This window comes from Streptomyces sp. NPDC055099 (assembly GCF_053607685.1).
Genome location: NZ_JBSGUA010000013.1, coordinates 1 through 54,770, shown reverse-complemented (window position 1 = coordinate 54,770; position 54,770 = coordinate 1). Strand labels below are relative to the sequence as shown.

The 54,770-nt window shown below is 68.0% G+C and carries 58 protein-coding genes (1 of these 58 running past the window's edge); 34 read left to right on the top strand and 24 right to left on the bottom strand.

Going from position 1 to position 54,770, the window contains the following annotated elements:
- Positions 1-116, bottom strand: partial view of an MFS transporter gene (locus ACWFRU_RS28570; RefSeq protein WP_453691005.1) — the beginning only. Its footprint begins 1,306 nt before the window's first position; only the first 116 of its 1,422 coding nucleotides appear in the window; it begins with the start codon at positions 114-116; its stop codon lies off the left edge, out of view.
- 162 nt (positions 117-278) lie between these two features.
- Between ACWFRU_RS28570 and ACWFRU_RS28565 the strand changes: the two genes are divergently transcribed.
- From ACWFRU_RS28565 to ACWFRU_RS28555, 3 genes are all read left to right on the top strand, one after another.
- Positions 279-1,079 (top strand): AraC family transcriptional regulator, encoded by an 801-nt coding sequence (locus tag ACWFRU_RS28565; RefSeq protein ID WP_453691004.1) that lies wholly within the window; start codon positions 279-281, stop codon positions 1,077-1,079.
- A gap of 121 nt (positions 1,080-1,200) precedes the next feature.
- The gene (locus ACWFRU_RS28560) at positions 1,201-1,536 is read left to right on the top strand and encodes an ArsR/SmtB family transcription factor (protein WP_453691187.1); all 336 of its coding nucleotides are present in this window, start codon (positions 1,201-1,203) and stop codon (positions 1,534-1,536) included.
- Complete coding sequence (locus ACWFRU_RS28555; protein WP_453691003.1) at positions 1,536-2,252, top strand: cation transporter; 717 nt, start codon at positions 1,536-1,538, stop codon at positions 2,250-2,252. Before ACWFRU_RS28560 ends, ACWFRU_RS28555 begins: the two co-directional genes overlap by 1 nt.
- 79 nt (positions 2,253-2,331) lie before the next feature.
- Here the strand turns inward: ACWFRU_RS28555 and ACWFRU_RS28550 are convergent, their stop codons facing one another.
- Positions 2,332-2,700, bottom strand: coding sequence for an ArsR/SmtB family transcription factor (locus ACWFRU_RS28550; protein WP_453691002.1), 369 nt, complete (start codon positions 2,698-2,700; stop codon positions 2,332-2,334).
- A 70-nt stretch (positions 2,701-2,770) separates the two neighbouring features.
- On the bottom strand, positions 2,771-3,832 hold the full coding sequence (locus ACWFRU_RS28545) for a flavin-containing monooxygenase (protein WP_453691001.1): 1,062 nt from the start codon (positions 3,830-3,832) through the stop codon (positions 2,771-2,773).
- A gap of 116 nt (positions 3,833-3,948) precedes the next feature.
- Between ACWFRU_RS28545 and ACWFRU_RS28540 the strand changes: the two genes are divergently transcribed.
- The 6 genes from ACWFRU_RS28540 (at position 3,949) to ACWFRU_RS28515 (ending at position 10,062) form a co-directional block, all read left to right on the top strand.
- Complete coding sequence (locus tag ACWFRU_RS28540) at positions 3,949-5,364, top strand: NAD(P)-binding domain-containing protein (protein WP_453691000.1); 1,416 nt, start codon at positions 3,949-3,951, stop codon at positions 5,362-5,364.
- 224 nt (positions 5,365-5,588) lie between these two features.
- The gene (locus ACWFRU_RS28535; protein WP_453691186.1) at positions 5,589-6,479 is read left to right on the top strand and encodes an aminoglycoside phosphotransferase family protein; all 891 of its coding nucleotides are present in this window, start codon (positions 5,589-5,591) and stop codon (positions 6,477-6,479) included.
- Between the two features lie 504 nt (positions 6,480-6,983).
- Entirely contained in the window at positions 6,984-7,208 is a 225-nt protein-coding gene (locus tag ACWFRU_RS28530; protein ID WP_453690999.1) for a hypothetical protein, read from the top strand.
- Positions 7,209-7,714: 506 nt separating this feature from the next.
- A complete protein-coding gene (locus tag ACWFRU_RS28525) occupies positions 7,715-8,116 on the top strand; it encodes a hypothetical protein (protein WP_453690998.1) in 402 nt (133 codons plus the stop codon).
- A 237-nt stretch (positions 8,117-8,353) separates the two neighbouring features.
- Positions 8,354-9,493: a DUF475 domain-containing protein gene (locus ACWFRU_RS28520; protein ID WP_453690997.1), complete on the top strand. Its 1,140-nt coding sequence runs from the start codon at positions 8,354-8,356 to the stop codon at positions 9,491-9,493.
- A gap of 122 nt (positions 9,494-9,615) precedes the next feature.
- Positions 9,616-10,062: a hypothetical protein gene (locus ACWFRU_RS28515; RefSeq protein ID WP_453690996.1), complete on the top strand. Its 447-nt coding sequence runs from the start codon at positions 9,616-9,618 to the stop codon at positions 10,060-10,062.
- Between the two features lie 159 nt (positions 10,063-10,221).
- Here the strand turns inward: ACWFRU_RS28515 and ACWFRU_RS28510 are convergent, their stop codons facing one another.
- Positions 10,222-10,629, bottom strand: a complete 408-nt coding sequence (locus tag ACWFRU_RS28510; RefSeq protein ID WP_453690995.1) for a VOC family protein — start codon at positions 10,627-10,629, stop codon at positions 10,222-10,224.
- 258 nt (positions 10,630-10,887) lie between these two features.
- Here ACWFRU_RS28510 and ACWFRU_RS28505 point away from each other — a divergent pair, with 258 nt between their 5' ends.
- From ACWFRU_RS28505 to ACWFRU_RS28460, 10 genes are all read left to right on the top strand, one after another.
- On the top strand, positions 10,888-11,898 hold the full coding sequence (locus ACWFRU_RS28505; protein WP_453690994.1) for an ArsR/SmtB family transcription factor: 1,011 nt from the start codon (positions 10,888-10,890) through the stop codon (positions 11,896-11,898).
- Positions 11,899-12,251: 353 nt separating this feature from the next.
- Entirely contained in the window at positions 12,252-12,497 is a 246-nt protein-coding gene (locus tag ACWFRU_RS28500; RefSeq protein ID WP_453690993.1) for a DUF6479 family protein, read from the top strand.
- Between the two features lie 142 nt (positions 12,498-12,639).
- Positions 12,640-13,218, top strand: a complete 579-nt coding sequence (locus ACWFRU_RS28495; protein WP_453690992.1) for a DUF6328 family protein — start codon at positions 12,640-12,642, stop codon at positions 13,216-13,218.
- 221 nt (positions 13,219-13,439) lie between these two features.
- Entirely contained in the window at positions 13,440-14,147 is a 708-nt protein-coding gene (locus ACWFRU_RS28490) for a TetR family transcriptional regulator (RefSeq protein WP_453690991.1), read from the top strand.
- Between the two features lie 113 nt (positions 14,148-14,260).
- A complete protein-coding gene (locus ACWFRU_RS28485) occupies positions 14,261-15,820 on the top strand; it encodes an MDR family MFS transporter (RefSeq protein ID WP_453691185.1) in 1,560 nt (519 codons plus the stop codon).
- Between the two features lie 254 nt (positions 15,821-16,074).
- Positions 16,075-17,499, top strand: coding sequence for an FG-GAP repeat protein (locus ACWFRU_RS28480; protein WP_453690990.1), 1,425 nt, complete (start codon positions 16,075-16,077; stop codon positions 17,497-17,499).
- A 264-nt stretch (positions 17,500-17,763) separates the two neighbouring features.
- The gene (locus tag ACWFRU_RS28475) at positions 17,764-18,399 is read left to right on the top strand and encodes a hypothetical protein (RefSeq protein WP_453690989.1); all 636 of its coding nucleotides are present in this window, start codon (positions 17,764-17,766) and stop codon (positions 18,397-18,399) included.
- Between the two features lie 206 nt (positions 18,400-18,605).
- Positions 18,606-19,508: an amidohydrolase family protein gene (locus ACWFRU_RS28470; protein WP_453690988.1), complete on the top strand. Its 903-nt coding sequence runs from the start codon at positions 18,606-18,608 to the stop codon at positions 19,506-19,508.
- A gap of 160 nt (positions 19,509-19,668) precedes the next feature.
- The gene (locus tag ACWFRU_RS28465; RefSeq protein ID WP_453690987.1) at positions 19,669-21,405 is read left to right on the top strand and encodes a chitinase; all 1,737 of its coding nucleotides are present in this window, start codon (positions 19,669-19,671) and stop codon (positions 21,403-21,405) included.
- Between the two features lie 273 nt (positions 21,406-21,678).
- Complete coding sequence (locus ACWFRU_RS28460) at positions 21,679-22,131, top strand: cytochrome b (protein WP_453690986.1); 453 nt, start codon at positions 21,679-21,681, stop codon at positions 22,129-22,131.
- Positions 22,132-22,200: 69 nt separating this feature from the next.
- Here ACWFRU_RS28460 and ACWFRU_RS28455 read toward each other — a convergent pair whose 3' ends face one another.
- From ACWFRU_RS28455 to ACWFRU_RS28440, 4 genes are all read right to left on the bottom strand, one after another.
- Positions 22,201-22,950, bottom strand: coding sequence for a DUF899 family protein (locus tag ACWFRU_RS28455; RefSeq protein WP_453691184.1), 750 nt, complete (start codon positions 22,948-22,950; stop codon positions 22,201-22,203).
- 94 nt (positions 22,951-23,044) lie between these two features.
- Positions 23,045-23,386, bottom strand: a complete 342-nt coding sequence (locus ACWFRU_RS28450) for an ArsR/SmtB family transcription factor (protein ID WP_453690985.1) — start codon at positions 23,384-23,386, stop codon at positions 23,045-23,047.
- Positions 23,383-23,880, bottom strand: a complete 498-nt coding sequence (locus ACWFRU_RS28445; RefSeq protein WP_453690984.1) for an ATPase — start codon at positions 23,878-23,880, stop codon at positions 23,383-23,385. The genes ACWFRU_RS28450 and ACWFRU_RS28445 overlap by 4 nt, the downstream gene beginning before the upstream one ends.
- A 320-nt stretch (positions 23,881-24,200) precedes the next feature.
- Positions 24,201-25,076 (bottom strand): NmrA family NAD(P)-binding protein, encoded by an 876-nt coding sequence (locus tag ACWFRU_RS28440; RefSeq protein WP_453690983.1) that lies wholly within the window; start codon positions 25,074-25,076, stop codon positions 24,201-24,203.
- Positions 25,077-25,321: 245 nt separating this feature from the next.
- Between ACWFRU_RS28440 and ACWFRU_RS28435 the strand changes: the two genes are divergently transcribed.
- Positions 25,322-25,891: a TetR/AcrR family transcriptional regulator gene (locus ACWFRU_RS28435; protein WP_453690982.1), complete on the top strand. Its 570-nt coding sequence runs from the start codon at positions 25,322-25,324 to the stop codon at positions 25,889-25,891.
- Positions 25,892-26,116: 225 nt separating this feature from the next.
- Here the strand turns inward: ACWFRU_RS28435 and ACWFRU_RS28430 are convergent, their stop codons facing one another.
- A complete protein-coding gene (locus ACWFRU_RS28430; RefSeq protein WP_453690981.1) occupies positions 26,117-26,938 on the bottom strand; it encodes a S1 family peptidase in 822 nt (273 codons plus the stop codon).
- A gap of 255 nt (positions 26,939-27,193) precedes the next feature.
- Between ACWFRU_RS28430 and ACWFRU_RS28425 the strand changes: the two genes are divergently transcribed.
- Positions 27,194-27,604 carry a VOC family protein gene (locus ACWFRU_RS28425; protein ID WP_453690980.1) on the top strand — a complete coding sequence of 137 codons (411 nt, stop codon included), beginning with the start codon at positions 27,194-27,196 and terminating at the stop codon, positions 27,602-27,604.
- Positions 27,605-27,670: 66 nt separating this feature from the next.
- Here ACWFRU_RS28425 and ACWFRU_RS28420 read toward each other — a convergent pair whose 3' ends face one another.
- From ACWFRU_RS28420 to ACWFRU_RS28405, 4 genes are all read right to left on the bottom strand, one after another.
- On the bottom strand, positions 27,671-28,027 hold the full coding sequence (locus ACWFRU_RS28420; protein ID WP_453690979.1) for a hypothetical protein: 357 nt from the start codon (positions 28,025-28,027) through the stop codon (positions 27,671-27,673).
- Between the two features lie 226 nt (positions 28,028-28,253).
- Positions 28,254-28,709, bottom strand: a complete 456-nt coding sequence (locus ACWFRU_RS28415) for a nuclear transport factor 2 family protein (protein ID WP_453690978.1) — start codon at positions 28,707-28,709, stop codon at positions 28,254-28,256.
- Between the two features lie 163 nt (positions 28,710-28,872).
- Positions 28,873-29,664: a DUF899 family protein gene (locus ACWFRU_RS28410; RefSeq protein WP_453690977.1), complete on the bottom strand. Its 792-nt coding sequence runs from the start codon at positions 29,662-29,664 to the stop codon at positions 28,873-28,875.
- Positions 29,665-29,739: 75 nt separating this feature from the next.
- Positions 29,740-30,255, bottom strand: a complete 516-nt coding sequence (locus ACWFRU_RS28405; RefSeq protein ID WP_453690976.1) for a DinB family protein — start codon at positions 30,253-30,255, stop codon at positions 29,740-29,742.
- 800 nt (positions 30,256-31,055) lie between these two features.
- Between ACWFRU_RS28405 and ACWFRU_RS28400 the strand changes: the two genes are divergently transcribed.
- The 3 genes from ACWFRU_RS28400 to ACWFRU_RS28390 all read left to right on the top strand — a co-directional run bounded on the left by ACWFRU_RS28400 (position 31,056) and on the right by ACWFRU_RS28390 (position 32,443).
- Positions 31,056-31,256: a hypothetical protein gene (locus ACWFRU_RS28400; RefSeq protein ID WP_453690975.1), complete on the top strand. Its 201-nt coding sequence runs from the start codon at positions 31,056-31,058 to the stop codon at positions 31,254-31,256.
- 9 nt (positions 31,257-31,265) lie between these two features.
- On the top strand, positions 31,266-31,535 hold the full coding sequence (locus ACWFRU_RS28395; protein WP_453690974.1) for a hypothetical protein: 270 nt from the start codon (positions 31,266-31,268) through the stop codon (positions 31,533-31,535).
- A gap of 386 nt (positions 31,536-31,921) precedes the next feature.
- Complete coding sequence (locus ACWFRU_RS28390; protein ID WP_453691183.1) at positions 31,922-32,443, top strand: NUDIX hydrolase; 522 nt, start codon at positions 31,922-31,924, stop codon at positions 32,441-32,443.
- On the opposite strand, the gene ACWFRU_RS28385 is transcribed toward ACWFRU_RS28390, so the two are convergent.
- Positions 32,422-32,979 carry a 2'-5' RNA ligase family protein gene (locus ACWFRU_RS28385; protein ID WP_453690973.1) on the bottom strand — a complete coding sequence of 186 codons (558 nt, stop codon included), beginning with the start codon at positions 32,977-32,979 and terminating at the stop codon, positions 32,422-32,424. The genes ACWFRU_RS28390 and ACWFRU_RS28385 overlap by 22 nt on opposite strands.
- A 242-nt stretch (positions 32,980-33,221) precedes the next feature.
- On the opposite strand from ACWFRU_RS28385, the gene ACWFRU_RS28380 reads away from it, so the two are divergent.
- Together ACWFRU_RS28380 and snpA are read left to right on the top strand one after the other, a co-directional pair.
- Positions 33,222-34,040 carry an SDR family NAD(P)-dependent oxidoreductase gene (locus tag ACWFRU_RS28380; protein ID WP_453690972.1) on the top strand — a complete coding sequence of 273 codons (819 nt, stop codon included), beginning with the start codon at positions 33,222-33,224 and terminating at the stop codon, positions 34,038-34,040.
- Between the two features lie 306 nt (positions 34,041-34,346).
- Entirely contained in the window at positions 34,347-35,039 is a 693-nt protein-coding gene (gene snpA, locus ACWFRU_RS28375) for a snapalysin (protein WP_453690971.1), read from the top strand.
- A gap of 244 nt (positions 35,040-35,283) precedes the next feature.
- Here snpA and ACWFRU_RS28370 read toward each other — a convergent pair whose 3' ends face one another.
- Positions 35,284-36,042: an SDR family NAD(P)-dependent oxidoreductase gene (locus ACWFRU_RS28370; RefSeq protein WP_453690970.1), complete on the bottom strand. Its 759-nt coding sequence runs from the start codon at positions 36,040-36,042 to the stop codon at positions 35,284-35,286.
- Positions 36,043-36,191: 149 nt separating this feature from the next.
- Here ACWFRU_RS28370 and ACWFRU_RS28365 point away from each other — a divergent pair, with 149 nt between their 5' ends.
- The 3 genes from ACWFRU_RS28365 (at position 36,192) to ACWFRU_RS28355 (ending at position 38,222) form a co-directional block, all read left to right on the top strand.
- Entirely contained in the window at positions 36,192-36,839 is a 648-nt protein-coding gene (locus ACWFRU_RS28365; RefSeq protein ID WP_453690969.1) for a TetR/AcrR family transcriptional regulator, read from the top strand.
- A 261-nt stretch (positions 36,840-37,100) separates the two neighbouring features.
- Positions 37,101-37,628 (top strand): DinB family protein, encoded by a 528-nt coding sequence (locus ACWFRU_RS28360; RefSeq protein ID WP_453690968.1) that lies wholly within the window; start codon positions 37,101-37,103, stop codon positions 37,626-37,628.
- Positions 37,629-37,685: 57 nt separating this feature from the next.
- The gene (locus ACWFRU_RS28355; protein ID WP_453690967.1) at positions 37,686-38,222 is read left to right on the top strand and encodes a hypothetical protein; all 537 of its coding nucleotides are present in this window, start codon (positions 37,686-37,688) and stop codon (positions 38,220-38,222) included.
- A 122-nt stretch (positions 38,223-38,344) separates the two neighbouring features.
- Here the strand turns inward: ACWFRU_RS28355 and ACWFRU_RS28350 are convergent, their stop codons facing one another.
- On the bottom strand, positions 38,345-39,910 hold the full coding sequence (locus ACWFRU_RS28350; RefSeq protein ID WP_453690966.1) for an alkaline phosphatase D family protein: 1,566 nt from the start codon (positions 39,908-39,910) through the stop codon (positions 38,345-38,347).
- The gene (locus ACWFRU_RS28345) at positions 39,907-40,485 is read right to left on the bottom strand and encodes a phosphoesterase (RefSeq protein ID WP_453690965.1); all 579 of its coding nucleotides are present in this window, start codon (positions 40,483-40,485) and stop codon (positions 39,907-39,909) included. Before ACWFRU_RS28345 ends, ACWFRU_RS28350 begins: the two co-directional genes overlap by 4 nt.
- A 752-nt stretch (positions 40,486-41,237) precedes the next feature.
- Between ACWFRU_RS28345 and ACWFRU_RS28340 the strand changes: the two genes are divergently transcribed.
- Positions 41,238-44,471 (top strand): RHS repeat-associated core domain-containing protein, encoded by a 3,234-nt coding sequence (locus ACWFRU_RS28340; RefSeq protein WP_453691182.1) that lies wholly within the window; start codon positions 41,238-41,240, stop codon positions 44,469-44,471.
- 942 nt (positions 44,472-45,413) lie between these two features.
- On the opposite strand, the gene ACWFRU_RS28335 is transcribed toward ACWFRU_RS28340, so the two are convergent.
- The 4 genes from ACWFRU_RS28335 to ACWFRU_RS28320 form a co-directional block, all read right to left on the bottom strand.
- Positions 45,414-46,079 carry an MSMEG_1061 family FMN-dependent PPOX-type flavoprotein gene (locus ACWFRU_RS28335; protein WP_453690964.1) on the bottom strand — a complete coding sequence of 222 codons (666 nt, stop codon included), beginning with the start codon at positions 46,077-46,079 and terminating at the stop codon, positions 45,414-45,416.
- Between the two features lie 230 nt (positions 46,080-46,309).
- On the bottom strand, positions 46,310-46,930 hold the full coding sequence (locus ACWFRU_RS28330; RefSeq protein ID WP_453690963.1) for a dihydrofolate reductase family protein: 621 nt from the start codon (positions 46,928-46,930) through the stop codon (positions 46,310-46,312).
- Entirely contained in the window at positions 46,930-47,463 is a 534-nt protein-coding gene (locus ACWFRU_RS28325; RefSeq protein WP_453690962.1) for an SRPBCC family protein, read from the bottom strand. The genes ACWFRU_RS28330 and ACWFRU_RS28325 overlap by 1 nt, the downstream gene beginning before the upstream one ends.
- Before the next feature lie 3 nt (positions 47,464-47,466).
- The gene (locus ACWFRU_RS28320) at positions 47,467-47,808 is read right to left on the bottom strand and encodes an ArsR/SmtB family transcription factor (RefSeq protein WP_453690961.1); all 342 of its coding nucleotides are present in this window, start codon (positions 47,806-47,808) and stop codon (positions 47,467-47,469) included.
- 146 nt (positions 47,809-47,954) lie between these two features.
- Between ACWFRU_RS28320 and ACWFRU_RS28315 the strand changes: the two genes are divergently transcribed.
- Positions 47,955-48,218 carry a DUF6199 family natural product biosynthesis protein gene (locus ACWFRU_RS28315; RefSeq protein ID WP_453690960.1) on the top strand — a complete coding sequence of 88 codons (264 nt, stop codon included), beginning with the start codon at positions 47,955-47,957 and terminating at the stop codon, positions 48,216-48,218.
- Positions 48,219-48,265: 47 nt separating this feature from the next.
- Here the strand turns inward: ACWFRU_RS28315 and ACWFRU_RS28310 are convergent, their stop codons facing one another.
- Both ACWFRU_RS28310 and ACWFRU_RS28305 read right to left on the bottom strand, forming a co-directional pair.
- On the bottom strand, positions 48,266-48,625 hold the full coding sequence (locus tag ACWFRU_RS28310) for a DoxX family protein (RefSeq protein WP_453690959.1): 360 nt from the start codon (positions 48,623-48,625) through the stop codon (positions 48,266-48,268).
- A gap of 82 nt (positions 48,626-48,707) precedes the next feature.
- Positions 48,708-49,229 carry a cupin domain-containing protein gene (locus ACWFRU_RS28305; RefSeq protein ID WP_453690958.1) on the bottom strand — a complete coding sequence of 174 codons (522 nt, stop codon included), beginning with the start codon at positions 49,227-49,229 and terminating at the stop codon, positions 48,708-48,710.
- Positions 49,230-49,310: 81 nt separating this feature from the next.
- Here ACWFRU_RS28305 and ACWFRU_RS28300 point away from each other — a divergent pair, with 81 nt between their 5' ends.
- Together ACWFRU_RS28300 and ACWFRU_RS28295 are read left to right on the top strand one after the other, a co-directional pair.
- Complete coding sequence (locus ACWFRU_RS28300; RefSeq protein ID WP_453690957.1) at positions 49,311-50,162, top strand: LysR family transcriptional regulator; 852 nt, start codon at positions 49,311-49,313, stop codon at positions 50,160-50,162.
- Positions 50,163-50,225: 63 nt separating this feature from the next.
- On the top strand, positions 50,226-50,858 hold the full coding sequence (locus ACWFRU_RS28295; RefSeq protein WP_453690956.1) for a DUF2461 family protein: 633 nt from the start codon (positions 50,226-50,228) through the stop codon (positions 50,856-50,858).
- 151 nt (positions 50,859-51,009) lie between these two features.
- Here the strand turns inward: ACWFRU_RS28295 and ACWFRU_RS28290 are convergent, their stop codons facing one another.
- Positions 51,010-51,480, bottom strand: coding sequence for a nuclear transport factor 2 family protein (locus tag ACWFRU_RS28290; RefSeq protein WP_453690955.1), 471 nt, complete (start codon positions 51,478-51,480; stop codon positions 51,010-51,012).
- A gap of 395 nt (positions 51,481-51,875) precedes the next feature.
- Here ACWFRU_RS28290 and ACWFRU_RS28285 point away from each other — a divergent pair, with 395 nt between their 5' ends.
- Complete coding sequence (locus ACWFRU_RS28285) at positions 51,876-54,689, top strand: glycosyl hydrolase (protein ID WP_453690954.1); 2,814 nt, start codon at positions 51,876-51,878, stop codon at positions 54,687-54,689.
- The last annotated feature ends 81 nt before the right edge of the window (positions 54,690-54,770 follow it).

The following is a 54,770-nucleotide window of genomic DNA, read 5'->3' as shown; positions in this document are numbered from 1 at the left end:
ACGCTCACCACGTTGTCGTCCAGGACGAGCATGAACTGCACGAAGCACAGCACCACCAGAGCCGGTCCCCGGCGCCCAACGGTGCTGCCCGTGGCTGTGGTTGGCGCCGATGTCATGCCGGGCGTCCTGTCCTCGTGCGTGTCCCCTGTGAACTGCGGTGGCGCCCATGGTGCGTTGGGTGGTTGATCAGCATGCGAATGACGCTATGCACCGGCTGCGCTGACCGCGATGCGCTACCAGGCCAGGGTGTATCGCGTTGAGGACATAGGCTCGAAGCCATGACCAATGCCGCGATGGGAGACGTCCCGCCCGGGGTGGGCGCGATAGTCGTCGGGAACTTTCCGCTGGCGTACGGGCAGTGGTTCATCCCGCACAGCCATCCCCAGCACCAGTTGGCCTGGGCGCGGCGTGGTGTGCTCGGTGTCGCCGTCGAGGACGCCTACTGGGTCCTGCCACCCACACGGGCGCTGTGGCTGCCCGCGGGGGTGGTCCACCGGACCGGCGCGACCCGCGAGGCGGTGCTGTGCAGCCTGTACTTCGATCCAGACAGATGCGACCTCAACTGGGCGGACCCCACGCCGGTCGGAGTCGACGGGCTGCTGGCCCACCTGATCGCCTACCTCAGCCGTGAGGACCTCCCCGCCGACCCGCGGCTACGGGCCGAAGCGGTCGTGCAGGATCTGCTCCGGCCGTTGCCGGCCACGCCCATCGATGTCCCGCACCCCACCGACGACCGCGTGCGTGCTGTTGCCGACGCGCTGCTCGCCGACCCCGCGGACGCACGGAGCTGTGAGGCGCACGCACGGGCCATCGGGGTGAGCCGACGCACTCTGACCCGGCTGTTCGTCCATGACACCGGCATGCACTTCGACCGCTGGCGCACCCATGTGCGGCTGCGTGCCGCGCTTCCCCTGCTCGCCGAGGGCCAGCCCGTCTCCCGGGTCGCACACACCGTGGGATACGCGACACCAAGCGCCTTCCTCGCGGCGTTCCGGCGAACCGTCGGCACGTCGCCGGGCCGCTACCTCAACAGCGACACTTCGTTCGAGGCATCCGCTGCGAGCGCTGCCGATGCATGACCGATGCCATTGGTCGCGGACCCGTCGTGATCCGCTCGGCGGGCAGAAGTGTGCAGCCCGCGTCTCCACCGAACAACGGTTCAGGATTTCCTGAATTCAGGAGTTCATGTACTTTCCAGTGGTGCTGACCGTCGCCCCTGACATCGAGGTGCTGGCCCGATTCGGCCGCGCGCTCGCCGACCCGATCCGCTGCCGGCTCCTGCTCGCGCTGCGGGAAGCCCCGGCTTACCCCTCCGACCTCGCCGACGCTCTCGGGATCTCCCGCACCAGGCTGTCGAACCATCTGGCCTGCCTGCGCGACTGCGGTCTGGTGATCACCACGCCCGATGGGCGCCGTACCCGATACGAGTTGGCGGACGAACGCCTGGGGCACGCGCTGGATGACCTGCGCGCCGCGGTGGTCGCGGTGGAGACCGACCGCACCTGCGAGGACGCCGCGGCGAAGGGCTGCTGCTGATGGCGGCGATATCCCTCGGCCCGTCCCCGGCTCGCCGCGACGCGCTGGCTCGCCGCATCCGACTTCTGGTCGCGGCGACCATCACCTACAACGTCATCGAGGCGATCGTCGCGATCACCGCAGGAACGATCGCCTCCTCCACCGCACTTGTCGGATTCGGCCTGGACTCGGTCATCGAGGTCTCTTCGGCCACCGCGGTCGCCTGGCAGTTCTCCGCCCGCGACCACGCCGTACGCGAGGCACGGGAGAAGGCCGCGCTGCGGATCATCGCCGTCTCTTTCTTCGTGCTCGCCGCGTACGTCAGCGTCGACGCCGTGCGGGCCTTGGCCGGAGCGGGTGAGGCCGAACGGTCTCTTCCTGGCATCGTCATCGCTGCCCTGTCGCTGGCCGTGATGCCCTTCCTGTCCGCGGCTCAGCGCCGTGCGGGTCGCGAACTCGGCTCCGCCACTGCGGTCGCCGACTCCAAACAGACCCTGCTGTGCACCTATCTGTCCGCCGTCCTGCTGCTCGGTCTCGTCCTCAACGCGACACTTGGCTGGTCCTGGGCCGACCCGTTCGCGGCCCTGGTCATAGCCGCCGTCGCGGTCAAGGAAGGCCGGGATGCCTTGCAGGGCAAGGGCTGCTGGGCGCCCTCGGTCACTGCCGGTGCGGCGCCAGCGGACAAGGAGGGTGCAGGCGCCTGCCGGTCCGGCTGCGACTGCTGCTGCACCGCATGACCGCATGACCGTCCCGGGTGGCAGGGGCTGAGTGGACCTGCCCATCCTGGACGGCCGCCCGGATGCTTTCCCGCCGGGGTCAGGTCGCGGCGGCCGCGGGTGTCAGCAGCTGCCCCATCCCAGCCAGCACGGAAGGCTCGACGCGGTAGTAGACCCAGGTGCCGCGCCGCTCGGAGGTGAGCAGCCCGGCCTCCTTCAGCTTCTTGAGATGGTGGGAGACGGTGGGCTGGGAGACGCCGACATCGGAGATGTCGCACACGCACGCCTCCCCGCCCTCGTGCGACGCCACGGCCGAGAACAGGCGCAGGCGCACCGGATCGCCGAGCGCCTTGAACATCCGCGCGGCCTTTTCCGCCTCGTCGGCGTTCATCGGCCGTTCGGTGAGGGGCGGGCAGCACGGCTCGACGCCCTGCGTGTCCAGCAGCGGCAGCACCTTCGTGTTCGACATACGTCTATGTTGACACATGTCGAAGCAAAGTCCCAGGCGCAGCAGTGCCCCGGAGGGGGCCGCCTCGCTGCTATGCGCCGCGGCGGAGGTCGGCCGCGAGGCGCCGGGCGACGCGCTGCGCGTCGCGGCCCACGCCCCGCAGGGAGGCCGAGGACAGGCTGCGCTGCCACTCCAACCCTACGAAGGCGAGGCGCGGCGCCGTGAGAGAGATGCCGTCACGGTGGAGGGGGCGGCCGTCCGGGTCGAGTGCGCCCAGGGGTGCCAGGTAGCCGAGGTCGGGGCGGTATCCGGTGGCCAGGATGAACGTGTCGACGTCCTCGACGGTGCCGTCCTGCCAGGTCACCTTGGAGCCCTCGGCCGAGGCGAAGACCGGACGTCGATCGGGAGCGCCGGCGGTCAGTGCTGCCCGATAGCGGCCGTCATCGATGACCGCCATGGTGGCCGGGCGCTTCTGGAAGCGGCCGAGCGGGGCGATGTCCAGGCCGGTGACATTCAGCCAGAAGTGCAGGTCGCGCCCAGCGAGCGGGCGCTGCTTGAACCACTTGACCGGCGCCCGGCTTGCCAGGCTGACGCGGGCATGGGCGGCGAGTTCGGCCGCGACCTGCACCGCCGAGTTTCCCGCCCCCACCACCACGACCCGCTGCCCGGCGAACGGCCGAGGCGCCCGGTAGTCGGCGACGTGCAGCACCTTGCCGGTGAACGAATCAAGGCCCGGCAGGGCGGGCAGCGTCGGCCGTCCGAAGCCACCGGTGGCCGCCACCACGGCGCGCGCCGCCAGCAGGCTGCCGTTCTCCAGGGTGAGCGTGAACAGTGCGCCGGCCGCGCGGACTTCGCGCACGCGGTGCCCGGTGCGGATGTCCGCGTCCAGCCGGCTCGCGTACCGGAGCAGGTAGTCGACGACCTCGTCCCGGTGCGGGTAGCGCTCCGGGTCCCCGCCGAAGGGCAGCCCGGGCAGCGAGCTGTACCGGGCCGGGGAGAAGAGGGTCAGGCTGTCGTAGTAGTGCGGCCACGATCCGGCCGCCTGCCTAGATGCCTCCAGCACCATCGGTCTCACCCCTTGCCGACGCAGGGCGTGGGCCGCCGCCAGGCCGGACTGCCCGCCGCCGATGACCGCGACATCGATCTGCTCCATGACGATCTCCCGAGCCTTCCTTGTTTCGATAAACGCCTATGTTGACGCCTATCGAAACAGGTGGCATGCTGGCCGCGCAAGCCATCGACAGGTGTCGAAACAACGAGGGAGTCACCATGAGCGAGTCATCCCAGCCGATCGAGTCGTCCGAGCCGACCGCCCAGGCGTCCACCACCGCCCTGCCCACCGTGGTGATCGGAGCCGGCCCGATCGGGTTGGCCGCCGCCGCGCACCTCGTCGAGCGCGGTATCGAGCCGCTGGTCCTGGAAACCGGGGCCTCGGCGGGCAGCGCGGTGCGCGAGTGGAGCCACGTACGCCTGTTCTCCACCTGGGGCGAGGTCGTCGACCCCGCCGCCGAGAAGCTCCTGGCGCCTACCGGCTGGTCCGCGCCCGACGGCGTGACGTACCCGACCGGCGGCGACTGGGCCTCCCGCTACCTGCAGCCGTTGGCCGACGTCCTGGGGGAGCGGGTCCGCTTCGGCGCGACCGTCACCGGCGTCTCCCGCCTGGGCCGTGACCGCGTCGTCGACGCCGACCGCGACCAGCAGCCCTTCACCGTGCACGTCGCCTACGCCGACGGGCGCGAGGAGCGCATCATCGCCCGCGCCGTCATCGACGCCTCCGGCACCTGGTCCACACCCAGCCCGATCGGCGGCGACGGACTGCCCGCGCTCGGCGAGAAGACCGCAGCCGACCGCATCTCCTACCGCGTGCCCGACCTCAAGGACCCTGCCGTACGCGCCCGATACGCGGGCAAGCGCACCGCCGTCATCGGCTCCGGAGCCTCCGCCTTCACCGCGCTCGCCTACCTGGCCGACCTCGCCAAGGACACCTCGGGCACCCATGCGCTCTGGGTCCTGCGCCGGGGCATCGGCGGTGCCACCTTCGGCGGCGGCGAAGCCGACCAGCTCCCGGCCCGCGGTGCACTGGGCCTCGCCGCGAAGGCAGCCGTGGACGATGGCCACGCCGACGCCGTCACCGGCTTTCGCACCACCGCCGTGGAGAAGACGGGCGATCAGCTGACCCTGGTCTCCGAGGACGGCCGTCGCCTGGACCCGGTCGACGAGGTCATCGTCCTCACCGGCTTCCGCCCCGACCTCTCCTTCGTCTCCGAACTGCGCCTGGGCCTCGACGAGCGCCTCCAGGCTCCGGTCGCGCTCGCCCCATTGATCGACCCCAACGTCCACTCCTGCGGCACCGTCTACCCCCACGGCGTGGGCGAGCTCTCCCACCCGGAGAAGGGCGTCTACCTCGTCGGCATGAAGTCCTACGGCCGCGCCCCGACGTTCCTGGCCATGACCGGCTACGAGCAGGTCCGCTCCATCGCCGCCGCCCTCGCCGGAGACCAAGAAGCCGCCGAGCGCGTCGAACTGACCCTCCCGGAGACCGGAGTCTGCGGCGGCGCGGGCCTGTTCGACGAGCCCGAAGCCGCGCAGGAGCAGGGGCAGAAGCAGGACGGCGGCGGCTGCTGCGCTGCGCCCTCCACCCTGCAGATCGGGGTCGGCGCGTCGGCCTCGACCGGCGGCTGCTGACCCGACTCCCCGCACTCGTCCGGGATTTCAGGGCTCAGGTGATCTGGTGTGCAGCCGCAAGCCGCAGCCGTGACTTGGGGGCGGGCAGAACGGTGGTGATGCCTGGGTGGCCGCAAATTTCAGTTGATCTGGCCCCCGGCGTCTGAATACTGACTCTCGTCATAGGTGATCTGGTCTCTCTGTGGCGTGCGAACTGGACTAGGGAAGGGCCCGCGAGATTGACCATGCACGATGACCAAGTGCACGTGACGGCCGAGAGCGTTGCGACCTTGATCCGGCGACAGTTCCCACAGTGGAGCGACAAGGCGATCCAGCTCCTGTCGTCGACCGGGACGGTCCACGCCATCTTCCGTATCGGGGACGATCTCTCCGCGCGTTTCCCTCTGCGTCTGGCCGATGCCGCCGAGACGCTGGCGGTACTGGAACGGGAAGCCCAGGCGAGCGCGGAGCTGGCACAGGTGTCCCGGTTCCCCGCTCCAAAGCCCGTCGCCTTGGGGAAGCCCGGAGCGGGTTACCCCATGCCGTGGTCGGTGCAGACGTGGGTGCCGGGAACCATCGCCCTGGATGCCGACCCGAGTGGGTCGCACGCTTTTGCCAAGGACCTTGCGGCCTTCATCGCAGCCTTGCGGGGTGCCGAGACGCGGGGGCGGCGATTTAGCGGCGAAGGGCGGGGTGGCGTTCTCGCTCACCACGACGACTGGATGGCGAAGTGTTTCGAGGAGAGCGAGGGGCTGCTCAACGTGCCCCGTCTGCGCCAACTGTGGAGCCGGTTCCGGGAGTTGCCGCGCACAGGTGCCGACGTGATGAGCCATGGCGACTTGATCCCCGGCAATGTACTGGTCGCCGGAGACCGACTCAGCGGCGTACTCGACACCGGCGGCTTCGGCCCGGCCGACCCGGCGCTGGATCTGGTCAGCGCCTGGCACCTGTTGCAGTCAGGCCCGCGGGACGTGCTCCGGGGGATCCTGGCCTGTGACGATCTGGAGTGGGAGCGAGGCAAGGCATGGGCGTTCGAACAGGCGATGGGTGTCGTCTGGTACTACGTCGCGAGCAATCCGCCGATGAGCAAGATGGGCCGACAGACACTCGCCCGCATTCTCGAATCGACGGAGTGATGCCGCCTCGACCGCAAACCCTGGTAGAGACGATCGCGTGCCCTCCCTCCCACCGACAAAGGCATCAACAAGAACAGATCAGCTGAGACGGCATATCCCGCCCTGCCCGAGACCATGATCCGTCGACGCACTCGGGGGCGACCAGCCTCACTCCCAGGGCCCCGTCCCCTCTTGAGCAAGCCAGGTCTGCGACCGTTTCCTTTATGGCGTCTGGTTGGATTCGGGCATGGTCAACGGTAGCCACGAGAATTCAGGTCTCTCCAAGAGCACTTGGAGCGACGCAGATTTCGAGGGCATGGGGTGGCACGACGCCACCATCCACGGGTTGTCCGTCCAGCCGACTGACGACATCCTGCCGCGTCTTCTCCTGGACCTGACTACATCGTCCGCTGGGTCCACCCGGTCCCGCCCGCCACACATTTTTCGTTCTGGGTCTCTCCGGCGACACTCGTCTTCGAGGATGTCTTCGACCTGGAGGGTGACCTCGACTTCAAGGGGGTGGCCATGGACCTGGAGGTCGACACAGTGCACCGGCTGGTGCCGGATGATGCTCGCCCGAACTTTGCACACTGTCCGCTCTGGCACATCGAAGGCCACGCATTCGACTTGAAGTTCCGGGCCTCGGGCTTCCATCAGTACTTCCGGCAGGTTCCAAGGCTCGTATCCCGGCAGGCATTGCCCTACGCCGAACGCGGGGGTTGTGCCTTCACTGAACGTGGCTTCAGCTGATTGCTGATCTGCCGAGGCATCTGCCAACAGTAAGTACAGCAAGCGCGTCGTCATAGCCTGGTCGGCCAGACCTTGAATCGCCGTCTGACGGGCAGGCGCCCTTTCGCCCTTTCGAGGAGCGGGGCCATCGGCACCAGCCTCAGGAAACGGACTCTTGCCTGCGGTCAGGGTGAGGGACGCGGCGCGGGGAAATGGGGGTCGCGGTCATGAGTACGGCGAGGATCGCGAGCAGCGCGGCAGCGCCAGGCCAGCGGCGACCAGCCCGGCGGTTTGCCACGACCACGGTCCCTAGCCTGGGCGGAGCATGTGGAAGGCCGTACATCCGCAGCCAACTCGACACGGCGTGACCGCCCGCCGTCGTAGTCGCTGTTAGGGGCGCTGCCGGTGCGCTGGCAGGGGCATTCGCGTCGGCACCGCCGGGCCGCCAGCGGGCTCGCACCACTGCGGGCCCTGCGGGTCCCGACCACGGGCAGGCGGTAGGGAGCACTTGGAAGCATGCTGGCTGCATGATGACCGTGCTGCTTCTGGCCGACGACGACAGGATCAGGTCCTTGCGCCCGCTGATCCATCACGGCCCGCACTACCGCGTGATCTCCCACGCCGCCGACCCCTCTGTTGCCCTGGCGCAGGCCAGGGCTCTGCTCCCGGACATCGTCGTCATCGACACCGCCGTTCCCGGGACCCCGGCAGAGCTTGCCGCGACGTTTCGCGCGCTACGTAACTTGGATCCTCCCAGCGGCGTCATCTGGCACGTCTCAGCGGAACCGCCCCTCCCATCGCGCCTATTCGAAGAAGCCGAGGGAAAGGTCCACACCGTCCGGCACGGAGACGAAGCCGCCCTGCGCGCCGCGCTGCGGACCATCGGCCTGCGCCGCGCCAGCTGCGACCCCGATCAGCCCGCCATCTGATCGGCGCGACGCCGGCCGGTGGCCTTGCCACGAGCTGCGTCCAGGAGCTGAAGGAATGAGCAGCGACAGGAATGGGCAGCGGCACCTGGCGGCAGATTCCAGGGCGGGAGTGTGAAGTGCCGCGAAAGGGCACCAGGTGAGGGAAGCGTTGGTGATCAGAGTCCGGGAGCGTTCGGGTGAACCGCTCCCCGGCGCTGAGGCACCCCGACCGCCCGACGTCCCATGAGAGAGAAGCCAGTGGTTCTGAAAACGTTCGGCTGGTCGTTCGCGGTCACCGCGCTCGGCCTGGTCGCGGCGGTGTTTTACGGCGGATGGACGGCCATCGGGGTCGTGGCGATCCTGGCGATCCTCGAGATCTCGCTGTCGTTCGACAACGCGGTGATCAACGCCGGGATCCTGAAGAAGATGAACGCCTTCTGGCAGAAGATCTTCCTCACCATCGGCGTCCTGATCGCGGTCTTCGGGATGAGACTGGTCTTCCCCGTCCTGATCGTCGCGGTCAGCGCCAAGATCGGCCCGGTTGAGGCCGTGCGCCTCGCGGTCAATGACAAGGATCGGTACCAGCAGCTGGTGACCGACGCTCACCCGTCGATCGCCGCGTTCGGCGGCATGTTCCTGTTGATGATCTTCCTCGACTTCATCTTCGCCGACCGTGACATCAAGTGGCTGGGCTGGCTCGAGCGCCCGCTGGCCAAACTCGGCAAGATCGACATGCTGTCGGTCTGTATCGCGCTCATCGTCCTCATGGTCTCCGCGATGACGGTCGCCATGCACGCTCATCAGCACGGTGGCACGCACGTGAACAAGTCCGAGACGGTGCTCCTGTCCGGTGTCGCCGGACTCGTCACCTACCTCGTCGTGGGCGGACTCTCCAGCTTCTTCGAGCGCCGCCTGCAGGACGAGGAGGAGCGTGAACAGGCGGCCGAGAAGGAGGCCAAGAACAGCGGCAGCGGCGCGCCCGCAGTGGTACTGGCCGGGAAAGCCGCCTTCTTCATGTTTCTCTACCTGGAGGTCCTGGACGCGTCGTTCTCCTTCGACGGTGTCATCGGCGCCTTCGCCATCACCAACGACATCGTGCTCATGGCGCTGGGCCTTGGCACGGGCGCGATGTACGTCCGTTCGCTCACCGTCTACCTGGTCCGCCAGGGCACCCTGGACGACTACGTCTACCTGGAGCACGGCGCGCACTACGCGATCGGCGCCCTCGCCGCCATCCTCCTGGTGACGATCCAGTACGAGATCAATGAGGTCATCACCGGCCTCGTCGGTGTCATCCTGATCGCCTCGTCGTTCTGGTCGTCGGTACGCCGCAACAAGAGGCTCGCGGCAGCCGAGGAAAGCGAGGAAAGCACCGTGGCAGCCCGAAGCGGGGGCTGAGAGCCGCGGCGCAGCGGCAGCGACGTAGCAGTGGCTGCCGAAGAGCGACGCCGGGAAGCCGGCAGCGGGTGATCGTCGTCTGCGGCTTGTGGCGCAGTGCCCTTCGTTGGGAGCATCTCCGCATGTTCGAGTTGCTCCCCGAAGTCGGTCTCCGGCTGCCCGGCGGTGTCGGCATCCTCCGCTTCGGCATGGACGAGCGCGCCGCCCAGTGGGCCGTCGCCACCGTCGCGGACGTTCGCGACGGCTGGGTCTGTGGCGCCCGCTGGGCTTTCAGCGCGCAGTACCAGGGCCTGACGCTCGAGGCATACGGCGACACCACGGACCGCCACGGTCGGCACCAGGAAACCGCTGGCGTGGCCCGAATCGGCCTCACCCGCGACGCCCTCACGCTCACGGCGCCCTCTGCCTGCCCCGTTGTCCTTCGCGGCATCGACCTCTTCGGCTATCCGGCCGCCGAGGTTTCGTATGCCTTGGGGGACGGCCTGCCCCCGACGCTGCGGGTCAGCGGCGACGGTCTCTACCTCAGCGCCGTGTCGGCGCACGCGGAACCCGTGTCTGTCGAGAGCTGATCACGAAGGCGAAGCCGGCGGCCTTCAGGGCGTCTGTGCGGCGGTCCCTGCCAGGGGGAGGCAACGACCGCCGCAAGGACACAAATGGTGTCAGCGCCCTCAGGTCAGGGTTGTACCCTCAGCGCCCACAGCGCCCTCTGGGCCCCGGCCTGGCTGTGATCACTCCTGTCCCGCCGTCGGGTCCATCCACATGACCTCCCAGGTGTGCCCGTCGAGGTCGTCGAAAGCGCGGCCGTACATGTAGCCGTGGTCCTGAGTTTCACCGCTGGGCGAGCCTCCTGCGGCGATCGCTCTGTCGACCAGCTCGTCGACCTTTTCACGGCTGGTTGCGCTCAGCGCGAGAAGCACCTCGCTCGACGTGGTGGAATCGATGATCCGCTTCTTCGAGAACTGGGCGTACTTCTCGTGGGTGTGCAGCATCACGTGGATGTTGTCGCTGAGCGGGATCGCGGCCGTCGTGTCGTCGCTGAACTGGTCGTCGGCGGAGAAGCCCAGTTGGGTGAAGAACTTCTTGGATGCGTCGAGGTCGCGGGTGGCGAGGTTCACAAAGATCATCTGCTGGCTCACGAAGACGTGCCTTTCCTCTGGTATGTGACGGTGCAACAGCTGGCGGAGGCGGATCAGGTGGTGGACACGGATCAGGTGGTGGGGGCGGATCCGTGCATCTGCCGAAGAGCACGCATCACCGATCACCGCCTCTCCTGCTGAGGCCTTTGGATCGTAGGAACCCGGGGCGTGCCTCGTGCGTTGATTCGATCAGGTTCGAAAGCTGGCCTGCGACGAACCGCGCAAGTGGGGTCGTCGACGAACGGGGAGTGCGGATCCGTGATTCGCGTGCACATGTCGGCCGAGCGACTGGCCGGTCTGCGCTGGGCGGTCTCACCGGTGGGAGAGTTGGCCGCGGCCTTGGTCGCCATCGCCGAAGCGCCGAAGACGCCGCCCCGGCTTCAGCACGTCAAGGCGTTGCTGTCCTCGGGCCGACTGCCGACCCTCGCAGCCGTAGCGCGCGGCTATACCGCCTACCTTCCGGAACTGCTCACTCCGGCGCCACGTTCCTTCTTGCCGACCGTCGAGGACCAGTTGCATGCCCTCGCGACGGCGCCGACGCGCACGGTGAGCACTCAGTTCACCGCCTTCCTCGCCGGGGGACAGGACCGCAGGAGCCGCTGTCCCTGGCTTGGGGAGGGACAGTTGGAGGGGGCCGACGAGCAGGTGCGTGCTCGGATCGAGGTCGGTGAGAGCGAGCTGCGTGAGCGTCTTGCGCGCGAACTGCACTGGCTGTGGTCGAAGGCGATGGCGCCGTACTGGTCGCAGACCATCGCGAGCTTCGAGGGTTTCGTCGAACGGCATGCCGCCGTCGCAGCCCGTGAAGGCCTCGGCAGCGCCCTGGCAGCCCTGCACCCCTCGTTACGCTGGGAGGAAGGTGCCCTGACCGTCACCTCGGGCTATGACGGAGAGGTCCCTGGAGGTCATCCCGTCGCGCTCATCCCCAGCCTCTACCTGGACCGCATCGGCCTGCACGCGCCCCTGCGCCCCGGGGATGCCCAACTGGCCATCCCCATGGGCACCTCGGATGACACCAGCCCCCGTATAGCCCCCGTCCTTGGCGCGACCCGGCTGGCGATCCTTCACAGTCTGGCCCAACCGCGCACCACCACGGCGCTGGCGACAATGCACCATCTCGCACCCGCGACGGTCTCCTTCCACCTCTCCCGCCTCCTCGCCGCCGACCTGATCCAACGCCAACGCGACGGACGACACGTCCACTACCGCCACACCCCGCGGGCTCGGGCCATCTTGAACCCCGCCCCCTCGACCGGCCCGCCCACGCCGTAGACCGGCACGACGGCCACATCCCCGGCAACACAGGCAAGACCCCCTGCGGCGCCACGGCGGACTCAAGTCGCTCGACCGGTACGCCACTTGCCATTGCGGGGGAGCCGCCTCCGCGCCCCATCTTTTACGAAAGTCGCCCCCGCCCCCGTTCGACCTGGAACTTCGGGTCGACCTCCCGTCAGCAATTAAGTGAATTGCGACATCTGGCGGCTCAAGGCGATATCCGACGGCTTGGGCGGCAGTCTGGGTGCCGCGGGACGAGACACCCTTCCCCATCGCGCGGGCGCCGCCAAGCCGGTGCCGTCAGTCCGCTGAGGGAAGCATTTTCGGCGTGGATCGGGTACACGCGCGATATGTCTACTCACAACTACACCGTGTTGGCGGCCGAGGGTGGCGGCTCGCTGGTATTCGTCGTCGTTGGCCTGGCCGTCGTTCTGGGTCTGCTCGCCATGTTCATCAGTGGCCGGCGCCGCACGGCCCGCCGCACCTCGCCCACCAGGCCCTCCCACACCGCTCGTTCACCCCACGGAGAAGCCCAGCGCGGCATCACATGGCAGACCCCCGCCGACGACCCCGAGCAGGGCCACCCCCATCCCTGACCGGGGCAATGGGCTGGACATTGGCTCCCGGTTCGGAAGGCGCCGGGTATTGAGCGCCACTTGTTCTCGCGTGGGAACCCGTACGACTCCGCATGAAAAGGCCGCCACGGGGCATCCGTCGTTTCTGAATCAGGAGGAAACAATGACCATGGCGGAGCCGTCGGTTGAGCGAGCGGAACAAGAGCCCACCTTTCCTGGGCGCCGGGAATCTGGCGGCGGGACAAGCGGCGGCGAACCGCCGGAGGATGCCCGCCAAAGGGTCAACCGACGCTGGAACGAGATTCTCCAGGAGACCAGGGTCGCGCAGACCGGCGTGCAAATCCTTTTCGGGTTCCTGCTCAGTGTGGCCTTCACTCCCTTGTTCCGGGAGCTGGGCACATTCGATCGAGTCATCTACGTCGTCACTGTCGTTCTCGGCGCCTCAGCAACAGGTTCTCTGATAGCGCCGGTATCCATCCACCGCTTCCTTTCCGGCCAACGCATGAAGGATGAAGTGGTCGAAGCCGCGGGCCGCTTGATGATCTGCGGCATGGTGCTCCTCGCCCTGACCATCGGCTGCACGCTGTTGCTGATCCTGCGCCTCGTGGTCCCTGGTGTCTTGGCCGAGGTGCTGGTCGGGGCGGTCATGCTCTGGTTCGGGTTCTGTTGGTACGTGCTGCCGATGCGCCTGCGCCGCCGCGCCGCCGCACGCCGCAGCGGCGAGGCCGGCCTCCGGCCCTAGAAGTGCGCCGCACTGCGAGAGGCGCTGGCGGCGGGACAGACCGCCTCCCAAGCGCTCACGCCTTCCTCGCGGGGCGGCATGCGCCGGCGCTCCAGGAAGGGCGGCAGGTCGTGCGCCGTCGGCGTCGACCTGCCGCCCTTCCTCGTCAGCAATCGCACGGGCCTGCTCGCGCGCTGCCCTGGACCGATGAGTGTTTTGCAGGCTCTGCATTTTTGCGTAGCATGCAACACGCGAATGAGGAGACGGCTGCCGCGGGCAGTTGGCGAGAGCGGAAGAAGCGGGCGACGCGGGCCGCTCTGGTCGAGGCGGCGGTACGCATCGCCGCGGAGCGCGGGGTGGAGCACACCACCGTCGACGCGATCAGCGAGGCCGCGGGCGTTTCACCACGCACCTTCTTCAACTACTTCGACTCCCGCGACGAGGTCTTCGTCCTGGTCGGCGCGGAGGCGAGCGCCCGGGTCCGCGATGCCGTACTCGAGGCGCCACGCCGGCTCTCGCCGCTCGTCGCCCTGCGCGACGCGATGGCGGCCGAACTGCAGGAGACCGAACAGCAACAGGAGCTGTGGCGGCTGCACGCCGAAGTGCTGCGCCGGTCTCCCGAACTCCTCGCTCGCAGTATCGGGGCGCACATGGCAGACGAGCTCGGCCTGGCCGAAGCCGTCGCCGAGCGGATCGGCGCCGGCTCGCCCCTGTTCTCCAAAGAGCGTGCGGAGAACACGGAAGCCGAGTCCCAGCAACGACGACGGGCGCTGGGGCTGTACCCACGACTGGTTGCTGCCGTCGGGACCTCGGCCGTACGGATCGCGGTGGAGCACTGGTGTGTTCACCAGGACCAGGCGGCCTTCGAGGACGTCTTCCTGGAGGTCTTCGACCACCTGGCGGCCGGTCTGCCCGAGCCGCCAGAGGCGGCCAGGTCCGGGCGGCGCTGACCGGATCCGCATTTTTTTCTGGAGCCCCCTGCGCATGAGGGGGCCCAGCGTTGAACTCTGAAAGAGACGATGTGACTGCAACAGCGGTGCCCCAAGAGGCGCCCTCAACCTCCATGTCCAACCGGCAGATACTCCAGGCCATGTCCGGGCTGATGGCGGGCATGTTCGTCGCCATCCTCGCCGGGACCGTGGTCTCCAACGCACTGCCGCGGATCATCGCCGACCTCGAAGCCAGCCAGGCCTCCTACACCTGGGTGGTCACTGCCGAACTCCTGGCGATGACGGCCACCGTGCCGCTGTGGGGCAAACTCTCCGACCTGTACAACCAGAAGCTGCTGCTGCAGCTCTCCCTGGCCATGTTCGTGGTCGGCTCGCTCCTTGCCGGCTTCTCCCACGACGTGGGACTGCTCATCTTCAGCCGCGTCGCCCAAGGCATCGGGGCCGGCGGCCTCACGGCCCTCGCACAGGTCGTGATGGCGGCCATCATCCCGCCGCGCAGGCTCGGCAAGTACGCGGGCATCTTCGGTGCCGTCTTCGCCGTCGGCACGGTGGCCGGGCCGCTCATCGGCGGCGTCCTGGTGGACACCTCGTGGCTGGGCTGGCGCTGGTGCTTCTTCATCGGCGTACCCTTCGCGCTGCTCGCCATCGTGCTGCTGCAGCGCACCCTGAAGCTGCCCACCGTCCGCCGCGAGGCGAAGATCGACTTCCTGGGCGCGTTCCTGATCGTGGCGGGCGTCTGCGCGCTGCTCATCTGGGTCTCGCTCGCGGGCAACCAGTTCGACTGGGCGTCCTGGCAGACGGCTGCCCTGGTCTGCGGGGGAGTGGCGCTGCTCGTGGCCGCCGTCTTCGTGGAATCACGGGTCCCCGAACCGATCATCCCGCTGAGCATCTTCCGTAACCGCACCGTGTCCCTGACCACGCTGGCGAGCCTGCTGGTCGGCCTGGCGATGTTCGGCGGCACCGTCTTCCTCTCCCAGTACTTCCAGGTGTCCCTCGGAAAGTCGCCGACGATCGCGGGTCTGATGAGCCTGCCGATGATCCTCGGCCTGCTCGTGTCCTCCACGGTCGCGGGGCAGCTCATCAGCGCCACCGGCCGCTGGAAGATCTACCTGGTCATCGGCGGCGTCGCCATGACCGTGGGCCTGGGCCTGCTCTCCACGATCGACGCCAACACGCACTTCGGTCTGCTCAGCGTCTTCATGGCGGTGATGGGCATCGGCGTCGGCATGCTGATGCAGAACCTCGTCCTGGCCGCACAGAACGACGTGCCCGCCGCTGAACTGGGCGCCGCCACCTCGGTGTTGTCCTTCTTCCGCAGCCTGGGCGGCACCATCGGCACCAGCGTCCTCGGCGCGATCCTCGCCAACCGCGTCGCCAGCGAAATGACCAAGGGCCTGGACCAGGCGGGCGTCCCGGCCGGCTCCGGCCAGGCAGCCGGTCACGGTGTGCCCGACATGACCACGCTGCCGGCTTCGATGCGGGAGATCGTGGAGCACGCGTACGGCGTCGCCACAGGCGATCTGTTCCTGGTGGCCACACCGTTCGCTCTGCTCGCGCTGATCGCCGTCCTGTTCATCAAGGAGAAGCCCCTGAAGAACACGAGCGGCATGGAGCGCCTCGCCCAGGAGTCCGACACGGCCCCCGACAAGACGGCGGCGGCGCCGATCGGTTGACCGCAGGACGCGTGCTCGCGACGTGAGCCCGAGGCGCAACGGTGGACCGTTGCGCCTCGGGCTTCGCGGTCTTGATCAGTACGGCGCGGCGCCATGACGAGGTCGCCGACCACCTGCAGTCCCACCCGGGCCGCGAGCCGAGCCGTGCGCTGGGCCTCGATCCGATCGACGTGGACGAAGGGCCTCTCGTACAACCCTTCGGCCCCTTGGATCGTCTACGGCACCGTTCGGCACAGTTCCAAGGAGAGAACCTCATGCCCCTGCCCTTCCGCACCGTCGTTGCCGCTGCGGCCGTCACCACGCTGACCGGTGGCCTGCTCGCCGTTGGTCCGGTGGCGCCCGCGACCGCTGCTCCTGCCAAGCTCGCCGATGACTTCAACGGTGACGGGCATCGGGACATCGCCGTCGGCGCGCCGTACAAGACCGTCAATGGGGCGGAGGCCGCCGGTGAGGTGGTCGTGGCTCTGGGGGCGGCCGACGGCCTGACGACACAGAAGGTCGCGCTGACCCAGAGCTCTGCGGGAGTGCCGGGCACGCCGGAAGACAGTGATCATTTCGGGATCTCGATGGCCAGCGGTGACCTGGACGGCGACGGATACGCGGACCTCGTCGTGGGCGCCGACGGCGAGGACGTGGACACCTACGAGGGCCAGGGCAGCGTCACCATCCTGTGGGGCGGCGACAAACCGTTCACCAGCAGCACCACGACCACCGTGCAGAACCCGCAGCAGCACCAGGCCCACGGCTACGACGTCGCGGTGGGGGACTTCACCGGCGGCAGCGGCGCGGACCTCGCGGTGATCGAGCCGGGCGCGATCGCCGTATACAAGGGCGGCCTCGCCCGGGACAGCAAGCCCATGCCTTCGTACAACCTGGCGGTCCCGGGTGCGGGTCTGCGGTACACGGAGGCTGCCGTGGGCGACGTCAACGGGGACGGCAAGGACGACCTCGCCGTGACCGGCGACGCAGGGACCGGACGCCCGGGCACTGACATCTTCACGGGCCAGGAGGGCAGTCCCAACCGGATTCAGCGCGTGTACGACGGCGACACCGCCGTCGCTCTCGGCGACATCAACGGTGACGGCTTCGACGACATGGCCACCTCCCTCACCTGGCCCCAGTTCTTCTCCGTCGACGACCCCAGCGACGGCTCGGGCTACGTCACCGTCCGCTACGGCAGCCGAACGGGCTTCGGCGACCCGGTGACCCTGCACCAGGACAGCACCGGGGTGCCCGGTGCCAACGAGGACGGCGACAACTGGGGTGCCTCGGTGGACATCGGTGACATCACCGGTGACGGCAAGGCCGAACTGGTCGTGGGCGCCAACGGCGAGCAGCTCGGAGACCTGGACAACGCCGGCGACGTCACCGTGTTCCGCGGCTCGGCTTCGGGTGTCGCGCAGTCCGCAGTGGTGCGCATATCCCAGGACACCACGGGTGTCCCGGGCGCCGCCGAGGCCGGGGACCTCTTCGGTGCACAGGTGCGGATCGCCGACTACGACAACAACGGCAAGGGCGACCTGGCGGTGACAGCCTCCTTCGAGAATGACCGCAGCGGTGGCCTGTGGACCTTGCCGGGCACGTCGTCCGGCCTCACCGGCTCTGGCTCCAAGTCCCTCAGCTCGGCCGACTTCGGCCTCGCCAAGGGCTCGCGGTTCGGTGAGAGGCTGCACGACTGAGTTGAGTGGCCCGCCATGGGCCCCCGCCGGGTCCGGGGTCCGGGGCGTACGGGTGACCGGGTGGGGGCGCGACGCGGGCGTGGCTTTGGCGGCGCCTGGCAGGACCAGGCTGCCCTTGACCGTGTCCTTGCCCCCTCCCGGCCGCCACCCCGCGCACAGGCACCAAGCCAGCCTTTTCCCGTGGCCGGGCGGCGGAGCCCCGGACGCTCCACCGGAGTGTCCACGCCGGGTGGGGAGCAAGTACGCGCGGTCCAAAGTGTGCCGATGCAGCCCTCTCCGCAACCGCGCATACCGGCGAGTGAACTGAGGCCCGGCCGTCACTGGTATCTCGCCGCGGTCGGGGTCGCCGTCGTGCTGTTCGTGCTGGGCGTGAGCGTCGGCGTGTACCGGTTCGCCAAGGCGATCGACGCCGTGGACCATGGCGATCCCTACGCCAACGGGGACACCATCACCCTGCGGCTCGCGCCGGAGAGCCAGAAAACGATCTGGGTGAAGTATCCGGGACCCTCGCCTGGTCCGGAGTGCGACATCACCGGTCCCGGCACCCCGCGTCTCACCGAGCCGGGAGCCGATGTGTTCCTCACCCGGGAGGAGACCTGGACGCCGCTCTCCACCATCGAGGTGTCGCAGGCCGGCGACCACGCGATCACCTGCTCGTCCCACGCGCTGTCCCGGTACGCCCTCGGGGAGGCCGGAGGCCTCGCTGCGTTGGCGGGCTGGCTGGTACTGGCCATGGCCCTCCCTGCCCTGGGGATCGGTGTCGGCGCTGCCATCATCCTGGCCACTGCCGTGCGCCGCAGGCGGCATCGCAGGCGGCTGATCACCGAATGCTATGGCTGCGATGGCGATCAGGCCCCGCACCTTGATCTGTTCGCTGGTGCCGGTCCGGACGCGCGTTGAACGCCCGCGCGGCGCACCGCCGTTGTGTGCCGCTGTGCCGCTGTGCTCCTGGGCCGCGTGCACCAGGCATCCAGCATCGTCATCCGTGAGATCGTGACCGCCCGCGGCCTCAAGTGACGGCGGGCCACCCGCGAGGATGCAGCGCCCATGGGGGCAGCATCAAGGAGGCATCGCCCAACAAGGCAGCGCCAAGGAGGCAGCCCCACATGAGCACCACCCCCCGCACCACCGTCACCAGCGAGGCCGATGACATTCGCGGTTTCTGGACCGGGCTCGGCCTGCCCGGGCTGATCGACGTGCACACCCACTTCATGCCCGAACGGGTTCTGCGCAAGGTCTGGGACTATTTCGACACCGGTGGTGCCCTGATCGGCGGCCGTCCCTGGCCCATCACCTACCGGCGGGAAGAGGCGGAGCGCGCGGCCCTGCTGCGCGACTTCGGTGTGCGGGCCTTCACCTCCATGCTCTACCCCCACAAACCCGGCATGGCGCGGTGGCTGAACAACTGGGCGGTCGAATTCGCAGACGCCACTCCTCACTGCCTGCACACCGCCACCCTCTACCCCGAACCCGACACCGGCACCTACGTCCGCGAGGCCCTCGAAGCCGGCGTACGGATCTTCAAGGCGCACATCCAGGTGGGCGCGTACGATCCGGCCGACGAACGGCTTCAGACGGCGTGGGGGCTGCTGGCTGAGGCCGGGATTCCTGTGGTGATGCATTGCGGTTCGGGGCCCGCACCCGGCAAGTACACCGGCCCGGAGCCCGTGGCCCGGGTCCTGGCCCGTCACCCCAGACTGCGCCTGATCGTGGCGCACATGGGCATGCCTGAGTACGAGGAGTTCCTCGACCTCGCCGACCGCTACGAGCAGGTACGCCTCGACACCACGATGACGTTCACCGACTTCACCGACAGCTTCATGCCCTTCCCCCGCGAGGCCCTTCCCCGCCTCGCCGACCTTGGTGACCGCATTCTGCTCGGGACTGACTTCCCCAACATTCCCTACCCCTACCTCCATCAACTCCAGGCGCTGGAACGGCTGGGACTGGGGCGCGACTGGCTGCGGGCCGTGTGTCACGACAACGCGGCAGACCTGTTCGGCCTCTGACGTCGGCGCGGGCGCTCCACGTCGGCCTATTTATCGCTCCGCGGACGACCGGCTTTGCCAGAGGTCTTGACAACTCGATTGGTCTGGACCAGCTTTGCGCACAGTAGCGGTGGCCACCGGCTCTCACCTTCGTCCTTCGCTTCTCCCCTGGAGGCATTCCGTGGACCGTGTACGTAAGGGCAGAGCTGGCGTTCGCCAGAGAATCGGCGCGGCGATCGCCGTCGGTGCCGCTGCCGCGCTCGCCGTCACCGCGCTCGCCGCGCCTGCGCAATCGGCGGACGCCACGGCGGCGGAGGCCAAGGCCGCGGACGTCAACGTGGCCAAGAACGCCGGGTTCGAGTCGGACCTGAGCAACTGGACGTGCACTGCGAACAGCGGCGCCGTCGTCACCTCGCCCGTGCACGGCGGCGCCAAGGCGCTCAAGGCCACCCCGGCCGGCCAGAGCAACGCCGAGTGTTCCCAGATCGTGACGGTCAAGCCCAACTCCACGTACAAGCTGAGCAGTTGGGTGCAGGGCAGCTACGCCTATCTGGGTGCCCGCGGCACAGGCACCACCGACGTGTCGACCTGGACGCCGGGCAACACCTCCTGGCAGCAGCTCTCCACCAGCTTCACCACCGGCGCGAACACCACGTCGGTCACCGTCTACACCCACGGCTGGTACGGACAGAGCGCGTACTACGTGGATGACGTGAGCGTCCTTGGACCTGACGGGGGCGGCGGCACCGACCCGGTGGAGATACCGGCGGTTCCGGCGGGCCTCAAGGCGGGCACGACGACGTCCACGTCGGTGGACCTGTCCTGGACCCCGGTGTCAACGGCCACCGGATACACCGTCTACCGCGACGGCATCAAGGTCGCCTCGCCCGGCGGCGCCTCCACCACGGTCACCGGGCTCACTCCGGAGACCACCTACAACTTCCAGGTGAGCGCCACGAACGCGGCGGGGGAGTCCGCGAAGTCGACATCGGTGTCCGTACGGACCCCCAAGGGCGGCGGCGGAGACGGTGGCACCGTGCCCAAGCACGCACTGACCGGCTACTGGCAGAACTTCGACAACGGCGCGACCGTGCAGAAGCTGCGGGACGTGTCCTCGCAGTACGACATCATCGCGGTCTCCTTCGCCGACGCCACCACCACACCAGGGCAGATCACCTTCAACCTGGACCCGGCCGTCGGCTACGCCTCCACCGCCGACTTCAAGGCGGACATCGCCGCGAAGAAGGCCGCCGGCAAGTCCGTGATCCTCTCGGTCGGCGGCGAGAAGGGCACCATCTCCGTCAACAGCGACGCCTCCGCGACCGCGTTCGCCAACAGCGCCTACGCGCTGATGCAGGAGTACGGGTTCAACGGCGTCGACATCGACCTGGAGAACGGCCTCAACCCCACCTACATGACGAAGGCGCTGCGCCAGCTCTCGGCGAAGGCGGGCCCGAACATGGTGCTCACGATGGCACCGCAGACCATCGACATGCAGTCCACGTCGGGCGGCTACTTCCAGACGGCGCTGAACGTGAAGGACATCCTCACGGTCGTCAACATGCAGTACTACAACAGCGGTTCGATGCTCGGGTGTGACGGCAAGGTCTACAGCCAGGGCAGCGTGGACTTCCTGACCGCGCTCGCCTGCATCCAACTGGAGGGCGGTCTCGATCCCTCGCAGGTCGGGATCGGCGTCCCGGCGTCGACGCGCGGCGCGGGCAGCGGATATGTGGCCCCCTCGGTCGTGAACAACGCCCTGGACTGCCTGACCCGCGGCACCGGCTGCGGCTCCTTCAAGCCGTCGAAGACCTACCCGTCGCTGCGCGGCGCCATGACGTGGTCCACGAACTGGGACGCGACAGCGGGCAACGCATGGTCGAACGCGGTCGGCCCGAAGGTGCACAGCCTTCCCTGACGCACGACCCGGCGGGTCGGAGGGACCACCCCCGGCCCGCCCCCGACCACACCGCCCTCCCGCCGTGCGCGATCCCGGCTGACCTCAACCGCCGAGACTGCCAACGTTCCCTCTCGACTCTGTGCCGCGTGCCTGGCCGGGTGAGGGATGGGCACCTTGGAGGCATGGGATTTCAGCTGCGCAATGGTGCGCACGGCTACGGGCTAATCACGAAGGCGCTGCACTGGGCGATATTCGTGGCCATGGCCGCGCAGTTCGCAGTGGGGTATCTGCTTGACGCCGACGACAGCGGGCATGGGCGGGGTCGAGGGCGTGGGCGGGGCGGGGACTCGGGGAAGGGACGAGGCCGTGGGCGGGGGCGGCGAGGACGGTTACGGCCCCTTCGGCGATGACACGCTGCTCACCGTCCATGTGGTGCTGGGGGGCGCGATACTGGTCCTCGGCCTGGCCCGGCTCGTATGGCGGTTGGCCACACCCCTCCCACCGTGGGCGCCCGCCTTGACCCCACTGGAGCGACGCCTGGCACACGGCACCGAGACGGTCTTGTATGCGGCCACCTTCGCCATCCCGCTCACCGGCATCGCGTTGCTGCTCTCCGGTGACGACCTGCTCGTCGCCCACATCGTGGCGCACCTCGTCTTCTTCGCCGCGTTGGCGCTGCACGTCGGGTTGGTGCTCAAACACCAACTGATCGATCGCGGCCACTTGCTGCGCCGCATGGCATGAAGCCAACGCACTTATCTGCGCCGCGTCGGCGGGATCAGGGCAATCTGGTACGAAGACCTGACCGTGCTGTCACGGCTGATGAGTGAGGTCGTCGGAGCGTCCGGCCCTGATCCGGGGCCACTGGGAGATGGGGCGTCCATTGCGGCGGAAGGGCTGCTCTGGGGGTGCGTCCTGGTCGCGCGGGTAGCCGGGAGGCGAGTCCTCCCACTGTTCCTGGCGTCCGTACGCGGTGAGGTCCATAAGGGCGTAGCTGGTGTCCATGACCTCCACGCCGCGCAGCGTCGTCCAATACGTCTCGTAGACGCGGTCACCGTCGCGCAGGTAGCAGACCAGGTGCATCCTGCCGACCTGGCGGCCGACCAGGAGTTCGTCTAGGGAAGGGAGCGCCGAGTACCACGGCACCTGCCAACCCATGAAGTCCCGGTAGCGGCGGCTTTCCTCATAGGGGCCCTGGCAGAAGACCGCGTAGGTGATGTCGCGGGAGTGGAGGTAGGACAGTTCCTGCACCTGGGCCGTGACCCAGGTGCAGCCCTCGCACTGCCCGGCGGCGTCGTGGCCGTCGTGCCACATGAAGTAGTACGCGATGAGCTGCCTGCGTCCTTCGAACGCGTCGAGCAGGGTGACCGGCCCGTTCGGCCCGGTCAAGGCGAGGTCGGCGGCCACCTCGACCATGGGCAGCCGGCGCCGGGCTGCGGCGATCGCGTCGCCTTCGCGGGTGTGTGCTTTCTCGCGCAGTCGCAGTTCGTCGAGTCCGGACTGGAAGGTGGCCCGGTCGACGACCGGTGGCAGCGCCGATGTGCGCTGGACATCCCTGTCCAGGTCCGCCGACTTCTCGGGTCGCTCGTGTGCTTTGTGCTCGGTCACGGTCGTCTCCCATCGTCGTACGCCATCTGCTGGCACCGGTCGTTTCGTGTCAGCCGGCGGCTTCCGGGGTGTCGGGGCCGGTCTGTTCGGCCAGCTCCTTGATCCGCAGCAGGCGTGTGTCCCAGGACTGACCGATTCGGTCCAGTTCCCGTGCCAGAGCGCCGAGCTGGGCGCCGATGGCGAGGTGAACCACTTCGCGCCCACGCTGCTCGGACTCCACGAGCCCCACCTCGCGCAGCACCTCCAGGTGCTTGCCGATCGCTTGGCGGCTCACCGGCAGGACCTTGGCCAGCGCGGACGCCGACATCGGGCCCTCGCCGAGCCGGGTGAGTATCGCCCAGCGCGTCGGATCCCCCAGGGCGGCGCACACGACGTGGAGGGAGGCGCTCACCGGGTCGCCGACGGGGCCGACGCGGACTTCTCGACGAACACCTTCGCAGCCGCCAACTCGATGATCCACCCCTCGTCGTTGCCCTCGCGTTCCTTCAGCCACGCGGCGGCGTCGTCGGCGAGGCTGGAGAACCCGCTTTCGACGACGCGCAGCGTCACCCCTCCACCGGACCGCTCGTCGATCCAGAACTCGACCAGTGTCGAGGGCGTCGACTCATCCCGCGACGGGGTGCCGATCCACCGGAACGAGGCATAGCGCGGCTTGTCCAGCGTCACCGTACGGAACCGGAACTCTCCCAGTGTCGGGTGGCGCAGCACGGCGACGTCACCCTCGTGCCGCAGGTCGGGGTCGCCGTCGACCGTGCCGTCGTTGATGTACCAGCCGGGACGTGCGATCAATTCCCACACGCGCTCTGCGGGGGCGTCGATGTCGATCTGCCGACTGATCCGGTCGAGCTCGGCGAGTTCGGTGTCGGTACGGGTCGTGTCGCTCATGGCTCGCTCCTCAGGGTTGCCAAATACTGACCTGCAACACAACGATTGCACATGAGGCGCCGACCTGCAACCGGTGGATTGCATATCGGTGCCCGGTGGCGAGCGGGCCCGGCACCTCATCGGCCAGGTGCAGCGCACGAGCGGAGGCGGCTGGGCGCTGGCCTGGTCATGCGGCACCGCCGCGCGATGGGGGAGGTAGGACTCCCTGCTGGAAACAGGAACACAACCAGCCCCTCGCGGGCTGAGCGAACCGTCCGCACGGCGGGCAGCCGGGCACTCGCTTTACCGAAGATCACCCGTAGGGCGGCCCCGGCCGGACCTCACGTCGCGTCGGCGAACGTTTGGCGAGCCCACTCCCGGACCGTGACGCCGGGCCGCCCGAGAACGGTCTGAACGTCGTCGCGGACCACGTTCTGGAACTTCATGTTGCCGGCGACCGCCTGACGTATCGTCTGCACGGCGCTTTGCATGTACAGGCCTTCCGCGGCAGAAGGGATCTTTGCCACGCTGTCGGCCAGGTCGTCGGGTCCCATCGAGGTGTAGGTGATCTCCCGGCCCAGCACGTCGGTGAGGATGTCGGCGATCTGCGGGCCCGTCAGCACTTCCGTGCTCAGCCAGTAGTCGGCGCCGCCGTGCTGCGAGGGCCCTTCACGCAAGACCTCGGCGGCGACGGCAGCGATGTCGGCGGTGTGGACGTAGCCCTGCGGTGCCTCCTGCCACCAGCCGGTCAGCGTGCTGGTCTCGCGGATGGGGGCCGCCCATGCGTCGCCGTAGATGACGTTGGGGTGCAGGTGCGTCCACGCGATGCCGCTCGCCTTGATGTAGGTCTCGATGAGTTGATGCCACGAGAAGTGCGGGATGTCGTCGTCTCCCGAGTTGAAGACGCCGAGGTGCACGAGGTGGGACACGTCGGCGGTGACGGCGGCGTCGATCAGCCTCTTGCTCTGATGCAGCATGTCCGCGGTGTAGCCCGTCAGCAGAAAGACCCGGCTCACGTCCTCCAGGGCCTGCGCGTAGTGCGCCGGATTGTCGAGATCGAGTACGACCGCGTCACGCCCCTCCGCACGCCACCGCTCCGCGACTTCGGGCCGACGCGTGGCCAGGCGCACCGCGAGATCGCCGTCGTTCGCGTCGAGTTCCCGGACGATCTGCGATCCGACCTGGCCGGTTGCCCCGATGATCAGGACTGTCTCCATCGCTGTTTCCCTTCGAATGCGGTCTGAGGGCGCCGCCCGGCCCGGGTGCACCGGTCGTGAGCTTCCTGGGGGATCCAGAGCCTTCCGGCGTCGTCGTCGGCCGCCCACGGCGTGCGGCGCGGGCCGGCAGTGGCGGGCCGCCGCGCGGTCCGTCTGACGTAGAGTCTTAACGGAATGCGTTCCGCTTAGACGTTAAGTGGAACGCATTCCGGAAAGCAAGCGGAGACGACCGAAGGATGCCTCACATGTCCGCCACCCCCCGCCGGACCAGGAGTGACGCGCTGCAGAACCGCGAGCGCCTGCTGGAGGTCGCCGCACGCGTCTTCGCGGAGAAGGGCATGGACACCGCGCCGGCCGCGATCGCCAAGGAGGCGGGCGTCGGTGTCGGCACCCTTTACCGGCACTTCCCGACCCGGGAAACCCTCCTCATCGCCGCCCATCACCGCCAGCTCTCTCTCGTGTGCGAGACGGCAGCCGACCTTGTGTCCCGGCACACGGCGGCCGAGGCCACCCGGGCGTGGCTGGAACACTTCCTCGACTACGCCATGGCCAGCAGCGACATGTGCACGGCCCTCAACGCGGCCATCGCCTCCGAGGCCGACCCGTTCGCCCACGCCCACGCGCTCCTGAGCGGCGCCGTCACCACCCTCCTCGACGCGGGTGCCCGGGACGGCACCCTGCGCTCCGACATCGCGCCCGGTGATGCCCTGCTCCTCGTGGGTGGTATCGCCACCGCGGCGCAGTGTGCCACCAGAGAACAGGTCCACCGCCTCATCGGACTCCTTATGGATGCCCTGTCAGGCCCTCGACCGTGACCTGGTCCGGCGCTGCCCTCACAGGTCGAACACCAGTCGGCGAACCGCGGATTAGCAGGGCCCCTGAACCCGATGTCAGAGGTCATGGTTCAAGCAACCGATGGCGCCCGCTGCCATATCTCGCACTGCCTGCGTTTGTGGGACAAGCCTTCGAGGCCGGCGTCAGAGTGATCGGCGGTGCGGCCCCGCACCGCCGATCGCCGTGCTGCTGTCGCTGAGGCCGGTCTACGACGCGGGGTTGGTCTTCATGGTCTTGTGGATCCAGCCGACGTAGGCGGGTGCGTTGGTGTAAAGGCCGGGGCCTTGTGAGCAAGGGACATCGGGGGCGCCGGGCCCTGAAGTGACGCCGATCAACTCCCAGCGTCCGTTCCGGTCCTTCTGGATCTGGGGTCCGCCGGAGTCCCCGAAGCATGCCATGGCCCTGGGTACGGTGCTGATCGTGCACAGCCGGGTCCGGTCGGCGTACCCGGGCGCGCACTCCGATTTGGCGCCCCTGCGGGCGTTCAGCTCCTGCAGCCGGTCGGGAAACGCGAATTCGGTGTCCACGGTCGTGCCGAAGCCCAGGATGCGGGTCGGCGTGCCGGGCTGTGAAGCTCGCTTGGCAATCTTGATGGGCTGGCCGGCGACAGGGCGGTCGAGGCGGATCAGCGCGATGTCGTTGATGTTGGCGGCCTTGTTGTCGCCGTTCACATAGCGGGGGTGGACGAAGAATCGGTCGATCTTGCGGACGGTGCCGCCGGATTTGCGGTGTTCGCTGCCCAGCCGCACGACGCCCTCCAGTTCGAGGCCCTCACCCTTGACGCAGTGGGCGGCCGTAAGCACCCACTGCTTGTCGATCAGTGATGCCCCGCAGTTCCCGTCGAGCAGACCGGCATCGGGAGCCGACATCGGAACGGTCGCCATGAAGGGGTAGCTCTGGGTGGAGTCCGATCCGTTGACGATGGCTGTGGCGCTGCCTGCCATGAGGGTGGCGCAGGCCGCGGCGGCGAGAGCGCCGGCGGCGGCGGCGCGGGCAACACGGCGGTGCGGTGGCTTGAAGCTGAACACAGAGGTTTCCCTTTTTCCTGGGTGGATCTGTACGTACTCAGCCTCGTGACACGGGGCCCGCCGGACCATCCGGGCAACTGGTCGCTCGAAGGTGGGGCCAGCCCCCGCCCTGTACTGGGGGAAGTCGCGAAACCCATTCCTGACGGGCACCACCGAATTCGTCGTGGCCGGACTGCTGCCCGGGCGCGGCCGACTGTCAGTGCACGTTGCTACGTTCCAGCCGTTCGCAAATCACTCGTGCAGAGGAGTATCACATTGGGATCTCAACTCAACCCGTGCCTCGCCTTCAATGGGGATGCGCGGCAGGCGATCGAGTTCTATCGGGATGTCCTCGGCGGCCAGCTGGACATGGGCACTTACGCCGAGTACGGCTCCCCGGACGTGCCTCACCCTGACAAGATCATGCACGCCACGCTCCGCACTCCAGACGGTTTCACGCTGATGGCATGGGACGTTCGGGAAGACATGCCCCACACCCCGGGCAACAACGTCGCGGTCTTCCTCAACGGCGACGACGCCAAACTCCGCGACTACTTCGAGAGGCTGTGCGCCGGCGGCACCGTGACGCTGCCCCTGGAGAAGCAGTCCTGGGGTGATGAGGCCGGATCGCTCGTTGATCAGTTCGGGATCACCTGGATGGTCAACATCACTCAGCAGCCCAGCTAGATCAAGGGCAGCATCCACGTCCGAGTCCGGGAACACGATGGCCACGGTCCTCGCATCGATGATCCCTCACCTGTCGCGGCAGTCGGCCGCACCGCGGAAGACGTACGCCGTCATCAGAGCCGTGATCGGCACTGGCCCCAGACGGGCCGTCAACTCCTCGATCACGGTGGCTCGGACGGCTGGCCCGCCGCCGCGTTCCTCGACGGCCGCACGCAGCGGCGTCCCGGCGAGGAAACCGGTGGCGATGTCAGCGACCGACGCTGCCCGGCCCTCCAGGGTCAGCTCCTGTTCTTCTTCGACAGTGAACCCGGCGGACGCCAGGTCGTCGGCCACGACAGCGGAGTCGGCGTAGCCGTGGGGGACCGATGGGAGGAACTGCGGCGGGTCACCCGGAAAGGCCCGCTCCAGCCCGGCCTGCAGCACCGCTCCGAAGCCATGCGTGCTGAGGGGACGAGGTATTGCTCGTAGACCGCCGGCATGGACTCGGACCACCGCCGGTCGGCGTCGATTCCGGTCACCTTCCCAACGTAGCGCCACCTGGGGATGCCCCTCCAGCGCCTGCGCATGTCCGTACCTGTGCTTCCGCCGATCCACCCGGCCGCCCAGGAGAAGCAGAAGCCGCTGTCGTCACGCGTCCCGCCGGTCGAGCTCAGTCTGTCGGTGTCGGTGTAGGCGTGGTGCAGGCGTCGGCAATGGCCTGTGTGTCCCAGTAGAACGGACGGACCTCGGTGATCCGCCCGCTGGTGATTCTGATGGCTTGCAGGATCGGGAAGCTGAGTTCACGGCCGGTCGCACGGGCGCGCGCACGAACCTGTGTGAGCACCACCGCGGTCTCGCCGGTGGCAAGGAACTTCTGGTCCACCATGTCGAACGACTCCCAGACCTGTCCCATTTGGAGGAAGAACTGCGTCATGCCGTCGTGCCCACGCCACATGCCGCCATAGGGCAGGGCATCTGCTTGATGCAGTTCGACATCCGGCGCGAAGAAGGGGGCGAGCAGGTCGAATGATGCCTCGCCAGGGCCTCCGGCAGCGAGGTACTTCCCCTCGGCCGCGTACATGCCCGTGAGGAGTGCCAGTGAGTCCGTAGTAGATGACGTCGTCATGCCGCCAGCATGGCCAGCGTAGGCGGCCCTTGCTGGCGGCAATCAGACGTCGTTGTGTAACGCGGTCCTCGTCTTCCGCGACAGGACCTGGTAGGGCCGGGCCCGACGGTACAGGCAAAATGGGGCACCGAACCGGGGGCGACTCCAGTCCCTCCCAGAAGGGTCAGCTGCCGGTGGTGCCGAGGTCGTCGTTGCGGCCGGCGGCCAGCCGGGACCACTGGGCTGCGGGGCGCCCGTCAACGCGCCAGACGCCGCGGTCACCGGCCTCCCATGGCTGGGGCCAGCCGGCGGGTGAGTCCTCCCAGGTCTCCTGTCGTCCGTAGACGGTCCGGTCCATCAGCCCGTGGCTGGGCGACATGGCCTCGTAGCCGCGGATGGTGGTCCAGTAGGTCTCAAACACCCGGTCGCCGTCGCGCAGATAGCAGGAGAGCAGGAAGAACGGTCGGCCGGCCAGGAGTTCGTCGGCGCATTCGCGCACCGAATACCAGGGCACGTCCCAGCCCATGAAGTCGCGGTAGCGCACGCTCTCGGCGTAGGGGCCCTGGCAGAAGGTGGCGTAGGTGATGTCGCGGGAGTGCAGGTAGGACAGTTCGCGGACTTGGCCGTTGAAGAACGTGCAGCCTTCGCACTGTTCGGCGGCGCTCTGCCCGTCGTGCCACATGTGGAAGTAGGCGATCAGCTGCCGACGGCCCTCGAACACCTCGAGCAGCGGCACCGGTCCCTCCGGGCCGGTGAGCGAGATCGAGGCGTCGACCTCGGTCATCGGCAGCCGCCTGCGGGCCGCTGCGATCGCGTCCCCTTCACGGGTGTGTGCCTTCTCGCGGTTACGCAGCTTGTCGATCTCTGCCTGCCAGGTGGCGCGGTCGGCCAGCGCGGGCCGCGCCAGGGCTGTCTCGTGGTCCGTCGCGCTGTTCGTCGGGCGGGTGGTCGCACTGTTGGTCGCGTCAAGCGTCATCGTCGTCTCCAGTGTCAGTCGGGACGTGGGTGGATCAGCTCGTGCGGGGTGAACTCGTGAACTGGGCGATTGCGGTCAGGTTGTGGCTGTGGCTGTGGCTGTGGCCGCGGCGGCGTTCGGCGTCAGGGCCAGGAGCTGTTTGCTGTGGCCGGGCAGCTCGTTTTCTGCCAGGCCGGTGAACAGATTCCTCAGCGGCACCATCTGGTCGACCAGAACCGTGTCGTTGGACAGGAGCAGTGTGGGCACCAGCGTGTCGAGTTCGGCGTCGCTCAACATCTCACCCAGGGCGCAGAGGAGTTCTGCTTGGACGCGGATGCGCTCCCGGAGGCCCATGTTGCCGCCGGCATGAGTGATGGCGCGCGCGATGGTCCAAGTGTCCTGTGCGATGCGGTTCTCGAAAGTCGTGTGTGCGCCCGCGGAGATGGTGGCGGCGGTGGCGCTGGTAAGGGCGTTGACGATGGTGACATGCGCGAGGATCTGGTCGGCGTTCCATTCGCCGGGCGGTGGAGTCTTGCGGGTGGGGGAGTCGGCCACCGTGGCGGCGGCCTCCAGCAGCGCGTCGTAGGCCCTGCGGAGCGGGAGGGTGTCCATGAACGTGCCCTTCGCGTACGGGGGGTGGTGCCGGTCGGAGTAGGTGGGGTGGGGTCTTGGAACGCCCCTGGCTACCGCCCTGCCGGGCGGTAGCCAGGGGCGTGGTGAGCGCGTCGGTGCTTGTATCGGTTCCTGGGGGCGCGGGAGCTCGTACGCTCGTACGCCGTTCATCCCGGGTCGAGTGTGGCCGCCCGGCCGGCGGCCTGGGCGACACGCGTGATCTTGGCCAGGCGGCGATGCCGATCAGTGGTGAGCGCGGCTATCCAGCGGGCCGTGGTGTCCGGTGCCTGGGGTGATCGGGAGCCCCTCGGCAAGTGTGGGCGCGGTGGCCTGACCACGCTCGGGCATCAGGTCCGGCAGCTCACGGCGGTTCGGGTTGGCCGGCGCGGCCGGGACACATGGGCGTTGATCACGGATCACGTTGCGGCGGTTGTCGTCCGAGGTTGGCTGTGTGCCGAACCCGCTCAGGATCTCGCGCTCGATGCGGGGGATCGGTCATTTGAGGGGCTCCTTCACTGCCGCCCTATGTGCAACTCAAAGGTTGCACAAGGTGAGGCCTTATGCAACCCCGGGGTTGCACAACCGCGATGCTGGGCGATCACGCCCACTCGAGCTTGGACCGACGGCACGCGGCCGTCGATGGGAGAGGCGCAGGCGCGAGCATCCAGGACGGCCGGCCGACAGCCCTCGCCCGGTCAACACCAAATCCGGTCGCACAGCCGCCCGTCCGGCCGGGTAGCCGCTACGCTCCGAATGTCAACCGGAATCACCATCCGTGAATCCACAGCCGGGAGGACGGCATGAGCGACCAGCCGTGGACCACCGAGGAACTCGCCGACCTCGACGAGACGATCACCGCTGCGCGAGAGACCGGCAACGAGGAACTCGCCTCCTACTGGCAGGGCATCCGCGACGGCAAGACACCCACGACCGACTGGGAGACGCTGCGTGTCGACCTATACGCCAAACACGGCATCGACGTCAGTGGCTCAGCGGCATAATCAGGCGCCATGGCGCCCCAGCACCGCAAGGCCGGAGCCCGCATCGTCCTCGGCCCCACCGCGGTCCAGCAGGCAGCACGCTTCAACCCGGCCGAGGAGATCGCCGTCGACCGGGCTCTTGCCGTGATCGCCGCAGATCCGACCGTCGGCACCATCCGCCCTAGGATCGAGCAAGGTGGGCCGATGTGGGAGTACCGGGCCCCGGGCACCGAAGTACGGATCGTCTACACCTTGACCATTCGACGGACGATCGTCACTGTCGCCTACTTCGAAGTGTGAGGCAGCCGTGACCGACTGGACCCCGCCTCCGCCTGGCGACGCCCGCGAGCAACTTCCTGACAGTATCCTCGCATTGATCGACGTGCGGCCGTACACGTCCACCGCATGCGAGACCGCGCAGGCTCTCACCGCGGCGGCCTCGCTCCACCCCGAACATGCCGCGGACCTCGCTGGCTGGTCAGACCGCATGCACACCCGCTGCCGCTGCAATCACAAGTTCACCGGCAGGCTCTGCGACTGCAGCTGCCACTCCTGACGCCCGTAATACGTCTCCAAGAGCCCCTGCCCCGCGTATCCGGGAGACGTCGGTGACCACGCGGCCGTGACCACGCTGCCGTGACCATACGGCCGTGACTCATGCGGGCATCAAGGCGGAAAATACCGGCATGATCCAGCCCAGAATCCGTGTCGCCGCCTACGTGATCCGCCAGGGGGATGCTCCAGAGCTGTTGGTCTTCGACCACGTCGACGAGCCAGAAGCGGGAACTCAGATCCCCGCCGGCGGTGTTCAACCGGGGGAGGGCCTGGAAGAAGCGGTTATCCGAGAGACGTCCGAGGAAACCGGCCTGCAGACCGTTCGTGTCGTCGGGCAGTTTGTGGTCGAGGACAAACCCCACCCAGAAACGGGGCACCCGCGGCGCACCACCTACTTTCATCTCCAGGCCCCCGCGGACACCCCCCACACATGGGACCACCGCGTACACGGCGCCGACAGTGACGCCGGCATGGCTTTCTCCTGCCGTTTCGTCCCGCTCCCGCTGCAGTTCCCCTTGGCGGATGACCAGGACATGTGGCTGGACCGCATCAACAGTGACTGGAGAACACGTACCAGGCCAGCGAGCCACGCCTGCGCCCGAGAGCCAGACTCGGCAGGCGGGCCGGCAACTCAAGCTGAGGACCGCTTGTAGACATCTCCCGGTCGTGGGGCGAGCGGCAGCTCGGCGAGAACTTGCCAGCCGTCGGATGAGAGGGCGACCACGTGCACGGCGGACACCGCGGTGGTGATCGGCAGGCGGCCGGTGACGTGACGCGTGATGTCGGCGGCGGTTTGGTCAGTCGCGTCCAACGACACGGTGACGTGCACCGGCGGATCGTCCCCGAACTGGCCCCCGTAAGGCACCTGTTCCGGGAACGCGGCTCGAACGGCGGTGGCCATCGCACGCAATTCGGGGACCGGGACACCGACGAACGCCTCGGTTCGCTCGACCTCGGTCAGCCGCAGGGGAATCCGGCCGACGTCCGGCGCGGCCCCCACCAGTACGGCCCGCAACCGCTCCACATCATTGGGGCCGATCATCTCGGCGGGCAGCCACGGGTAGAGCAGCGTCGCGTGCGCGGGCACACCGGGCCGCACCACTCGCGGGTCCACCTGGACGGCCAGCTCCAAGAGCGGTTCGGCGTCCGGCAGTAGTACCAGTACCGCTGTCGTTCCCGGCATGGGCATCGCCGCCCTCACCCCACCTTCTGCATCGAGTCCGGCCGGTCGCTGAGGAGCAGTGTGTACGACATGACGGAGCTCTGTCACTGCGCGACCGGTCCAGGCCGTTGCCCTCAGGCGGAAGGCGCCGTCCGTCCGGCCTGGGGCCTACCCGGGCAGATCACGGCAAGGACCGTTGCCTGGTGGTGGGAACACCAGGCTCAGCACACTCTCCGGTAACTCCGGGGTGTGCTGACAGCCTGGGCAGCATGAACCAACGCATTACCTTGATCACAGGAGCCACGCAGGGCCTGGGCCGCGGCATCGCCCTCGACCTGGCGGCCCGCGGCCAGACCGTCTTGTTGCACGGCCGCGACCGGGCCCGCCTGGACGCTGTCGCGGCCGAGGTACGGACTGCCGCACCGGATGCGGCCGTGCGCACTTACCTGGCTGACCTGGCCGATCTCGACCAGGTACACGCGCTCGCGGCTCGAATACGTGCTGCCGAGCCACGGCTCGACGGGCTGGTGAACAACGCCGTCGTCGGCGGTGGCCCCGACCCGCACGTACGGCAGTTCAGCCGGCAGGGGCACGAACTGCGCTTCGCGGTCAACCACCTCGCCCCCTACGCTCTCGCCCGCGACCTGCTCCCGTTGCTGAGCGAATCAACGCCGGCCCGCGTGGTGAACGTGGCCTCGATCGGACAGGAGGCCATCGATTTTGACGACGTCATGCTGGAGCAGAGCTATGAAGGGCTGAGCGCGTATTGCAAGAGCAAGCTCGCCCTGATCATGGCCACCTTCGAGTTGGCCGCGGAACTGGACGGCACCGGTGTCACCGTCAACGCGCTCCACCCCGCTCACTTGATGGACACCAGCGGCGTCCGTGCCTACGGCCTGACCCCTGTGACCACGGTCGAAGAGGGTGTGCGGCCAGCGGTGCGACTGCTCATCGATCCGGACCTGGAAAAGACCACCGGCCGCTACTTCAATCAGTTCACCGATGCACAGGCGCACGAGCAGGCATACGACACCGAGGCCCGGAAGCGATTGATGGCGTTGACCCAGACCCTCTGCGGCGGCTCATGATTTGAGCCCCAGCCGGTCGCCGACACGGGGGACGGAAACACCGGGTAGTTCGTCAGGAGCGGCAGCGAGCCCGCGCGCGTATGCCCTCAACTCCCGGTCTACGCATAACAGTTGATGCTCTGCCGCTATCGCCGAATGGTATCGGTGCGGATAAGCCCCGCCTTCCCGATACTCGTTGCGACCGTGGGACCGCACCCAACGGGCCCCGGTCCCGGGACCTTAGGCGCCCTCGCGCTCCGAAGGCTCCCGGCAGTCACGGCCCTCGAGGCCACCGGACATCGGACATCGGAAAAGGGACTCACCCCCATGAACAGATCCCGTAGCAGATCCCGCACCAACCTCCTGGCCGTCCTCGGCGCCGCTGCCCTGGTCGGTTCGCTGGCCACCGCACCCTCGGCGTTCGCAGCGCCCGCACCAGACGCGCTCAAGTCTGCCTCAACGAACGCCATATCGGCGTACGCGGGCTCCGCGGAGGAGGCCTCCGCCAACCAGAAGTTCTTCGATGCCGTCATGAAGTCGGCGCTGAAGAAGCAGGCGGCGCAGCCGGGCATCCAGGTCGTCACCGTGCGCTACCGCACGACCCGCGCGCCGAGCTTCCGTAGTCAGATTGCGCAGAGCACGCAGATCTGGAACTCCTCGGTCAGCAACGTCAAACTGCAGGAGTCCAGTTCGGGCGCTGATTTCGAATACCGCGAGGGCAATGACTCGCGCGGCTCGTACGCCTCCACCGATGGGCGCGGGCACGGCTACATCTTCCTGGACTACCGGCAGAACCAGCAGTACAACTCCACCCGGGTGACCTCGCACGAGACGGGGCACGTGCTGGGTCTGCCCGACCACTACTCGGGCCCGTGCAGCGAGCTGATGTCGGGCGGCGGACCTGGCCCTTCCTGCACCAACGCCTACCCCAACGCGACAGAGCGTCAGCGGGTCAACACCCTGTGGGCCAGGGGGATCGCCACTCTCCAGGACAAGGGCGAGCTGACCAAGGTCCGCTGACCGGGCGCTACGCCACCGTGGGGCGCATGGCCACCTGGCGCCAACTGCCCCCGAGTGTCCACCCGGCCGCGTGCGGCGCACTCTCCTCCGAGGGGCAGTCCTGCTTCGGGGCAGGCGTCGCGCTGCCGTGGCCGGTCTGGGTGGGTGAACCCGTTCGTGCACCGGCCGGGCGTCGCTAACCGCGGACTCAGCTCACCCCCTCGGTTCTGCCAGGTAAGGGGCGGGTTACACGGTGTGGGCGGGCCTACAACAGGGCGCCGCCGGACACCTCGAGACGCTGGGCGGTTACCCATCGCAGGTCCTCGGAGGCGAGCGCGGCAATCGCGTCGCCGATCTCCTGCGGTTCACCGACGCGGCCGAGCGCGGTCTGCGCGCTCAGTCCCTCGCGCATCTGTGCGTCGTCCCGCATGGCGCCGCCGTTGAAGTCGGTGGCGGTCGGCCCCGGCGCGATGGCGTTGACGCGGATCTTGCGCGCCCCCAACTCCAGGGCCAAAGTCCGGCTGAGGGCCTCGACCGCCGCCTTGGAGGCCGAGTAGACCGAGGTGCCGGCGCTGGTGTGGCGGCTGAGGGAGGAGGAGACGTTGATGATCCGCCCTCCGTCGGCCAGTAGGGGCGCAAGCGCCTGGATGAGGAAAAACGTGCCGCGCACGTTGGTGTCCATCACCGCGTCGAAGTCGTCGACCGTGACCGCTTCCAACGGTCCGAACAGCCCGATCCCGGCGTTGTTGACCAGGACGTCCAACCGGGTCGCGTCCCAGCGCTCCAGTTGCGCAGCCAGGTGGGAAGCGAAGGCGGGAAAGGAGGCCACGTCGCCGATGTCCAGCCGCAGTGCGGCAGCCGTGGCGCCGGATTCCTGAACGCTTTTGACCGTCCCCTCGGCCTCCTGCGCGTCGCCGCGGTAGGTGATGATGACGCGCAGCCCGTGCCGGGCCAGCGCCTGGGCCGTAGCCCGGCCCAGCCCGCGATTGCCGCCGGTGACCAATGCAATCTTGCGTGACTCCATGAGTGCTTCTCTTTCGGGAACGGAACGACGCCGGCTGGGATTACTCTCGCCGACCGGATGCGAGTCGTTCGACTCGCCTCTCTGGCCACGTAAACATCTCCGCAGTGGCGAGTCAAGTGACTCGCCTCGCGATAGGTCATACTGAGCTCATGACCGCAGGACTCTCCGCGCACCATCAACGACTCGCACAGCGCAAGCGTGAGGCGATCACCGCAGCGGCCACGAAGCTGTTCCTGGAACGGGGCTATGACGGGACCTCGCTGGCGAAGATCGCGCAGGAAGCGGTCGTCTCGAAGTCCACGCTGTTCAAGCAGTTCCCCACCAAGGCAGCGCTCTTCGAAGCCATCGTCACCGAGTACTGGAAGGGCGGGCCGGACCCGGCGGCCCCCGCGAGGCAGCCCGGTGACCTGCGCGACGGCCTGAGCGCCATCGGCCGCCAGTACGCCGACCTGATCGGCCGACCCGCGATGGCGGCCCTCTTCCGCATCGTCATCGCCGAACTGCCGCGCTTCCCGGAACTGGGGCGGGCTCAGTTCGAGCTGGGCAAGCTGCCCTACTTCATCTCCGTCCAGCACTACCTGGAGGCCCAGCACGCCGCAGGCACCGCGGTGGTACCCGACGCGGAGAGCGCCACCAACCAGTTCCTCGGAATGATCGCCAACTACGTCCTGTGGCCGCGGATGCTGCTCGCCGACTGGAGCCCCGCACCTGCCGACATCGGTCACGCGGTCGACGAGGCGGTCACGACGATGCTCGCCCGCTACGGTCGCAGCGCCAACGACGCGCAGCACCCCTGAACGCCTCCGGCGGCACCGCGGGCGCGGACGGCGCCCGCCCCGGAGCTGCGGAACTCTGGATGAGGAGACCGCGATCCTGCTGTTCGAGCCGACGGGAACGATCAACACCGGTGACGCTGGGGGGCCGATGACCAAGGCGGCCGAGATCCTCAGCTGACACGGGAGTGTTGATGGCGCTGACCTGATGGGTGGGGTGATCGCAGGTGTTCGTCGCCAGCGAAGGCCGGTGTGGACCCTGGCGGTGTGTGCCACGTTGCAGTCATGACTACGACACCGGATGGACGCCCTGTCCCCCCTCCGCATGCTGGTGAGCGAGCCATGCTGGAAGCGTGGCTCGATTTTCACCGCGCCACACTCGTTCTGAAGTGCTCCGGCCTCAAGGATGAGCAATTACGGCTGGCTTCGGCTGCACCCTCCTCGATGACTTTGCTGGGACTTGTCCAGCACCTGGCTCTGGTCGAGAACAAGTGGTTCCAACGCGTGTTCGCAGGCCAGGACCTGCCCCCAGTCTTTGAGGAGAGCAACGCCGACGGCTTTGCACTGGTGGAAAACCGAGGACTCGAGGAAGTCATGGCCATCTGGCAGAGGGAGGTTGATCGGGGGCGTGAGCTCATCGCGACCGCTTCACTGGACGATGCCGGTCAGCTGTCGGAGCAGGAAGCAGGCCACGTAGGTGATTCAGGGGTCTCGCTGCGCTGGATCATGGTTCACATGATTGAAGAGTACGCACGCCACAATGGCCATGCTGACCTGCTCCGAGAGCGCATCGACGGGGTCACCGGCGCGTAAAGCGTGGCGTGTGGCCTGCGGAGGTAGGACGTTCGGAAGCGAACGAGAGGGTGGCGGGTGGAGGCGGGCGTTGCGGCGATACTCGGTGCAGCGATTGGTGCGGTCGGCGGCCTTGGGGGAGGTCTCCTCACCCTCAGCGCCCAGCTGCGGACCGTCGGGGCTCAGCACCGGGCGGAGGAGAAGCGCTGGGTCGCGGACTTGCGGCGCGAGACGTACACCAGCTTCGTCACGTGTGCGAAGCAACTGTCCAATGCCTGCTGGAAGGCGTCCGATCTGCTGCACGGTGAAGGCGCTGTCGAAGACTGGGAAGGCTCCCGCGGCAGTGTGCACGACGCCTGGACGCAGTTCAGCGCCGCGGCGGCTGCCGTGACGATAGCCGGGCCGCACTCCGTGGCCGTGGCCGCCGAGGATCTGCGCGAGGCCTTGAGACAGTGGGAGTTGCTCACTGGGGCCTGGATTCGCGCAGCGATCGTAGGCGGGGCTGGACGGCTCGAGGAGCACGACGCACGCTTCATGGCGGCCTTCGAGGCCAAGAAGCCTTTGGAGGCGGCGTTCCAGATCGTCGCAAGGCGGGCTTTGGATACTGAGACGTAGAGTCGGTCAGGGGCTGAGGGACCCCGGACGCGGGCCTCGTGTGGGGTGGGGGCCTGCCCGTGCCCCGGGCCGTACCAGCGGGGGCACGGGCTGGTCGTTAGCGGGGCACGGGCAGTTGTGTGTCAGTCCCTGCGGTACTGCGCGGGCGACTTCTTCGTGTCCTTGTCTTCGTAGGATCCGCTGGTGCCGCGGTCGACATGGAATGTGGTCAGTGTGCTGACGGGGGAGTGGGGGTCACGGCGGTCGTTGATGACGCGCATGTGGGCGCTGAAGCGTCGGGGCGTCACTTCGTACACGTCGTAGCCGTACCGATTGCCCTCGAAGTACTTCAGGTGGGGGTTGGCCTGGCCCATCAAGGGGCCGTTGGCGGCGTTCCATTCGGGGGAGTAGGCGCCGGAGGTGATCGAGTGGGCGGTGAACTCGGTTCCGACCAGAGGGGATTGCGGTTCGTCGAAGTCGGTGCGGATGTCGTCGACGAAGGCGGAGTGCCAGTCGCCGGTGATGACGACCAGGTCCTCCAGTCCGCTGTGGTGCACGTGCTGCAGGACTTCCTTGCGCTCGGCGAGGAAGCCGTCCCACTGGTCGGTGAACATGTACGAGCCACCGGGGCGGCCCCGCAGCTGGCTCAGCATGATCGAGTTGGCCCATATGTGCCAGGCGTCGGGGGCCCGGTCGATGGTCTTCTTCAGCCATGTCTTCTGCTCGGCGCCCAAGATGGTGCCGTCGGGCAGGTTCTGCGCCGAGCGGTAGGAGCGCAGGTCGAGGATGGCCAGTTCCAGCAGTTCGCCCCAGCGCCGCACCCGGTGGATCTCGGGGTCGGGCAGCGCTGAGCCGCCGAAGGAGTCGCGGTGGGGCATGTGCTCGTACCAGGCCTGGTAGGCGGCCGCGCGGCGCCGCATGAACGGGGCGCCACCGCCGGTACCGCTGTAGTCGTTGACGACCTCGTGGTCGTCCCACGTCAAGAACCATGGGTGGGCGGCGTGCGCCTCGCGCAGCGATTGATCGCCCTTGTAGAGAGCGTGCCGTTTGCGGTAGTCGGCCAGAGTGAGGATCTCGGGTCCGTCATGGTCGCGCACGTGCTGCTCGGGTACGCCGCCGACCTGGCCGTGCTCGTAGATGTAGTCGCCCAGGTGGACGACGAAGTCGACCTTCTCGCGGGCGATGCCGCGGTGCGCGGCGTAGAAACCGTCGTGGAAGGCTTGGCAGTTGGCGGCCGCGAAGGTGACCTTCTCGACGCGCCCGCGCGGCGCCGTCTTCGTACGCCCCACACGGGACGTCTTGCCCAGTGCCTTGAACGCGTACCAGTAGTGGCGCCCGGGGGCCAGGCCGTCCACCGGGACGTGCACGCTGTGGCCCAGCGTCGCCGAGGCGGGCGCCGTGCCCCGGGCGACGACGCGGCGCAGCCCGGCGTCCTTGGCCAGGACCCACTCGACTTCGACGATCTCGGGAAGCTGCTGCTCGGCGGCCAGTGGTTCGGGCGCGAGTCTGGTCCACAGCACCACGGAGTGCGGCTGCGGATCACCGGAGGCGACGCCGAGGGTGAAGGGCGCTTGGTCGTACTCGGCCCCCAGGTTCTCGGCGGCCTCGCGGGCCTGCGCCGGGGTCAGGCCAGGGGCGAGCGGCCAGGCGAGGCTGAGCGCGCCGGCGGCCGCGGCGGACTTGAGCAGGTCACGGCGGTTGACGGTCATCGGCGGCCTCCGGTGGCGCTGAGGGTGAGGGAAAGGGCGTCCGCGTAGCCGTCGTTGGAGGTTCCGCTGCCGCTGCGTGTGAAGACGAGCAAGATGCGCGCCGAGCGGGCAGTGGGCGGCACGGTGGCTTCGGCCGTGCGCTCCAGGAGCCCCGTTTTGTTCTGCCGGTCGCCGGCGCTGACCGGGCCCAGGACGCTGAGGGCCAGGGGGGTGTTCTTGGCGTCGCGGAACTCCACGGACAGGCGCGCGCCGTCCTCCTGTGCGGCAAATCCGCCGAGCCAGCCGGCCAGCGTGTAGCGGACCTTGCCCGCGTCGACGGCGCGGCGTCCGGTCGGGCCGCTCCTGGGCAGGTCGATGTCCTGCGTCAGCACGGTGCGCGGGCTGTTGCCGCCCGAGTAGAAGCGGCTGCCGCGGCGGGCCGGGCCGGGGTCCGACGCGGTCGGGTAACCGCCGCCGAGACTGTAGGCGATGAGCGCCGGGGCTCCCTGGGTGATGTTCCAGCCACGGACCTTCGATACGGGGTCGGCGGTGCCGCCGGCCCCGTTCTCCGCGTCGCCGTTGACGACGAGATTCACGCGCTCCTCCTGTGATCGGTGAGTTGAGCGCGGTCAGCCCACCAGTCCCGCATGAACCAGGAGAAGTATTCCGGCGAATTCTGTTACCACCGCTGCCCCGACTGTGGCGGTCTGCCGTCATAAGAGTCCCGCCGTGTCGGGCACCCGGTGGCTGGCGCGGGTTGGGTTCGAGCGGCGCCGGGGTCGCCCTCGCTGCCCGTGCACCAGCGACATGGCCTGGAGGAGAGGACTCAGCGGAGAGACGTCGTCAGCGAAGCCCATTTCCTGCGGCAGGTGCGGCGGCTGGCCTTGTCCACGGTCGGTGGCGGCGTCCTTGTGGATGTTCGTCACCAGGGGCGCTTTTACGCCACATTCCTACGGTTGCTGTGCGGAAATGTTTCGATGGCCGAAATATATCGTCCCGCCTCGACGCACTTTGCAGCTATTTGGCGGCTATATGCGGAGGGGCCAGTTCTGCCTCGCATGCTGCCGGAGTTTGGGGGAACAGCCGGGCGCTTGGGGTGATGGCATGTCAATTTGTGTGCCCTCCGTGACCGCTGGGGTCTGCGGGATGTGACTTCCTGTGGGGGGAAGCCTTGATACATCGCACCTGGGGTGCGCGCCTTTCGCGTGCCCGGAAGAGAACCAGGCTGGCTACCGCGGCAGTTGTGGCTTCTGGCGCCCTGACGCTGTCCCTGCTGCCGGCCGCGGGCACCGCCGCCGCGGCGGATGAGCCGGGATCGGTGTGGGGCAAGGGCGCGCCGACCTTCACCATGCCGCCGGTGAAAGTGGGAACGAATGATCCGGTGGCGCCGCAGGCCGAGCGCACGCCTTCCGATGAGCTGGCCCGGTGGCGGGCGGAGCAGAAAAAGCGCGCGCAGGGCGGCGAAACGGCCGGCCGGTCGGGCCACGCGGCGCCCAGTGACTACGTCGCCGAGGGCCAGGGTGACGTGCCCTGGCACAAGATCAGCAACTTTGCGATCACGGACGCGCTGACCGCCCGGGTCAACTACTCGACCGGCAACCTGATGCTGACCGCCACCGACTTCCAGATCGCCGGGGTGGGCCAGAACCTGAGCCTGTCGCGCACCTACAACTCCCTGGACGCCCCCTGGGGCAAGGTGTCCCAGCGGTGGTGGCAGCAGTATGAGCGCTATCTGCAGGTCCTGGACGGCGAGGTCGTCCTCTACGACGCTTCCGGCGACAGCCTGCGCTTCACCCAGAAGGCCGATGGCACCTTCGCCACCCCCAAGGGCTATTCGAAGGAGCTGAAGAAGAACGCGGAGGGCACCTACACGCTCACCAACTGGAAGTCCTCGTCCAAGGACACCTACAACGCTGATGGCACGCTGACCAAGGTCACCGACAAGAACAAGGGCACGATCACCGTCACCCAGCATGATGAGGGTGGCGAGCACAAGGGTTTCAAGCTGACCGAGACCCGCTCGGGCCGGTGGATCGACCTGGTCAAGACCGACGCCTCGCAGTGGCAGGCCAAGGACCACACGGGCCGCACCGCCGTCTTCGACCTCGACCCGGCCGGCAACCTGCACAAGACCACGAACGCCGAGGGCAAGACCACCACCTTCGACTACGACTCCTCGCGCCGCCTGACAAAGATCACCACGGCGGAAGGCCGGGTCACCGTCTTCACCTACGACAGCGCCAACCGCGTCACCTCCATGCTGCGCGCCACCGAGTTCAACGGCTCCGGCCACACCGGCCCGATCTGGAAGTACGACTACGACGCCACCACGCCCACCGCAGCGGGCACGACCAAGGTCACCGACCCCGAGGAGCACGCCACCAGATACAAGCACGACGGCGACGGCCAAGTCGATGAGGTCACCGACGCCTTGGGGCACAAACGCTCCACGCAGTACGACGCGAACCACAACATCGACACGGCCACCGATGCGATGGGTTCAGGGACCACCCCAGGCAACGTGTCCGACTACGGGTTCAGCACCCGCAACAACCTGGAGAGCATCGAGTCCCCGACGGGCGGGAAGGCAGTTGCGAGCTGGCAGACGATCGCCGGTGGGGACGTGCCCAAGGAATCCACCAACGCCGACGGTGAGAAGACCAGCTATACCTACGACACGGCAGGCAACACCAAGTCGGTGGCGCAGACCGGCACCGGCGGCGGCAGCGTCTCGTTCACCTACAACCCCGCCACGCCCACCTGCGGTGGCTTCGAAGGCCAGCGGTGTGCGGCCGAGACGAAAATGTCGGCCTCCAAGACGGTCAAGACGTCCTTCACCTACGACGGCAAAGGCAACCTGACCAAGGTGAGTCCGCCGGGGCCGCTGGGCGAGAGCACCTACACCTACGACAGCCTGGGCCGCACCGAAACCCTCACCGATGGCCGCGGCATCAAGAAGGTCTTCACCTACGACCACCTCGACCGCATCAAGACCGTCTCCACCGCTAACGACACGGTGCGCTACTTCTACGATGGCGACGGCAACCTGCGTCAGCGCGACGACAACACCGGCACCGTGAAGTACCAGTTCGACCCGCTGCAGCGCGAAACCGTCCGCACCCTGCAGGACGGCTCCCAGACCCTGCTGGCCTACACTCCGGCCGGCAACGTCGACTTCTACCAGGACCCGGCCGGCAAGGTCGACTACACCTGGAACGAGGTCAACAAGCTCAAGGAGCTCAAGGACCCGCAGGGCCGGGTGACGTCGTACAAGTACAACAACAACGACGTCCGCACCGAGACCGCCTACCCCGGCGGCACGGTGCACAAGGTCGACGTCGACAAGTCCAGCCGCCCCGAGAAGATCAAGGCCACGTCCAGCAAGGGCACCCTGGTCGACCTCACCTACACCTACGGCTACGGAACGGATGCCAAGACTGACGGCAGCAAGATCCGCACCAGCACGGACGCCGTGGCAGGCACCAAGACCACCTACAGCTACGACGGAGCGGGCCGCTTTTCCTACGCGGCGGAGAACAAGGGCTCTACGCTGAACGAGTCCTGGCAGTACTGCTACGACCTGGCCGGCAACCTCACCAGCCAGGGCACCGAGAAGGGTTGCCCGCGCGGCACCACCTACACGGTCAACGACGCCCAGCAGATCACCGCGAAGAACGGGTCCACCACCAACTGGTCCTACGACAAGGAGGGCCACGAAACCGCGGCGGCCCCGACGCCGGAAGGCACACGCACCGGTGAGACCTGGTCGGATCACAGCCAGCTCACCTCCCTGACCGTGGGCGGCAAGACGTACGCGGGCCAGTACGGCTCGACCGATCAGAGCGAGCGCATCAAGCTCGGCGACACCTACTTCCACAACGGACCGATCGGGCTGTCGGCCACCTCAACTGCGGGCGTGGACACGGGCTTTAACCGGGAGCCCGGGGGCACACTCAATTCCATGACCCGGGACGGCAAGGCGTACTACTACCTCACCGACGCACTCGGCTCCGTCGTCGCCACAGCGGACGAGTCCGGTGCGAAGGTGAACTCGTACAGCTACAGCCCCCGCGGCGTCGCTCGCTCGTCGAGCAGCGAAAAGGTCGCCCAGCCCTACCGGTTCGCCGGCGGCTACCAAGATCCCACCGGGCTCTACCACTTCGCGGCCCGCTACTACGACCCCAACATCGGCCGCTTCAACAGCCCCGACCCCTCCGGCCAAGAGAAGAATCCCTACCTGTATGCCGAAGGCGACCCCGTCAACCGCATCGATCCCAGCGGATTGCTCTCGATTGGCGACGCGCTCGGTTATGCCGGTCAGGCAGTGGGGCTAGCAGCTGCCGTCACGGCACCTACCCTGGGCGTGGGGCTCGGCCTCGCAGCACTGAGCACTGGACTGGAAGTAGCCGGTGGAATCGCGAATGGCGATAGCCCCTCGAAGATCGCAGGCGGAGCCATGGTGAATCTCGTGGGCGCAAAGGTGGGAGTCGGCGCGGACCTGCTCAAAGCCAGTAAGACAATGTCCCGTGGAGTCAATACCGCCTACTGGGGGATCGGAGTCGTAGCGGGAAGGGTCATGTGAGAGAAGCGGGAGAGATATGACTGAGCTCAGTGCATTCATCTCGAACAGCACACCGATGATGATCATTGCGTTGCTAATCGGCGCGGTAGTCTTCATTTTGGTGTCTGTGCGTTCGAAGAGGAAGAAGTAGTCCGAGATGTTGGCAACCGGCCTGCAGGGCATCGGTTGCCAACGTCTTTGGATTGGTTGCGGTGATCGAGATCGGTCCTCATTCGCTGGCAGTGCCGGAGGCTATACCTACCCTGCAAGGCTGACTTACTGGAGGGCTTCAAGTGCAGTTCCGGTCCGGTGTCTCGCTTGAGTAAGGCCCGGTCGGCACTTTGAGGGGAGAGCTTGTGCGGGTTTTCCTTGCGGTGTTTGCCTTCATCGTAGGAGTTACGTTGATAGCAACCAGGCGGAAATTTGGACAGAGAGCGGTCAGTCAGCGAAATTTCTTCGGACGGGCCAACGCTGCCGCCGGGGAAGGGGCGGCCCGATCCGGTCCGCTGGTCATCGGATGCTTCATGATTCTCATTGGTGTGCTCGTAGCTACCGGGCTGGTAGAGCCCGAATAGCAGGTCGCGCCCGCAGCCAGGGGGAGAGACGAGTGAAGAAGATCTTTCCTTGACGGCTTATCGGTCCGGAGGCCAGTGCCTCTGGACCGACGCTGTTTTGTAATCCGCTGAGCGGCGTGCGGGCCGTGAGAGACCGCATCTCGCCTTCCCCAGAAAGAGGGTTTATTTTGGAAACGATCGCTGCGGGACGCTGGTACCCCGACGGCGCTGGGGGTTTGATTATTTTTCTCGTAGCCATGGCAGTGCTGGTAGCGATGATCTTCTACGGACGTCATCAGAAGAGGCGGGGCAAGCAATAGGATGATCGAGTTCTCGAGGGGGCCATCCCACCCCGTCACGGGCTGCCTTTCGCGTAGCCGCCGTCGACTCGCCTTCGCCTCAGTCCGCTTCACTCGAAGCGCAGACGCAGCGACTCCCTTTCGGCTTCCTCGATCTGTTCGACCGTCAGGCCCGGCAGCTTCAACTGGGCCAGCGTCACCTCGGCACTGGTCGGCTGGGCGTCGGCAGGTATCCACTTCTCCGGCTGCCACGCATGGGCGCGCATCAGCGATTTGGGGCAGTGGGGGTAGACCTGGTCGACGTGCACGACCAGCGCGGATACGGGCGGCTTGCCGACGGGCGTGAGCTGCGCGAGCAACTCCGGGTGGGCCGAGACGCAGGCGCGGCCGTTGACGCGGAGAGTCGTCGGCCGGCCGGGGATGAGGAAGACGAGGCCGACGCGTCCGGTCTGCAGCACGTTGTGCAGGGTGTCGAGTCGCTTGTTGCCGGTCGCGTCGGGGATCACCAGGGTCGTCTCGTCCAGCACGGAGACGAAGCCGGCCGGGCCGCCGCGCGGCGTCACGTCCGCCCTGCCGTCGGCGTCGGCGCTGCCGATGAACACCAGGGAAGAACAGCCGATCAGCGCGCGGGTCTGTTCGGTCAGGTGGTCGATCTCCTTGCGGAGTGCGTTCGGATTCGCCTGCGGGTAGAGCTCACGCAGCTGATCTGGGCTGGTCAGGGCATCCGCCCGGAGGGCGTCGAAGAGCGAACTGGTGGTCCCCGTGTCGGTCGTCATGAAGATGACCCTAAAAGACGACCAGGACCGCGCGAAGATCAATGGGTTAACTCGACTGCGTCGACCGGTGGCCACGCCCCGACGTGCAGCGGGAAGATCGGCGTTGCCCTGCCGGGAGGAAGAGCGCGCGCCGGCGGAACGAAGCATCGGGGCTCGGCGCGTCACGATCGTCCCATGTGTCATGTGTGCGGGCTGCCGACCTTGGTGGGAGAGTGCCGGGTTCGGGGCGCTCACCGCTCCCGGACGGCATAGGTCACATGCGTCACCCTCGGGGAGGGCTCCGCGCGGACCTGCTCCAGGGCCACGCGGCCGGCGTCCACGCCCTCGAACAGGCGGATTCCGCAGCCGAAGAGCACGGGGGAGAGGGCGATCGAGAACTCGTCGATCAGCCCGGCGTTCACGTACTCCAGGATCGTCGCGCCCCCGCCCGCGATACGGACATCCCGGTCTCCGGCGGCCTCGCGAGCCTGGTCGAGAGCGGACTCGATGCCGTCGTTCACGAAATGGAATGTGGTCCCGCCGGGCCGCTCCCACGGGTCACGCTTCTCGTGCGTCACGACGAAGACCGGCGTGTGGAACGGTGCCTCCTCCGGCCACATCTGCTCGCCGGCGTCGAACATGTTCTTGCCCATCACGCTCGCGCCCGTACGCTCGAACGTCTCCCGCACGATGTCGTTGTCGCGCCCTTCCTCGCCGCCCTCGCCCAGGTGCAGGTTCTCCCGGAAGAACCGCTGCGGAAAGACCCACTGCTGCAGCTCCATCCACTGCTGCCCCATCAACTCCTCGGAGGACTCGGGCGCGATGAACCCGTCCAGCGACATCGACACGCTGAAGAACACCTTCCCGGCCATCAGCCCTCTGCTCCCTTCTGGACGATCTCGGTGACGTAGGCCGCCAGGTTGTTCAGGGTCTGCCGGCCCCCCTCGATCGCGTGGTACTTCTCGACCGCCTCGTCGCGCAGCTCCTTCGTGGGGAACAGCGTGCGCATCTCGAGCCGGGTCGCCGTGCCATCAGGCTCGAACGTCAGGACCGACTCGAAGGCGTTTGGGTCGTCGCGGGTCTCACCGTGCAGCAACGTGATCCGCTCCGGCGGGGTGAGTTCGGTCCAGGTGATCCACTCCTGGTAATCCGTCCCGTCCGGTCCGTGCATCACAAAGTCCCACTCACCGCCGACGTGGAACTCGAACGCCCGCGTGGTGGTGGTGAACCCCTCCGGTCCCCACCAACGCGACAGGTGCCGCACCTCGGTGAACGCCTTGAACACCAGCTCGCGTGGGGCGTCGATGATCCGGGAGACGACGACCTCGCGGTCGGCTGTCGCCGTCTGCTCCGACCGTGCCGTCTGCGCCGCCTGCGTCGGCGTTCCGTGTTCTGTCGTGCTCATCAGCTACTCCGCTTCCCTGGTCTGTTTCAGGTCCTGCACGTAGGCGTCCAGCCGGTCGAAGCTCTCGTTCCAGAATTGCTCGAAACCGCCGGTCCACTCGTGGATGGGTCGCAGCCCCGTGGCGTCGAGGCCGTACAGGCGCTGCTTGCCCGCCTTGCGGTCACGCACCAGCCCGACCTCCCGGAGCACCCGCAGGTGTTTTGAGGCCCCCGGCTGGGTCATCCCCAGTTCCTGCGCCAACTCGGTCACCGATCGCTCACCCGCCCGCAGCAGCGCCAGGATTTCCCGGCGCTGCGGCTCGGCGATCGCGTTGAAGACGTCCGATGTCGTCGCTGCTCGTGCCATGGATCAATCGTATGCCGATATCGGCATACGTCAAGCGGTAGAGAGTCCGGGAGGTCAGATTGGCCCCGGACAGGGCGCGGTCGCAGTGCATCCCTCACCGGAATCGACGCTGTTTTTTGGGACGGGCTCCGGGCATTCGGAGTGACATGAATCGCGATGCGGTGACCCAAGCTGCCTCAGGCGGCGACAGCAGCCCAGTCTTCATCCCGTTCCTGTGCGTTTTCCTGCTCATGGGCCTCGTGCAGGTCATACGACCCCAACTGCTCTGGAGAATGAACAGAAACATGCAGCGGGGGTGGGTGAAGGACCCGGACGCAACTGAACCCACCAGCAAGGGCTACGCGTTGGCGCGAGTGTCCGGAGTGCTCGTTCTGGCAGTCGCCACCTGGATGCTGGTGCAACACGTCTGACTGAACGGCAGGAAACCCACCGAGCCGCCGATGAGGGCTGCGCGCGATCACAGCAGGGTGGACAGCCAGACGGTCGCGGCCGCAGTGGCACCGAGTCCGATGTTGAGTGCGATCCGGCGGTCTTCTCCGGTCAGGTGCACGGCGATCGCACCGCTCTGCAGGAGGACGAGGCCGATGGATGCCACCGTCGCCAGCCAGGGCGCGATGCCGGTCAGCGGGGGGAGGACCAGGCCGATCGCGCCGAGTAGCTCGACCGTCCCCAGAGCCCTGACGGCGGGCAAAGGCATGCGGTCGACCCAGGCCATCATCGGCCGGAGTTGATCGCGGCTGCGGATGACCTTCAGCGTGCCCGCGTAGAAGTAGAACAACGCGAGCAGTCCGGCGATGATCCAGTAGGCGATGTTCATGATTCCCGTTCGTAGGTCGCGTCGCCGGTTCACGGTGACCTGTCGGTTGCGTCGCTGATCGAAGAATTATCGAAGGCCCCGGTCAGTCGTCCGAGGGGGCGGCCCGGTGAAGGGCGAAGTCGGTGGCAGGCTTGGTCGCGTATCGATCCATCGCCTCGGTGTTGGCCTGCGGCGTCAGCGGTCGGCCGTCGGTGAGCACGTCCTGAAGGTCCCGGAAGTACTGCACGTACAAGTCGGGGGTGAAGGTGCTGAGCATGACGGCGGGCTGGTCCGTCGGATTGGCGAAGGTGTGGGGGGTGCCGGGCGGAACCATCACGAGCGTGCCCGCGGTGGCGTCGTATTCCTCGTGCCCGACGGAGAACCGCACGGTGCCGAAGAGGATGTAGAAGCCTTCGTCGTGTTGGGCATGGCGGTGCTGGGGCGGTCCCTGGGTGTGCGGGGCGAGGACGGACTCGGCGATCGCGAGGCGGTGCCCGGTGTGGCTGCCGTCCTCCAGAACGCGCATCCGTGTGGGGCCCAGCACGATCGTCTCGCCGTCGCCGGGGCCCACCACCGATACGGCGGGGTGGGTCTGCGGCTCTCGGTGGTCGGCTTCTTCGGTCATGCTCACGAGTTCACTGCCAGGGCCCTGCCGGTGTCCAAGGCTTGTCCCGCGGCGCCGATACCTGGTGGGTATCGTTGCAGCGTGGAGCTACGAACCCTGCGCTATTTCATTGCTGTCGCCGAGGAACTCCACTTCGGCCGCGCCGCCACCCGACTGCATATGAGTCAGCCGCCGCTGAGCCGGGCGATCAAGCAGTTGGAGGCGGAGGTCGGGGCCTTGCTCTTCGTCCGCTCGCCTACCGGCGTCACGCTCACCGCGGTGGGCACGGTGCTGCTCGACGAGGCGCGGGCGCTGCTCGACCATGCCGACCGCGTCCGTGTACGCGTCAGCGCGGCGGCCGGCGTGGCGACCCTGACCGTCGGCATCCTGGGGGACGGCACAGATCCGGGAGTGGCCAGGCTGGCCGCTGCTTACCGCCGTCGCCATCCCGGCGTCGACATCCTCATCCGCGACACCGACCTGACCGACCCGACATGCGGGCTGCGCGCCGGGCTCGTCGACATCGCCCTGACCCGCGCGCCGTTCGACGAATCCGCCCTGACGGTACGCGCGCTGCGAAGCGATCCGGTGGGCGCGGTCCTGCGCGCCGACGATCCGCTGGCCCGCCGCGACCGGCTGCACCTTGCCGAGCTGAGCGAGCGCCGTTGGTTCCAGTTCCCGCAAGGCACCGATCCCCTGTGGCAGTCGTACTGGAACGGCGGCAGGCCGCGCGAGGGGCCAGTCGTGCGCGCCGTCCAGGAATGCCTGCAGGCCGTGCTGTGGAGCGGCACGATCGGCCTGGCCCCGCTCGGACACGAGCTGCCCGCGGAGCTGGCCGTGGTACCGCTGATCGACATGGCACCGAGCCGCGTGGTCGCGGCGTGGAACAAAGGTGACACCAACCCGCTGATCCGATCCTTCGTCGAGACCGCGACAGCCGCGTACCGCCACTGAGCACCGGCCCCCACTCCATCCCACCCGACCCCTCCCACGCTCCCCGCGAGCTATCCTGCGCGCATGCGTGAGCAGTTCACCGGCTGGCCGGAGCAGGCCATGGACGTCTTGTTCCGGCTCCAGGGCGAACCCTCCCAAACGATCCGTGAGCGCTGCCGTGCGGACCGCGAACGGCTGGTCCGGCAGCCGATGATCGCCCTGCTCAACGCTGTCGCGGACGCCGATCCCCGGTACGAGGACTTCTCCGTCTGGCACTACCGCACCGACTCCTGGTGGTGGCAGCACCAGAGCGCGGTGATCCGGCTCGGCCGCAAGATCGAGATCGGCCTTCGGTTCTCCCTGGACGGCCTGCGCATCCAGGGCGCCTGGTGGTACCCCGACCCCGGCCAGGTGGACATGTTCCGCAAAGCGGTGGTCGCCGAGGGGAGCGGGCGCGAACTGTCCGCCATCGTCGAGGACGTACGCGCGAAGGGTTACGACATCTCCGGGGACGTGATGAAACGCCCCCCGCGCGGCTATCCGACAGACCACCCCCGTACGGACCTGCTGCGCCACCGTTCTCTGATCGCCGCCCGCCCCCTGGGCTGCGAGGCGTGGCTGCACACGCCCGAGGCGGTCGACCGGGTCCTCTCGGCATGCGCCGACCTGGACGCCCTGCTGATGTGGCTGGTCCGACACGTCAAGCGCGCCGCCTGACCTCACGAGGGGTGCCGTGCGGGGCCCGAGGAACCGCACTCGTTCGTCGGTGAGTTGCACGGCGAGTTGCACGGCTCGAACCTCGCTGACCCTGCCGTCCGTCCGGGCGAACCGCCACGTCCTTGCGCCGAGCCTCGCTCCGGAACGGTCGTCAGTCGGCGTACACCGGCGCGAGGTCGATGTAGATGCGCCAGTCCCGCGCCTTGTCACCGCGGAAGGTGAGGATGTCGGCATTGGGTACCGTGACCTGCTTGCCGTCTGTCCGGGTGTAGGTGACCTCGGTCTGGACGATGACGATGTCGCCCGATTCCCAGGTGCGCAGCAGACGGTGCGAGAGTCCCGCGATGGTGGCGAAGAAGTCGGCCACGCCTTGCCGTACCGCCGGGCGGCCGGTCAGTTCCGGGCTGTTGGCGAAGCGGAACACCACGTCCTTGGTGAGGTGGGCGACGAACTTGTCCGGGTCGAAGGTGTCGATGTCCCGGAAGATGCGCGCGACGTCTCGGCGCCCCTCGGTTGCTCGGGCGTGGGGCACGGCGAGTCCTTCAGGGCCGTCGCCCTGGCTTTCGGTGCTGAGGTCGCTGCCGTGACTCGGTGTCGAGGGGTGGTCGCCAGTGCGGTCCACGGTGATCTCCTCCGGCCGAAGGCGTGACTGTTTGCCTGCCGCGCATGGTGCTCCGTATGGTGCTCCCGCGCACAATTCTGTGAGTGCAACTCCGCGTATTCGTAAGGCAGTTGGACCAGCATCCCAAGAATGACCGGACGGTGCGACCCGAACGGCGCCCGTAGGGAGATTGCTCCAAGGGGGCGTGGCGGGGTGTGTGACCCCCAGGAAACCTGGAGGCCACACCTACTTGCCGTCATCTCCTGAACTCATCGCTTCACCCCGTGATCGCCGCGATCGTCAACTCCTATTTCTGTCACGGATATTGACACCCTCCCTTCGGAAGTCCTACGTTCACCGCGCCTGAGAGCGCTCTCAGCAGGCCGTCCGGTCAAGACTTCGAGGAGCTGCCTCCCATGCCCACCAACCGCCGCGCGTCCCACGTGTGGCCACCCCTCAGACGCACCGTCGCCGGCCTCGCCTCGGCCGCGCTCGCCGCCACCGGCCTGGTCGCCCTCGCCGCCGCGCCCGCCTCCGCCGCCACCATTCCGGTCGGCTCCGGCAGCTACTCCGACACCCGCCCCGCGGGCACCGTCGGCCCCACCAACAACGTCGGCGGCGCCGTCACCCCCAAGGTCACCGCCGCCGCCAAGGACAAGCCCGTACCCACCAACGACTGGTGGTCCTCGCTCGCCTTCCAGCGCTACCCGGACAACCCGTACTCCACCCCGATGTACGGCCACCCCCTCACCTACCAGGCGGCCTCAGGCGGCCTCGACGTCGGCTACCCGACCTCGGCCGCGGTCGTCGGCGACGGCCGCCAGTACGAGTACGCCCACAAGAGGGACCTCACCCTCGGGCTGACCGGTCTCAACTCGCCCGACACCAAGGCCGATTCCTGGTCCGACTGGACCGTCACCCCCTACTGGTCCGACGGCACCCGAACCCTGCGCACCACCATCGGCCACGGCCTGCCCTTCGTCTACGCGACCGGCTCCGGCGGCGACGCCCGCGTCACTACCGCCAACGCGCCCACCGTCTTCTCCGACCAGGGCAACGTCATCGGTATCACCGTCGGCGGCCACCACTACGCGCTCTTCGCCCCCTCCGGCACCGACTGGTCGCTCTCCGGCTCCACCCTCACCGCGCCCCTGACCTCGGCGAAGAACTACTTCTCGGTCGCCGTCCTGCCCTCGACCGGCGATCTCGCCACATACAAGAAGTACGCCTACTCCTTCGTCACCGGCTCGAAGGTCTCCTGGTCGTCGACCACATCCGGCCAGACCAAAGCCACCTACGCCCTGGAGACCACCCCGAAGGAGGGCACCGAGACCGGGACCCTCCAGGCCCTCTACCGCCACCAGTGGCAGGCCACCGACTCCGCGCTGACCAACCTCACCTACGTCTCCCCGCGCGGCACGATGAAGGTCCGCGAGGGCGCCTCCTTCTCCACCACCCAAAAGGCGTCCCCGGTCCTGCCGACGCTGCCGTCCGTCTCCGCCGTGGACAAGGCCCGCCTGAGCGGTTACCTCAACGATGTCGCGAACGCCGCCGACCCGTTCAACGGCGCCACCGACACCTACTGGACGGGCAAGGCCCTCGGCCGTCTCGCCCAACTGGTCCCGGTCGCCGACCAGATAGGCCAGACCGGCACCCGTGACAAGCTGATCGGCCTGCTCAAGGGCAAGCTGCAGGCGTGGTTCACGGCAGGCGGCGGACAGGAGTTCAGCTACGACAAGGACTGGCGGACGCTGATCGGCTACCCGGCCTCATACGGCAGCGACGCCGAACTGAACGACCATCACTTCCACTACGGCTACTACATCTACGCCGCCGCCATCGTCGCCCAGTACGACCAGGCCTGGGCCGCCGACTCCGCCTGGGGCGGCATGGTCAAGACACTGATCCGCGACACCGCCAACCCCTCGCGCACCGACTCCGCCTACCCCTTCCTGCGGGGATTCGACGTCTACGCCGGCCACAGCTGGGCCTCCGGGCACCAGGGCTTCGCCGCCGGCAACAACCAGGAGTCCTCCTCCGAGTCCACCCAGCTCAGCGCCGCGCTCGTCCTGTGGGGCTCGGCCACCGGCGACGCCTCGCTGCGTGACCTCGGCTCCCACCTCCTGACCACCGAGTCCGAGGCGATCGCCCAGTACTGGTTCGACGCCGACGAGCAGGTCTTCCCCTCCGGCTTCGGCCACGACACGGTCGGCATGGTCTGGGGCAGCGGCGGCGCCTACTCCACCTGGTGGACCGCGAACCCCGAGGAGATCCACGGCATCAACGCTCTGCCCATCACCTCCGGCTCCTCCCTCCACCTGGCCGCCCATCCCGCCGCCATCAAGCGCAACCTCGCCGAGATGGAACGCGAGAACGGGGGACCGGCCGTCGAATGGCGCGACATCCTCTGGGAGTTCCAGTCCCTGGCCGATCCCGCCGCCGCGAAGTCAAAATGGGACGCGGGCAACGGCTCCTACACCCCCGAAGCCGGCGAGTCCAAGGCCCACACCTACCACTGGCTCACCACCCTGGACGCCCTCGGCACCCCCACCCCCTCGGTGACCGGCTCCATCCCCACCTCCGCCGTCTTCACCAAGGGCACCACCCGTACCTACGCCGCCCACAACTACACCTCCTCGTCCGTCACCGTCACCTTCTCCGACGGAGGCAAGCTGACCGTTCCGGCCCGCTCCACGGCCAGCGGCAACGGCACCGCCCCCGAGGAACCGGAGGAGCCCACCGACCCGCCCACCGGAAACACCTTCCGCCTCACCACCGGTGGCGCCCTCACCACTTCCACCTCCACCACCACCGGCTCCGACACCATCGCCTCCGCCGGGGGCGCCAACCACGACGGCAGCCCGAACCAGCCCTCCACCTACGTCATCAAGAACGTCAACGGCAAGGTGAAGTCCGGCACTTCGACCAGCTTCCGACTCCAGGTCGACGCGGGAACGACCGTCGCCCTCGGCCAGCAGGCCCGCGTCTCGTACGACCTGACGGGCGACGGGACGTACGACCGCGTGGAGACCTACCAGTACTTCGCGAGCGACCCGGTCACCGGCTGGGAGGAGTACACCCAGGCCAAGGGCCTGAAGTCCGCCACCGGCAGCCTCGGCGAGCTGAAGGGTGGCAGCGTCCGCTTGGAGGTCTGGAACGCCATCGGCAACGGCACGGCCAAGCTGAAGACAGGGGCCGCGGACACCGTGGTGGTCATCCCCTACGAGTGAGGAGGGACGGCAAGGCCCAGCCGCGCCCTTAGCCGGCCGCAGCCGCCGGACCCGCGAGAGCGTGGCGGGGGCGGCGGGGGC

What these genes read in the sequence shown, in the direction of transcription:
- ACWFRU_RS28435 (WP_453690982.1), top strand. Translation starts at nt 25,322, where the DNA reads ATGTCCGCCACCCCCCGCCGGACCAGGAGTGACGCGCTGCAGAACCGC.
- ACWFRU_RS28285 (WP_453690954.1), top strand. Translation starts at nt 51,876, where the DNA reads ATGCCCACCAACCGCCGCGCGTCCCACGTGTGGCCACCCCTCAGACGC.
- snpA (WP_453690971.1), top strand. Translation starts at nt 34,347, where the DNA reads ATGAACAGATCCCGTAGCAGATCCCGCACCAACCTCCTGGCCGTCCTC.
- ACWFRU_RS28530 (WP_453690999.1), top strand. Translation starts at nt 6,984, where the DNA reads ATGGACCTGGAGGTCGACACAGTGCACCGGCTGGTGCCGGATGATGCT.
- ACWFRU_RS28365 (WP_453690969.1), top strand. Translation starts at nt 36,192, where the DNA reads ATGACCGCAGGACTCTCCGCGCACCATCAACGACTCGCACAGCGCAAG.
- ACWFRU_RS28395 (WP_453690974.1), top strand. Translation starts at nt 31,266, where the DNA reads ATGGCGCCCCAGCACCGCAAGGCCGGAGCCCGCATCGTCCTCGGCCCC.
- ACWFRU_RS28295 (WP_453690956.1), top strand. Translation starts at nt 50,226, where the DNA reads ATGCGTGAGCAGTTCACCGGCTGGCCGGAGCAGGCCATGGACGTCTTG.
- ACWFRU_RS28490 (WP_453690991.1), top strand. Translation starts at nt 13,440, where the DNA reads ATGCAACACGCGAATGAGGAGACGGCTGCCGCGGGCAGTTGGCGAGAG.
- ACWFRU_RS28380 (WP_453690972.1), top strand. Translation starts at nt 33,222, where the DNA reads ATGAACCAACGCATTACCTTGATCACAGGAGCCACGCAGGGCCTGGGC.
- ACWFRU_RS28385 (WP_453690973.1), bottom strand. Translation starts at nt 32,979, where the DNA reads ATGCCCATGCCGGGAACGACAGCGGTACTGGTACTACTGCCGGACGCC.
- ACWFRU_RS28340 (WP_453691182.1), top strand. Translation starts at nt 41,238, where the DNA reads ATGCCGCCGGTGAAAGTGGGAACGAATGATCCGGTGGCGCCGCAGGCC.
- ACWFRU_RS28405 (WP_453690976.1), bottom strand. Translation starts at nt 30,255, where the DNA reads ATGGACACCCTCCCGCTCCGCAGGGCCTACGACGCGCTGCTGGAGGCC.
- ACWFRU_RS28390 (WP_453691183.1), top strand. Translation starts at nt 31,922, where the DNA reads ATGATCCAGCCCAGAATCCGTGTCGCCGCCTACGTGATCCGCCAGGGG.
- ACWFRU_RS28445 (WP_453690984.1), bottom strand. Translation starts at nt 23,880, where the DNA reads ATGAGCGACACGACCCGTACCGACACCGAACTCGCCGAGCTCGACCGG.
- ACWFRU_RS28305 (WP_453690958.1), bottom strand. Translation starts at nt 49,229, where the DNA reads ATGACCGAAGAAGCCGACCACCGAGAGCCGCAGACCCACCCCGCCGTA.
- ACWFRU_RS28470 (WP_453690988.1), top strand. Translation starts at nt 18,606, where the DNA reads ATGAGCACCACCCCCCGCACCACCGTCACCAGCGAGGCCGATGACATT.
- ACWFRU_RS28310 (WP_453690959.1), bottom strand. Translation starts at nt 48,625, where the DNA reads ATGAACATCGCCTACTGGATCATCGCCGGACTGCTCGCGTTGTTCTAC.
- ACWFRU_RS28325 (WP_453690962.1), bottom strand. Translation starts at nt 47,463, where the DNA reads ATGAGCACGACAGAACACGGAACGCCGACGCAGGCGGCGCAGACGGCA.
- ACWFRU_RS28360 (WP_453690968.1), top strand. Translation starts at nt 37,101, where the DNA reads ATGACTACGACACCGGATGGACGCCCTGTCCCCCCTCCGCATGCTGGT.
- ACWFRU_RS28485 (WP_453691185.1), top strand. Translation starts at nt 14,261, where the DNA reads ATGTCCAACCGGCAGATACTCCAGGCCATGTCCGGGCTGATGGCGGGC.
- ACWFRU_RS28545 (WP_453691001.1), bottom strand. Translation starts at nt 3,832, where the DNA reads ATGGAGCAGATCGATGTCGCGGTCATCGGCGGCGGGCAGTCCGGCCTG.
- ACWFRU_RS28410 (WP_453690977.1), bottom strand. Translation starts at nt 29,664, where the DNA reads ATGACGCTTGACGCGACCAACAGTGCGACCACCCGCCCGACGAACAGC.
- ACWFRU_RS28320 (WP_453690961.1), bottom strand. Translation starts at nt 47,808, where the DNA reads ATGGCACGAGCAGCGACGACATCGGACGTCTTCAACGCGATCGCCGAG.
- ACWFRU_RS28440 (WP_453690983.1), bottom strand. Translation starts at nt 25,076, where the DNA reads ATGGAGACAGTCCTGATCATCGGGGCAACCGGCCAGGTCGGATCGCAG.
- ACWFRU_RS28525 (WP_453690998.1), top strand. Translation starts at nt 7,715, where the DNA reads ATGATGACCGTGCTGCTTCTGGCCGACGACGACAGGATCAGGTCCTTG.
- ACWFRU_RS28535 (WP_453691186.1), top strand. Translation starts at nt 5,589, where the DNA reads ATGCACGATGACCAAGTGCACGTGACGGCCGAGAGCGTTGCGACCTTG.
- ACWFRU_RS28335 (WP_453690964.1), bottom strand. Translation starts at nt 46,079, where the DNA reads ATGACGACCGACACGGGGACCACCAGTTCGCTCTTCGACGCCCTCCGG.
- ACWFRU_RS28480 (WP_453690990.1), top strand. Translation starts at nt 16,075, where the DNA reads ATGCCCCTGCCCTTCCGCACCGTCGTTGCCGCTGCGGCCGTCACCACG.
- ACWFRU_RS28550 (WP_453691002.1), bottom strand. Translation starts at nt 2,700, where the DNA reads ATGTCGAACACGAAGGTGCTGCCGCTGCTGGACACGCAGGGCGTCGAG.
- ACWFRU_RS28495 (WP_453690992.1), top strand. Translation starts at nt 12,640, where the DNA reads ATGACCATGGCGGAGCCGTCGGTTGAGCGAGCGGAACAAGAGCCCACC.
- ACWFRU_RS28315 (WP_453690960.1), top strand. Translation starts at nt 47,955, where the DNA reads ATGAATCGCGATGCGGTGACCCAAGCTGCCTCAGGCGGCGACAGCAGC.
- ACWFRU_RS28500 (WP_453690993.1), top strand. Translation starts at nt 12,252, where the DNA reads ATGTCTACTCACAACTACACCGTGTTGGCGGCCGAGGGTGGCGGCTCG.
- ACWFRU_RS28555 (WP_453691003.1), top strand. Translation starts at nt 1,536, where the DNA reads ATGGCGGCGATATCCCTCGGCCCGTCCCCGGCTCGCCGCGACGCGCTG.
- ACWFRU_RS28370 (WP_453690970.1), bottom strand. Translation starts at nt 36,042, where the DNA reads ATGGAGTCACGCAAGATTGCATTGGTCACCGGCGGCAATCGCGGGCTG.
- ACWFRU_RS28475 (WP_453690989.1), top strand. Translation starts at nt 17,764, where the DNA reads ATGCAGCCCTCTCCGCAACCGCGCATACCGGCGAGTGAACTGAGGCCC.
- ACWFRU_RS28415 (WP_453690978.1), bottom strand. Translation starts at nt 28,709, where the DNA reads ATGACGACGTCATCTACTACGGACTCACTGGCACTCCTCACGGGCATG.
- ACWFRU_RS28515 (WP_453690996.1), top strand. Translation starts at nt 9,616, where the DNA reads ATGTTCGAGTTGCTCCCCGAAGTCGGTCTCCGGCTGCCCGGCGGTGTC.
- ACWFRU_RS28330 (WP_453690963.1), bottom strand. Translation starts at nt 46,930, where the DNA reads ATGGCCGGGAAGGTGTTCTTCAGCGTGTCGATGTCGCTGGACGGGTTC.
- ACWFRU_RS28540 (WP_453691000.1), top strand. Translation starts at nt 3,949, where the DNA reads ATGAGCGAGTCATCCCAGCCGATCGAGTCGTCCGAGCCGACCGCCCAG.
- ACWFRU_RS28350 (WP_453690966.1), bottom strand. Translation starts at nt 39,910, where the DNA reads ATGACCGTCAACCGCCGTGACCTGCTCAAGTCCGCCGCGGCCGCCGGC.
- ACWFRU_RS28400 (WP_453690975.1), top strand. Translation starts at nt 31,056, where the DNA reads ATGAGCGACCAGCCGTGGACCACCGAGGAACTCGCCGACCTCGACGAG.
- ACWFRU_RS28565 (WP_453691004.1), top strand. Translation starts at nt 279, where the DNA reads ATGACCAATGCCGCGATGGGAGACGTCCCGCCCGGGGTGGGCGCGATA.